Source organism: Pseudomonas sp. GW823-FHT02C05, assembly GCF_058797595.1.
Genome location: NZ_JBXAJU010000003.1, coordinates 963,100 through 1,019,633 on the forward strand (window position 1 = coordinate 963,100; position 56,534 = coordinate 1,019,633).

Consider the following 56,534-nt stretch of genomic DNA (forward strand, 5'->3'; position numbering starts at 1 on the left):
TTGACCAGCCGCGCACTGCGTTGTTCCGGCAGCAGCTTCTGGCTGTCCGGGTAGGCCACGACGTTGCCCTGGTCATCCAGCAGGGCAACCTCGGTGGAGGGTGTGACGCGGTGCTTGGCCAGGGTCGAGGACAGCTGTTCCAGGGTCAGGTCGGCGGCGATCACGGCCATCTTGCCGCTGTGCCGGGCCAGGGTGGTGCCCACGTTCTGGGTGGAAAAGAACACATAGGGGCGGGTGGTGATCTGGTCGGCGTCGCCCCGGGCGCTGGAGAACCAGTCGCGGTTACGTGGGTCGTAGCGCTCGTCGGGGTGCTCCAGGCGGTCGATCAATACCAGCGCGGGGTCATAGAACAGCGATTGGGAATGGACTTGGCCGGTGCGGGAGTCGCGTTCGATGCTCCACACCTCGTAGGCGCTGTTCTGCGGGGCCTGGCGCCTTTCGCGGATCTGCGGATTGCGCAGTGGCCGCACCATGAAGAAATCGCCATTGGCGTAGCCCAGGTACAGCGAAGCCAGGTCCGGGTTGTCCAGCAGGGCCTGGCTGAAAGGCCGCAGCAGGGTCAGCCGGTCTTCCAGGTTCGCCGCCTGGGCCGCCGGCGAACCCGCCAGCAGGCTGAGCAGATGGCGCATGGGATCGTAGGTGGCCTTGACGTCGCTGCGTACATCCAGCTCGATGCGCTGGAAAAGCTTTTCACTGCTGTCGAGGATCAGCCGCGTGGTCTGCTGGTAGTTGTAGAGGCCCAGCACCACACCCGTCAGGAGCAACAGCAAGGTGAACATTGCACTGATATGGATATGCAGAGGAAAGCGGCGTTGTGCTAAGGCAGGGGTGCTCAGCATTCCAATTCACTCCAAAGGCACACGAGGCATGGCTCAGGACCCAAGCATAGTTAAGGCTGGCATTGCCTGCCTTGGCTTTACCGGGGGCCGAGGGTGTCGAGAAAACCGTTGCTACGGGTTTCATGGGTGTGGCTGACGGCGAGGCAATACTGGCCTTTTGCTATTTTCCTGGCAAGAGGCAGGCCGGGTTGCTTCGCGGGGCAGCGCAGGTTGCGATTGAGCCTGGCCTTCGAGGTGTCGGTGCAGGGATTGGGCAAGGCGTATCAGGGCCAGGTCCAGGGCGCGCACAGCGGTGCTGATGACGGTAGCCCCGGCCCGTTCCAGGCAAGCCCGCTCCAGGTCTTCACAGCAGTTCTGCAAGGGGGTGGCCCGGACCATCAGCGCCGAGCCCCTGATCTTGTGGGCCAGCTCCAGCAGGGCGGTGAAATCGTCGGGCGGGATCCTCCCCAGCAGGTGGCGATCCTCACGGCAACACTGCGACAGTTTTTCCAGCATGCTCCGGACAAGCTGCGGCTTGCCATGGGTCAGGGTGAACAAGGCCTCGATGCTGAAACTGTCAGGCCTTGGCAGGGGGCGCAGCGTCGCCAGGCGTGAGCCCAGCAACTCCAGCCCCAAGGGCTTGCACAGGCAATCGTGCATGCCGGCATCCAGGCCACGCTGATGCGTCTGCGGGTCGTTGCTGGCGCTGCAGCCGATCAGATTGACCGCCGGCCCGGAGCCTTCGCTGCGGCGTATGGCCTCGGCCAGTTGGTAGCCATTCATCAAGGGCATGTTGCAGTCGACGATCAGCAGGTCGAAGTCGCCCTCGTGCCATAGCTGATAGGCCTGCAACCCGTTCCCGGCGCAGGTGACCCGGTGCCCGAGGTGCTCCAGTTGCCCTTGCAGCAAGGTCAGGCTGGCAGGGTGATCGTCTGCCAGCAGCACATCCAGCGGCAGTTGGGCTGCAGCCGGCGTGGCGGCGACGGGCCTGGGGGCGACGGCCGTGCGGCCGGGCAAGGTCAGCCTGACCTGCACTTCGCATCCGGGGCCCGTGCGGCCGTGCAGGCTCAGGCTGCCCCCCATCTGCAGGCACAGCTGATGGCTGATGGGCAGGCCGAGGCCACTGCTGTCCCGTGGCGACTGGCTGGTCGGTTCCACCTGGGCGAAGGGCTGCAACAGGCGCTGGCGCTCCTGTGGGGGAATGCCGATGCCGGTATCCAGCACCCGCAGCAGCAGGTCGAAGTGCCCGGGGCGCGCCGCCGGCAGCAATTGCAGCTTGACCTGCACCTTGCCCTGTCGGGTGAACTTGAGGGCATTGCTCAACAGGTTGGTCAGGATCTGCTTGAAACGCAGGCCATCTACCAGTACCTGGGGTTCGGGGGGCGGGGCCTGGAATTCCAGGCTCAGGTCCAGGTTCTTCTGCCGGGCCAGGGCCTGGAACACCCCCAGCACTGCCTCGGCGCTGTGGCTCAGGCAGGTCCAGGCCGGGTTCAGTTGCAGTTGCCCGGACTCGATCCGGCTGATGTCCAGCAGGTCGCCGAGCAGCTCCCGCAGGTCACTGGCGGCACCCAGGGCCAGCTCCAGGGAACCACGGTTGGCTGAGCCGTCCTCGGTGCGTTGCAGCACCAGCTCCAGGAGGCCGATGAAGGCGTTCAGTGGTGTGCGGATCTCATGGCCAAGGTGGCCGAGGAACTGGCCTTTCAGGCGGTTGGCCCGCTCGGCCTGCTGCAGGCTGGTGCTCAGGGTTGCCACCGTCTGTTGCAGCGCCTGGACCTGTTGCCGGTGTTGGCGCAGTTGCCGGTACAGGCAGGCCAGGCCCAGCCCGGCCGCCATCGACAGCAACAGCAGGGCAGCGACGCCCATCGGCAGCAGGGCCGGGGTCATGGCCAGGGTACCCGGCACATAGGGGAAGGGGCTGGCTGGCGGTTCATATCAATGCGTTACGCTTGGCCATGTCCACCAGTTCACTCATCGAGGTGGTCGCCAGTTTCTGCATGATGCGTTTCTTGTAGGTGCTGACGGTCTTGTTGCTGAGAAACATGCCGGCGGCAATTTCCTTGTTGGTCTGGCCCATGGCGAACAGCTGCAGGACCATCAATTCCCGGTCATTGAGTGAGTTGAACTGCGCCAACTCCAGTGGCGAGCCAAAAGTGATGCGGTCAACCTGCAGGGCCTGGCTGGGGAAGTAGTTGTAGCCGCTGCAGATTGCCTTGATGGCGCTGAGCAGCTCGCTCATGTCCTCCTGTTTGCAGACGTAGCCGCAAGCCCCGGCGCGCATGCAGCGGTTGGCGAACAGGGCGGCGGACTGGGCGGTCAGGACCAGGATCCGCGAGCGCCTCGGCATGTTGCCGAGGCGCTCCAGCAGCTCCAGCCCGTCCAGCTTGGGAATGCAGATATCGAGGATGACCAGGTCCGGTTCGCAATCACGGACCATCTGCAGTGCATCGACGCCGTTATCGGTTTCACCAACGATCGAATACCCCTCGTGCTCCAGCAGGATACGAATGGCCATGCGCACCACGGGATGATCATCAATGATTAGTACCGAGCCCATACAGGCCTCCAGCCGACCAATGGAAAGCCCGAACGTTAGCCCAGCTGGTGGAGGGGAAAAGTGGCGAAAGTGCGGTTAGACGCAATCTAGGAAGCGCCTTACACAGAATAAGGGGAGGGATTACAGGCGGGTGGCATCTAATGGAAGTTCAACAGGGTGGGGCACCCAGGCCGCCCTCCCAGGAAGGAGGGCGGCCATGACCTCATGGCGTTTTCTGATCGATACCGGCTTGCAGCAGCTGGCTGTTGCTGTGGCCGCCGACACGCAGCGGGCCGAGGTTGAACACCTGGTCCTTGCTGGTGGCCTCGTCCTGTTTGCGGGTCAGCTCGCTACCGGCGCCCAGGGCCAGGTTGACCGGTGACTTGGACAGGTTGAGCCCGGCGTCGACACGGTAGTCCGAGCCGGCCAGGGCGTTGCTGGTGACCTTGGAGCCCCCCAGGTCGACCCGGCCCTCGCTGGCACCGATGCGTGCACCGATGAGCGTGGTTTCACCGCTGACCCGCAGGTTCACCCCTTGCTGGCCAAGGATGCCCGAGGCCTGCTCCACACTGTCCTTGCCAACATGGCTCAAGCCCAGGTTCAAGGTCGGGGTGTAGGAGGTGTTGCCGCTCTTGTCGCCGAACAGTACGCCTTCAGCGGTGTTGGCCACCTTGCTGCCGGTGGTGTTCTTCTCGCTGACCGAGTAGCTGTCGCTGGTTTTCGGCCAGAAGCGTTCCTTGAGGCTGGAGAAGCCATTGCCCACGGCGTCGGCCTTGTCGGCCAGGTAGCTCTTGGCCTTGTCCACACCGTTGCCAAAGGCGCCACGGGGCTCGGGGTTGACGTCGTAGCTGCCGCTGCGGCTGAGCTTCTCGCCCAGGCGCTCCTTGGCGTTGCTGGCCTGGGCGACCACGCTGTCCTTGGCCGAGCCGAGTTTGTCGACGCCCTTGTCCACGGCGTTCTCCAGTTTCTCGCGGTGCTTGTCGAAGCCTTTCTCGGCCTTGGCCTTCAGGTCGTCCTTGAGCGGGCCGGCCGGCTTGGCCAGCTTGTCCACCAGCCCGGGCTGGTTCTTCGCCACCTCCAGCTTGGCGTCGATATTGACCTGGGTGCTGCGCAGGCGGTCCTGGCGGCTTTCGATGTCGAGGCGGCCACCGATGGCTCCGTCGACCCGTTGCGCGTCGATGTTGGCCCCGGCCAGATGCACGTTGCCGGCGCTGTTGAGGACCACCTGGTCGGCCTTGATCAGGCTGTTGTGCTGGGTGGTGCTCTGGCGCTGGTCGACGTCGATCTTGGCCCGGGCGTTGATCCCGCGGTCGATTTTCGGCGAGTCGTGCTCGCTGGCATCGGCCAGGGTGGTCTTGCCCATGCTGCCACCGGCGCCCAGGGTCAGGCCCCAGTTGTCATGGGCCTGGGTAGAGTGCGCCGACTCCTGGAAGATGCCGCCCTGGGCCGCATCCAGGACGACCTTGCCGGCATCGATCCGGGTGCCCTGCAAGTGAATCGCGTCGTCGCCGGTGGCGGCGCTGCCCAGCAGGACCTGGCCCTGGCTGTAGAGTTGCGCGCCGCGCTGGCGCTGGTCGTTTTCAGAGACCCGGCCAATGTTGAAGTTGGCGCTGAGGTTGGCGCTCTTGCCGCTGCTTTGCTCGCTGCTGGTTTTACTGGCACCGGCGGTGAGCCCGCCACCCAGGTTGCTGCCCTGGCTGGTGTGGGTGTCCACGGCGGCTTGCAGGTCCAGCTTGCCGCCAGCGCCCAGGCGGATATCGCCGGTAGGCCGTGCCGCGTTGCCGATCTGCGTGCCTTGCAGCGTCAGGTTGGCGCCGCTGTCGAGCTGCACCGGGCCCTGGCCCTGGATGCTGGCAACCCGCGCCTGGCTGTCCTGCTGCTCCAGGCTCTTGTGGTCCAGCTGGACACCGGCACCCAGGTTGAGGTTGCTGCCGTTGCTGCCCGGGGTGGTGCCCAGGGTCAGCGAGGCGTCGCCACGCAGGCTGGAGTTGCTGCTGCTCTGGCGGTCATTGGCCTGGTTCAGCGCCAGTTCACCGCCGCTCTTGAGCTTCACGCCACCCTGGCCGCCATTGAACTGGCTGCCTTCGAAGCGCCCGTCGCCGGCCAGCTGGATGTCCACGCCCTGGCTGGCGTTGTAGCTGCCGACCTGGGCCTGGTCCTTGCTGCTGGTGACGGTACTGCTGCCACCGGCGCCGCTGCCGCGAATGTTCAGGTCCTCGCCGGTATTGGTGTAGACCCGCACGCCGGCCTTGGCATCCAGGGCCTGTTCGCTGCTGCTGGTGCTGTTGCTGGCGGCGCTGGCCAGCAGGCTGTCGGCGCTGATTTTCACCGCGCCATCAGTGGCACGGTACTGGGTGCCCTGGTCCTGCAGTTGGCCTTTGACCTTGACCTCGACCTGGCCACCGCTCAACTGGCTGACCACCGCGGTGCCGCTGCTGCTGTCCAGCTGGCGGTTCTGGTGGCTGACGTCCACGTCCAGCCCGACGTTGGGCTGTTCCAGGGCATCGAGTACTCCCGGTTGATGGAACTTGCGTTGGGCCACGCCCTGGATGGCCTTCTCGATCGGCCGGGTGACGCCCTTGTATTCGACGTTGGCGCCGACATCCACTGCCCAGTTGTTATCCTGGTGGTGGCTGGTTTCGCTGTTGCGGGCGGCCTTGTTCACCACCTCGCCGGCGTTGACCTGCAAGGTACCGCCAGCCTTGACCTGGGCCCCTTCGGTGGTCAGGCGGTTGCCGGCGTTGATGGTCAGGTTGCCGCTGGCGCCGATGTTGCTGGTTTGCGCGGTGCTCTTGCTGCTGCTGTCCTGGCTGCTGTTGTGCGCCACTTCTACGCCGTTGCCGGCCCGGTCCAGGCCGCCGGTGTAATAGAAGCCGCCGCCGGTGGTGGTGCTGTCGCTGTGCTTCTCGGTTGTGTTGTCCGCGGCCAGCAACTGCACATGCTTGCCGCTCAGGCTGGCATCGCCGGCCGTGGCCGCAAGGTCGCTGCCTTGCACCTTGAGATCTTCGCCGGCAGTGACCGCCAGGGTGCCGCCGGTGAGGCTGGAGGCCTGTTGCCGGGTGCTGTCGCTGCTGTCGTTGCGCTGCTGATCCTGGTAGCGCACCCCGGCCCGGTATTGGCCGGTGCCCGGTGCATTTTCCTTGGCGTAGGCGTCGAAGCCGCGCTTCTGGGTGCTGCTGCTGTCGTGCTGGGTGTCTTCGGCGGCCGCGACCTTGATCGTGCCCTTGGCGCTGGCGTCCAGTGCCCCTGCTGCGGCGACCTGGGAGCCGCTGACGGTCAGGTCCTCGGCGCTCTGCAACTTGAGGTTGCTGTCCGAGCGCAACTGGCTGCCGACCGTGGTGCTGCCCTTGTTCTGCTGGCGGCTCTCGTCCTTGGCAATGCCGAAGAACTTGCTGTCCTTGCTGTGGTTGTTGCTGTGGGACGTGTCCCGCACGCCGTCGATGGTCAGCGCGCCCTTGTCACTGATGACGCTGGCCTCGGTGCCGCCGCGGGCCTGGCTGCCGCTGATGCGTACGCTGTCGGCGCGCACGATCAGCTTGCCGTCGGCGTTGACCTTGCTGCCCTGGTTCTGGGTCTTGCCCTGGTCGCCGTCGGCGTTCTTGCCGAAGAAGCCACCGCCCACCAGGTCGCCGGAGTAGCGCTGGTTGCTCTGGCTCTGCTGGCGGCTGGCGCTGGTGATGTCGACGTCCTTGGCGCTCAGCAGGATGTCGCCCTGGCTGTGCAGTTCGGCGCCCTGCAGTTGCAGTGTCTGCTGGCTGGTCAGTTCCAGCTGCTTGCCGCTCTTGAGCTGGCTGGTGACGGTGCGCTGCTCGCTGCTGGCGTTGTCCCAGTTTTCCTTCCACAGGTGCTTGCGATGCTGGCCCTGGTCACGCTGGGTGTGGGTCTCGGTGGCAGCGGTCAGGCGCAGGTCGCCGCCGCTTTGGGCGCTCAGGCGATTGCCGGCCTCGACGCTGCTGCCCTGGATCTGGGTGCTGGCGCCGGAATTCAGCTCGGCATCCTGCCGGGCGACGACCTTGTTACCGTGCTGGCGGCTGTCGCTGTCGGTGTGGGTACTGTCGTAGGTTTCCCAGGTGATGCCGATGGTGCTGTTTTCCCATTGCTGGCGTTTTTCCTGGAGCTTGCGGCTTTCGATGCTGCTCAGGGTCAGGTTGCGCCCGGCGTCGAGCTTGACGTTGCGGCCACTGACATCGGTGGCGGCCAGGGTTAGGTCCTTGGCTCCGTGCAGCTCGATGTCGCCCTGGCTGCTGACCCCGGCACGGATCGCGTCGAGGCTGTTGTCCACGGCCTGGCCACGGATGTCCAGGTCACCGGCGGAACTCAGCTTGACCCCGTCGCGGCCGTCCACCTGGACGGCGCCGACACGTACCCCGGCACCTTCGGCGGTGCTGACGATATTGATCCGCCCGGCCTTCATGGCACCGAACAGGCTGGCGTCGATGCGCTGCTCCTGGGTGCGGCTTGCCGGGTCGACGTTACGCACCTGGCCGCTGGGGTAGTCCAGCTGGTTGCGACCGACGGTGACATTCAACTGGTCCCGGGCCTTGAGGGCGCCCTGGCTGTCGATGCGCGGGGCGATCAGATTGATCGAACCCTCGGCGTTGCGCAGGCCACCGCCCTGGATAGCCAACTGGCCGTGGGCATCCTGGGTGTTGAGCCCTTGCAGCTTGCCGTCCTGGAGTTCCGGGCGGCCCACCACCAGGCTGGCATTGGGGGTGTTGATGAAGCTGCCGCCATTGACCGAGATGCCATTGGGGTTGGCCAGCACGAAGTCGGCGGCGCGGCCGAAGATCTCCTGGGCACCATTGAGTTGCGAGGCATTGCGGCTGATCACTTCGTTGAGGATCACGCTGGCCGCCTGGCCGTGGAACTGCTGGTTGGCCGCCAATTGCCCGGCCAGTTGCGACTGCCCGGCCTGCAAGGCGTTGTTCAGTACCACGCCCTGTTGCCCGACGTTGTAGTCCAGGAACTGGTTGTGGGACAGGCCGCCGGCATTGGGCGCGACGATGTTGACGATGGGTACGCCACCCTGGTTTTGCAGCTGGGGGATGCCGCCGGGCCCCTCGGCCACGGTGATCCCGCCGGCCAGGGCCAGGGGCAGATGGGAGACCAGCAGCAGGCCGGCGATGGTCCAGCGCAATGTGCCCTGGGGCGAAAGGTGGAACCTGTGAGTGTTGTCAGGCATGAGAACCTCGTTCTGAGTGGGGTGAGCCGGGCGTTGCTTTCTAAGGGGGCAACGGCGCGTGATGCTCAGGTTCGTCGGTTGATTCAGGCTAATCGGCGGTCGGGTCAAATCTGCAGGCTGAACCTGGCCAGCCAGACTTCCGGCTCCGTTCGGAAACCTTCTGGGGTGTTGAGGCTGCGTTGGTAGTCCAGGTCGACCTGGAGTTTTTTCCAGCTCAGGTTGAGCCCCAAGCTGGCACCGCTCAGCTGCCGGCTCCGGGCGCCGTGCTCGGCCTTGATCCAGCCGTTGTCCAGGCCCAGGCGCGGGGTGATCTTGACCGGCAGGTCGTTGTCGAGCGGCAGGCGCAGGGTGTTGCGCCATACCGCGCCAATGGCGCCGGAAGCACTGTTGATGCGATAGCCGCGCACCGCCGAATCGTCGGTGCCCAGCAGTTGTTCGATGGCCGGCAGCGGGTCCGGGCTGTACTGCGCCGAGAGCTGGCTCTGCCACTGCCAGCGCTGGGTGCCCAGCTGGCCGTTGCGCCACTGGCTGAGGCCGGCGCGGTACTTGCGGAACTGCGCCTGGGGCAGGTTGCGCTGTACCTGCTGCGAGTCGCGGTCGGCGCCGAACCAGGTCAGGCCCTGGGCGTAATTGACATCCAGGTTCCACACTGCGCTGTCGAGCCAGAACAGGTTGAGCCCGGCTTCGGCCACGGTCAGGGTCGGGCTCTGGATCTGCAGGTGGGCCTTCTGCAGGTAGCTGTCCACATCCTTGTAGGCCAGTTGCAGGTTGGCGCTGAGCTGGTGGCTCTGGTCGCGCCACAGCACCCGGTCGGCGCGGCCGCTGACCATGTCGGTACGCCCGCTGTTGTACAAGGTGGTGCGGGGCAGCTTGAGCGGCGCGCGGTATTCGGCATGGCTGGCGAACAGGCTGTAGGTCCAGTAGCCGTAGGGCACCGAGTAGAACAGGCTGCTGCTGCGGCTGTAGCGCGGGCCGTGGTTGAGGGTGTCGCTGTAGTTCAGGTTCAGCGCATCGTTGATCTGCAACGGGCTGTCGAGGTTGAGGTTGATCGACTGCCGGTCACGCCCGGTGCCGGCGCTGCCCAGGTTGTCCACCCCCAGGCCCAGGCCCCAGCGTGCGGCGCTGCTGCGCGAGCGCAGGATGATCCGCGAGGCCCCGGGCTGGCTGCCGGGGGCGATGTCGGCGGTCAGGTCCAGGGAGCGCAGGCGGTTCAGTTGATCCAGGCCCTGCTCCAGGTCCCGCAGGTACAGGGGCTTGCCGAGCATGCCCGGGAAAGCGCCGCGCAGGGACACCGGCAGGCTCTGGTCGGCCAGTTCGATGGCTTCGACGTAGCCTTCCTCTACCAGGATATCCAGGCTGTGCCCGGCCGCCGGAGTGCTGGCCAGGTAGGGGCGGCTGGCGATGTAGCCGGCCTCTACATAGAGGCGAGTGATGGCCGCCAGCAGCTGGTTGATCTGGTTGGCCCCCATGCACGGCGCGACATACGGCTTGATGTAGTCATTGAGCCGGGCCTTGTCGAACAGGCTGACGCCGCCGATGCGGGTGCCGCTCAGGGGCCAGCAGCGCTCGTCGCTGGCAGTCTGCGCAGGTTGGCTGGGGGCCGCCGGGGTGCTGCTGAAACTGCCGCGCTGCATCTGCCGCTGGCGCTGTTCCAGTTGCAGTTGTTGCAGGTCCCGTTGCTGTTGTTGCTGCAGGCGCAGGGCTTCCTGGCCCGGTTGCAGGTTATCGGCCAGGGCCGGCGTCAGGTACGTCAGGCCCAGCAGCAGTCCCAGGCACCAAGTGCTGGTGTGGGGGAGAAGGGAGCGGTCAGTGCGTAATGAATAGGGCACTTGGCATCCTTACTGTAATAAGACGAAGTGACAGGCACTCGGAAAGCCGGGTATGAGGCTCAACTAGTGGCGTCGCTTTTAGTTCTGCCCTGTGAACGCTAAATACCTACGATATCTATATCTGAGGTTCAGTGCTCAAGTGCTCGGAAGTGACAGTTCCTGAGTAAGTGCCGGATGGGTTAGTGCAAATTCAGGTATGACAAAAGGGTTGAGTGAGTTGCAGTGGAAACGTTACAGCGCAGTGCAAAATTAATTTTTCCGGGGGTGGTCAGCGGGGGGGATAGCCTGTGAAATCGAGACTATCCGAAACCCAAAAGGCTATTTGTACGTAAATTGTAAATACATAGAAGGCTAACGGAATTTGCTTGTCAGCCCTGATTGGCAAGGGGTGTGGCGCTCGGGTGAATTATTCAAAGGTAGGATGTTTGGTTGAATGGCTAACTGGGTGTTTAATTCTGTAATCGTCAGTTCGTATATCAACTTGCGAGCGCCAAGTGTTTTCGGCTACTTGCTCTTTCTGTTTGAGTAGTTGCTCTATTGTTGTTCTTGTTTAATCGGGCTGTTGTTGCTAGGGGATCTCCTTAGATGTCTTGGTGGTAAGAATTCTGCACTGCACCCATAGTTGCTGGTGGTGTCGCCGGTGAAATTATCGACGTATAGAAAACTTTATAGCGATACTCTGGCTAGGGGATTCCCTTAGTTGCAGATTGGATGTCGCAGGTCATATCAAGTGCCTGGCACAGTGGCCGGGCACTTGATGAATGACGGTTATTGCGGGCTGGAGCGCCCGGTCATTTCCCGGGCCATCTCACTGGCATAGCTGTCGGTCATGCCGGCGATGAAATCGATCATGCGCAGGAACGAGGTATGCAACGGCCAGTTCGGGTCCGGCGCGTTATTGCCCAGCAGATCGAGGATCCGCCGGTTCTTGAACGAGGGGGTCTTGCCGCCGTGCTGTTCCAGCGCCGCGCCGCAGAAGGAGTTCAGCAGGATCTCCAGGGTGGTGTAGGCGCCGATCTCGTGCAGGGTCTTGCGCTTGTCCTGGAAGATCTTGCGTCGCGCCACATCCTTGGCATTGAGTACGCAACGCTTGGCCGGACCATGCATGTGCTCCACCAGGTCGCCGTGCAGGGTGCCGGCCAGCAGGGCGTCCTGCTGTTCGACAAAGGCCCGGGCGGCGGCGTTGGTCAGGTGCTCGATGGCCTTGCCCCGCAGGATCGCCAGGCGTCGCCGGCGCGAATCGCTGGGGCCCAGCTGGCGATAGGTTTCCGGCAGGTCGTCGCCCACCAGGCCGAGTAGCAGCGCCTCGACTTCGGCGTACTCCAGCAGGTCCATCTCCAGGCCATCCTCAAGGTCGATCAGGGCATAGCAGATGTCGTCCGCCGCTTCCATCAGGTACACCAGCGGGTGCCGGGCCCAGCGCTGGTCTTCCAGCTGGGGCAGGCCCAGCTTGTGGGCGATCTGTTCCAGCAGCGGCAGCTCGCTCTGGTAGCAGCCGAACTTGTGCTTCTTGTAGCCCAGGGAGTCGGCATGGCGCGCGGTCCAGGGGTACTTGAGGTAGGTGCCGAGGGTGGCGTAGGTGAGCCGGGTGCCGCCATCGAACTGGTGGTATTCGAGCTGGGTGAGCACCCGGAAGCCCTGGGCGTTGCCTTCGAAGTTGAGGAAGTCCTGGCGTTCGGCCTCGCTCATCGCATCCAGCCAGCCCCGCCCGGCGGCTTGCTGGAACCAGTGGCGGATGGCGTCTTCCCCGGAGTGGCCGAAGGGCGGGTTGCCGATGTCGTGGGCCAGGCAGGCCGATTGCACCACCATCCCCAGGTCGCTGGGCTCACACCAGTCGGGCAAGGCGCTGCGCAGGGTCTCGCCGACGCGCATGCCCAGGGAACGACCGACACAGCTGACTTCCAGGGAGTGGGTCAGGCGGGTGTGGATATGGTCGTTGCTGGACACCGGGTGCACCTGGGTCTTGCGCCCCAGGCGGCGGAAGGCACCGGAGAAGATGATGCGGTCGTGGTCTTTGTGGAAAGGGCTACGGCCGAGTTCTTCCGGGCTGTGCACTGGCTTTCCGAGGCGTTCGCGGTTGAGCAGGGTCTGCCAATCCAAGGCGGGTCTCTCCGAAAAAAACTGAAGGGCAGAGCTTCCGGTTTCTCGGGCGTGGCCGCAAGAGGCGCATGGTCTGCGCTTGTGTCGACGCCTTCGCTGGCAAGCCAGCTCCTGCACGGAAATGGCATGGCCTGCGGCCCACCTGTAGGAGCCGGCTTGCCGGCGAAAGGGCCCGCAGTTCGTGCATCCATCGTGGCGCTGCGTTCGCCGGCAAACGGGACGGGGTTACAGGCCGGCCGCGTCGATGTCGATCAGCAGCAGGCGCTGGCCGTTGTCGAAAAACTGCCCGGCGGTCAGGCAATACTGGTTGCTGGTGGCGTCGCGGTAGGTGTTGGACAGGGTCAGGCGTCGCTCCTCCCAGCCTTCGGCCAGCAGGTGATAGAAGTACGGGCGCCAGGACCAGTTGTGGCCAACGTAGCTGCTGTCGGCCTGCCAGCTGTTGTGGCGCCATTCCAGGTTCGGGGTCAGTTGGGTGCCATGGCGGTCGCACTGATAGAAACGCAGTAGCCAGGGAAAGGCCTCGACCCGGGGCAGTTGGCTGATGGGCGCCTGGGCCTGGGCCCAGGCCTGCAGCAGGTTCATCAGTTCGGCCAGTTGCAGGCGCATGCGCATCAGCCGGTTGCGTTCGGCCAGCTTGTGCCGCACGTAGCGCTCGCGCAGGCGGGCGAAGGGCTGGACGAAGGCATCGCTGGGGTAAAACTGTTGCTCGGCCTGGGCAAACAGGAAGCCCTGTACATAGCGCGAGCCGCACTCCAGGGCGAAATCCAGTTCGGCTTCGGTTTCCACACCTTCGGCGATGATCCAGCAGCCGGTCTTCTCCGCCATCTGCGCCAGGGCCTTGACCACGTCGCTGCTGGGGCCACCCCGGGCCGCGGCCTGGAACAGGCGCATGTCGAGCTTGAGGATGTCCGGTTGCAGGGCCAGCACCCGGTCCAGTTGCGAGTAGCCGGCGCCGAAGTCGTCGATGGCGATCCGTGCTCCGGCCTGGCGATAGCGCTCCACCACTTCGCTGAGGCGTTGGCTGTTGCCCCCCAGTTCAGTGATCTCGAACACGATGCGCCGCGGGTCTACGCGGTTCTGCTGCAATTGCTTGAGGCTGGGCAAGGGCTGCCCGGGGCGCAGGCGGCTGATCCATCGGGGGGAAATGTTCAGGCTCAGGAACCAGTCCGCGGGTGCCTCGTGCAGGCGCCGCAGGGCGTCGTCGCGGATCAGCCGGTCAAGGCGGCGCAGGGCGCTGGAGGGGGTTCGAGGATCGGCGAACAGCGGCCCCACGGACGCCAGTTGGCCATTGTCCTGGCGCAGGCGGCCCAGGGCTTCGACCCCGGCGATACGCCCGGTGGCGGTGTCGATGAAGGGCTGGAAGCAGGCGAGCGGTTGCCCGTCGATCACAGGGCCTCCTTACAAGAGTCTGGGTGGAGTAGGGCCGTGGCTGACGGGTAGGCGGCCACGAACCGGCCCCTGGGTAAAGGGGCCGATCCGGGTTGCTTAGCAAGAATGCAGCCAGATAGCGCCGCTCAGGATTTGCGCGAGGAGCCTTGCACCACCAGCTTGATCAGCGGCACCAGCGTGGTGCCCAGGCGAACCAGGCGTGTGAGGCCGCCGGCACCGCCGCTCTTGGCACCCTTGCCGGTGATGAAGCCCAGGAGCGTCACCACTGCCACGCCCCAGAGCGGGGCGTGCTTGATGCCCAAGCCTTCCTGCCAGCTCTGCCCCAGGCCGCGGACCCGTTGCAGGGGTTGCAGCAGTTGCTGGGACTCGTGGCGGATTTCCTGGCGGTGCATTTCCATGCGCAGGCGGATCAGTACCTTGCGCATTTCCCGGCGTGAAGTGTTCTGCGGGACTTCAGGCAGTTTCATGGCAGGAGGCGCTCCCGATCATTGGCCAACTCTTCGAGGGTGGCGTGGAAAGGTGAGGATTCATCGAAGATCGCTGCCTTGAGGCGCAATCCGCAGAAGATCGCCGCCAGGGTGTAGAACACGCACAGGCCGATGATTCCAGCCAGGCGATAGCTGTCCCACAACAGGATCAGCACCAGTGCCGACAGCCCCACCAGCAACAGCAGGGCGAACACCAGGGCCAGCCCGGCGAACAGCAGCAGGCTCACGGTGCGTGCTTTCTGCTCCTGCAACTCGATGCCGAACAGCTCGACATGGCTGTGCAGCAGCCCCAGGACTGCCGCCCCCAGGCGCCGCGAAGACGCGCTCGGGCCGCTGCCGGACGAAGTGGATTCGCCGATAGCCATATCAGCGCCGCGTCGCCAGGAGGCCGATCAGGAAGCCCACGCCGGCAGCGATGCCCACCGATTGCCAAGGGTTGCTCTGCACATAGTCCTCGGCGGCGGTGACCGCTGCCTGGCCCCGCTGGCGCAGGGAGTCTTCGGTCAGTTGCAGGGTCTCCCGGGCCTTGAGCAGGCTGTCGTGGATCTGCTCGCGCAACTCGTCGGCCTGGTCGCCGGCCAGGGTCGCGGTGTGTTCCAGCAGACGCTCCGTGTCACTGACCAGTGCCTGAAAATCCGCCATCAGTACTTCTTGAGCCGTCTTTGCCGTTTTGCTGGCCATGGTTCCATCTCCGTTAGTTGCTTGTGTGAGCTATGAGTGTGAGCCCTGGGCGAAGGTTCACTGCAATTGTCTGGTACAGCTTTTGCTTTGTCCTGGTGCGCCAGGCCCCGGGCCTGCGCCGAAAACGAGCGAGGGTCGCGCTGTAGCCCGCGTAAACCCTGGCCAAGAAAACCATAACCTCAGGTCAGTCCTCACCCCGTGGTTTGTCGTGCCGCCCCCGGCGCGCCAAAACGGTTCACCGAATGCGTGCAATGGCGCGCCCGGGAGCCAACTTGGTGCAAGGAGCGGGGCGCCCTGCCAGGGAACGGCTGGCCGATTTCGGATCTGCCTACTCCATGGAAAATCTGCAAAGCGCTGTGGACACCCTGGTCCACGGTTCCAACACCCTGTTCATCCTGATCGGGGCGGTCATGGTCCTGGCCATGCACGCCGGCTTTGCCTTCCTCGAAGTCGGCACCGTCCGGCAGAAGAACCAGGTCAATGCGCTGTCGAAGATCCTCAGTGACTTCGCCGTCTCGACCCTGGCCTATTTCTTTATAGGCTATTGGATCTCCTACGGCGTGAGCTTCCTGCAACCGGCGGCGGTGATCAGTGCCGATCACGGCTACGGCCTGGTGAAGTTCTTCTTCCTGCTGACCTTCGCCGCGGCGATCCCGGCGATTATCTCCGGTGGCATCGCCGAGCGCGCGCGTTTTGTGCCGCAATTGTGCGCCACGGTGCTGATCGTGGCCTTTGTCTACCCGTTTTTCGAAGGGCTGGTGTGGAACGGCAACTTCGGGGTGCAGGCCTGGTTGCAGCAGCGCTTTGGTGCCGGCTTCCATGACTTTGCCGGCTCGGTGGTGGTGCACGCCATGGGCGGCTGGCTGGCCCTGGCCGCGGTGCTGTTGCTGGGGCCGCGCAATGGCCGCTACCGCGACGGCAAGCTGGTGGCGTTCGCGCCGTCGAGCATTCCGTTCCTGGCCCTGGGCTCGTGGATCCTGATTGTCGGCTGGTTCGGCTTCAACGTCATGAGCGCCCAGACCTTGCAGGGCGTCAGCGGGCTGGTGGCGGTGAACTCGCTGATGGCCATGGTGGGCGGCACGGTGGCGGCGCTGATCGTCGGCCGCAACGACCCCGGCTTCCTGCATAACGGCCCGCTGGCCGGGCTGGTGGCGATCTGCGCCGGCTCGGACCTGATGCACCCGGTGGGCGCCTTGATCACCGGTGCCATTGCCGGAGCGCTGTTCGTCTGGTGCTTCATCGCCGCGCAGAGCCAATGGAAGATCGACGACGTGCTCGGGGTCTGGCCGTTGCATGGCCTGTGCGGTGTATGGGGCGGCATTGCCTGCGGGATCTTTGGCCAGAGTGCCCTGGGCGGCCTGGGTGGGGTCAGCCTGGTCAGCCAGTTGATCGGCACCGGCCTCGGGGTGGCGGTGGCGCTGCTGGGCGGCCTGGCCGTGTATGGGGTGATCAAGGCGGTCTGCGGGCTGCGCCTGACCCAGGAACAGGAGTACTACGGCGCCGACCTGTCGCTGCACAAGATCGGCGCGGTGAGCCAGGACTGAGACGACGCCCCTGGTATTGATGACCCTGGGCGCACGTCGCCCGGGGTTTGGTCTGGGTGGCTTCAACCGGCTTGCAGGCGTGCTTCGCAAGCCTCGATGGCCGCTTGCGGGCCGGACACCAGCACCCGGTCGCCGGCTTGCAGGCGCGGGCTGGGGTTCAGCGGCAGGTCGTTGCTATCGCGTTGCACCCCGCGTATATCCACGCCCAGTGCCTCCAGGCCCAACTCCTGCAATGGCCGGTTGCAGGCGTAGGCATCGGCGTCGAGGTTGACCGCGTGCATCTGCACCGCCGGCGGTTCGCGGTTGTCCTGGGCGCTGTTCTGGGTGCCGTGATAGAAGCCGTGCAACAGTTGGTAGCGGCTGTGGCGCACTTCATCCACGGTGCGCTGCACTCGCTGCTCCGGCAGGCCGAGCATGATCAGGGCATGGGAGGCGAGCATCAGGCTCGACTCCAGCAGTTCGGGCACCACTTCGTTGGCGCCGGCGGCCTTGAGTTCCGCCAACTGGCTGTCATCGCGGGTGCGCACCAGGATCGGCACCGTGCGGTCCAGGCGGCGCGCCGCCTTGAGCACCGTCAGCGCGATATCGCTCTTGTCCACTGCGATCACCAGCAGCCGCGCCCGTTCCAGGCCGACTGCGGCCAGGAGGTCGCCGCGCCGGCAGTCGCCGTAGTGCACGCAGCTTTCTCCCGCAGACGCTTCCTGGACCCGCACCGGATCGTCGTCCAGGGCGATGTAGCGCAGTTGCTCGTGGCGCAGGAAGCGGCCAATGGATTGGCCGACCCGGCCATACCCGCAAATCAGTACATGGCCTTGCAGCTCGGCGTTCTGCGCGCTGATTTCCTCCAGTTGCGCGGCCTGGTTGGGCTTGCGGTGCAGGCGGGCGGTGATGACCGGCGCCGCTCGCAGCAACAGCGGGGTTACCAGCATCGAGCAGAAGGTGGCGGCCAGCAGCAGGCTGCTGATGTCGGGCGGGATCATCTGGCTGAGCTGCATCTGCGCCATCAGGGCGAAGCAGAATTCACCGCCCTGGGCCAGGGCCAGGCCGCTGCGCCAGGCGGTTTCGCCATCGCTGCCGCGCAGCTTGAGCAGGGTCGCCACCACCGAACCCTTGATCAGCAGCAGGGCCAGGGTCAGGCCGGTGATCAGCAGGGCATGGTCGATGAACAGTTGCAGGTCGATGAGCATGCCGATGCTGACGAAGAACAGCCCCAGGAGAATGTCGCGGAACGGGCGGATGTCGGCCTCGATCTGATGCCGGTAATGGCTTTCCCCCAGCAGCATGCCGGCGAGGAAGGCCCCCAGGGCCGGTGACAGGCCCAGCAGGTGGGTGAGCCAGGCGGTGAGCAGGACGATCACCAGGGCCAGCAGCACAAAGAGTTCGGCGGAGTGCGAAGCGGCCACTTCATGGAACAGCCGCGGCAACAGCCAGCGGCTGGCCAGCAGCAGGCCTACGAACAGCACCACGGTCTTGCCCAGGGTCGCCGGCAGGGCCCAGTACCAGGCGTGCTCGCTGCTGCCGGCGAAGACCGGCACCAGGGTCAGCAACAGCACCGCCACCACGTCCTGGAACAGCAGCACGCCAATGGCGTTCTGCCCGTGGCTGCTGAAGATCTCGCCAAGGCTGGTCAGTTCCTTGCTGACGATAGCGGTGGAGGACAGGGCCAGCCCGGTACCGAGCATCAGCGCTGCGGTCAGGGGCATGCCGAACAGGGCCAGGAGGACCCCGAGGATCAAGCCGGTGCACAGCACTTGCAGGCTGCCCAGGCCAAACACCACGTGGCGCAGGGCAAGCATCTTCGACAAGGAGAACTCCAGGCCCAGGGAGAACAGCAGGAATACCACCCCCAGTTCCGCCAGGTCGGGCAGGTCCTCACTGTCGTTGACCCAGTCCAGCGCGGTGGGGCCGACCATCAGGCCCACCGACAGATAGCCCAGCACCGGGGGCAGGCTCAGGCGCCGGAACAGCGCAATCACCACCAGCGAGGAGGCAAGAATGATCAGCAGATTGGCAAACAACGGGCATCTCCGGACAGGGGGCGGGCAAGGCAAAGCCTAGAGGCAAAAAAAGGCGCGAGGATTACCCGGGCCGCAGAGAGTGACGCTGATTCAGGTCATTGTTTGTCGAGAATGTCTCATATTCATGAGCCTTCGCTATGCTCAGAAACTGTCGATAAAGGCGGTGCCCGGGTGACGGGGTTATCCACAGGACCCTGCCAGTGAGGTGTCGGAGAGGTGTATGGAGCGTCTGTATTCACTGCAAGGGTTGCGGGGCGCCGCGGTGTTGGGCGTGGTGCTGTTCCACATGATGTCGGTGGAAATCAAGTATTCGGGCGGTGACATCCTGCTGCCGGTCATGCTGAATTTCTTCCAGCTCGGGGTCGACCTGTTCTTTGTCATCAGCGGCTTCGTGATGGTCATCGTCAGTCGTGGGCGCTTTCAGAAAACCGTCGAGACCCAGCGCTTCCTGTTCAACCGCCTGTCCCGGATTTACCCCACCTACTGGCTGTATTTCTTCATCACCCTGGGGGTGTATCTGTGGCAGCCGGCGCTGGTGAACAGCTCCCACGGCGGCTCCAACCTGTGGATGTCCTTCCTGCTGCTGCCCAATGACCGGGTGCTGCTGGTGATGGTGGCCTGGTCGCTGCTGTTCGAGCTGTGGTTCTACCTGATGTTCACCCTGTTCCTGTTCTTCAAGGAAAAGCGCCTGCCGCTGATCCTGCTGCTGTGGGCGGTGGCGCTGGTGCTGTTCAACCTGCTGCAGAACTGGCAGGACTATTCCCCGGCGCTTAAGATCATCCTCCATCCCTACGCCCTGGAGTTCATTGCCGGCAGTGCCCTGGCGCTGTTCTTCTACGGACCCCATAGCGCCAGGGTGCCGACGGCGCTGGTCTGGGTCGCGCTGGCGGCGGCTCTGCTGGTGGGGTTTCCGCTGATCTACGCCTACCAGCTGTTCTTCACCGAGGGCTTGCCGAGGATGCTCGCGGTGGGCCTGACCTTCGGTACCCTGACCCTGTCCCTGGCCTTGCTGGAGCGGCGGCAACTGATCCGTATGCCAGGGTTTCTTACAGCCACCGGTGATATGTCCTACACCATCTATCTATCCCACTTACTGGTGCTGGGGGTCGTCGGCCGGGCCTGGCAGGTGATCGGCGCCTGGCCCGAGAGCTATGTGGATAACCTGGCCTTCATCGTGCTGATGATGACGGCGGTGGTCTGCTATGGCTGGGTTGGCTATCACTTTTATGAAAAGCCGATCCTCGATCGTGCCACGGCCTACTGCAAGCGCCGGTTCAGTACCGCCCCCCGGCGCAAACACTACGATCCGGTGTAGTCGTCCGGTCCTTCCTGCTTACTCGGGTAGCCATCGATGCCGAAAGTGCTCAACGCAAACCTCGACGCGCTGAAAGTTCTGCTGGCGGTGATGGTGGTGGCGCTGCACTGCAAGCTGCTGGGGGGCAATTACACCTGGGTCGGCTACTTGCTGTGCAACGGCCTGTTCCGGGTGGCGGTGCCGACGTTCTTCATCATCAACGGCTACTACCTCTTCCAGACCCTGGAGAGCGGCCACTCCTTCGCCCAGTGGTTCAAGCGCGGCCTTCTGCTCTACCTGTTCTGGATGCTGGTCTACAGCCCGCAGTACATCGACCCGAGCACGATCGCCAGCCTGGGCGGGGTGCTGGGGGTCGTGAAGAAGCTGCTGATCGGCTATTTCCACCTCTGGTACCTGGTGGGCATGCTCGGCGGCGCAGCGATGCTGCTGGTGCTGCGTCGCTGGCGTTCAAGTGCGCTGATCGGCCTGGCCCTGACGGCGTTCCTCATCGGTCTGGGCCTGCAGTACGCGCGGGTCTACTACGAACTGCCCAACGGCTTTCTCCAGCACTTCAATCAGAACGACTACACCGCGCGCAATTTCCTGTTCATGGGCTTCCCGTTCATGGCCATCGGCTTTCTTTGTGCCCGGCATCGCTTGGCAGAGCGGCTCAGCCGGCGCGGGGTGTGCTGCTGGCTAGCGCTGGGGTTGGGGCTGATCCTGGCCGAGGCGGCGCTGAACTTCGCCCTGCGCGCCGATGTAGAGCAGAACTTCGACTTCCTCGCCTCATTGCTGGTTATTGCCCCGGCCCTGTTCCTGTTGCCCCAGGTGTACTTCCGGGCCTCCCACAGCAACTTCGCGGCCAAGCTGTCTTCGGCGGTGTATTACGTGCATCCCTGGTTCATCTTCGGCGCCTTGTCCCTGGGCATGGCCTATGGCAACGGCATGGCCGGGCTGGTCCTGCTGCTGGCCTTTGGCGTTGCGCCGCTGTTGATCATGGCCAGTCGCCGGGTCCGTTTCATTCTCTGAGGGCGCTTGGTCGACGGCTTTTTCTCTCGGGCCTAGAATAGGCACCTGTTCTTTTTTGGTTGCCCAGTCATGCCCCCTGAATGCCAATTGTTCGGCACCCTTGGATGCCACCTGTGCGAGCTGGCCGAGGCCGAGCTGATGCCCCTGGTGGAGCACGGCCTGATGGTCGAACTGGTGGATATCGCCGACAGCCAGCAACTGTTCGACAGCTACGGTCTGCGCATCCCGGTACTGCGCCGGGTGGATACCGGCGCCGAGCTGGGCTGGCCCTTCGACGCCGAGCAAGTGGTGGCCTTCCTGCGCTGATGCACCAGGGGGGCGGGCAGGGTTTCCGCCCGTCGCTCATCGTGCGAATTCATTGGCGAGAGCTCTCGATTGGTTTACTGTATGCATATACAGCTATCGAGGAGTCTCGCCATGTCTCTCACTTTCCTGACCGGTACCGAACGCTCGCAACCGATGCCAGCCCGCTTTGCGTCGCTGGGTGACAGCGAGCCTGCCGCGTTGGCCGATGGCCCCAGCGGCAGCGGTTTTTCCCTCGACCGGACCCTGGGCCTGGGCGCGCCGCAGATCCATGGCCTGCTGGTGGACGATGACAACCTGCTGGGGTTCGGCATCTACCCCGGTGACCGGTTGATCGTCGACCGCTCGGCCACTCCGGCGGTCGACCAGTACCTGGTGGTTCGGGCCCAGGGCGCCAGCGAATACTCGCTGCGCCTGCTAGCGCCCGATCCTCGTGGCGGCTTGCTGCTCAAGGCGGCGCGCCCTTCAATCCCCTCCATCGTTCTGGATGACCTGGGCTCGATCGAGATCTGGGGCGTGGTGTTGTGGGTGGTCAGTTATGTGGGGCGCAAGCAGCCCTGATGAGTGTGGTGGACGCTTCAAACCGTTAAAGGAATAGATGATGGTCAATGTCGAACAACTGAAAAACAGCGTGAACAGCATGCCCACCGATGTGGTGCGTGAAGCGGTGCTTGAGCTGCGCCTGGACGGGTTGGTCACCGAAGGCAAGACGCCCTTCAACAAGCTGCACTTCAACACCTGCTTTGCCGAGATCGAAGCCTTGTTCCAGCGTGCGGGCTACCACCGGCAACTGGACGTGGTGGGTTACCAGGGGCTGTTGTACGCCCTCTACGATCCGGGCCGCTGGGAGGCGGTGGATGTATTGCGCTGGCTCAAGGAGTTCACCGAGGCCGCGGCCCAGGCCAAGCAGTCCTGCGCCTGAAACCTCGGAAACTGTTCCTAGGTTCCTTGTGGCGGCTGTTGGATAATGCCGCCCTGCATTGATCCTTCGAGCTTTTTGTATGTCATCCGCACCTTTTTCCGCTGCACAGCATCAGGCCAGTACCCTGTACCTGCCCCCGGGCTCCTGGGCGACGGTGCTGGATTGTCTGTGTGATCACTTCAAGGCCATCAGCCGCGAGCAGTGGCTGGACCGTATCGCCCGTGGCCGGGTGCTGGACGGGCAGGGCCAGCCTATCAGTCTGGAGCTGGCCTATCGCGAAGGCTTGAGGATTCACTACTTTCGCGAGGTGCCGGATGAAAAGGTGATTCCGGTCGAGGAAACCATCCTCTACGCCGATGAGCATCTGGTGGTGGCGGACAAGCCGCACTTTTTGCCGGTGACCCCGGCAGGAGAGTACGTCGAGCAGACGTTGTTGCGGCGCTTGATCCGGCGCCTGGGCAACCCGCACCTGGTGCCCCTGCATCGTATCGACCGGCATACGGCTGGGCTGGTGCTGTTCTCCGCGAACCCAGACAGTCGCTCGGCCTATCAGTCGCTGTTTCCCACCCGCAAGATAGAAAAACGCTACGAGGCGATTGCCGCTGCCTTGCCGCAGTTGAACTTTCCGCTGCTGCACAAGAGCCGGCTGGTGGACGGTGAGCCCTTCTTCCGCATGCAGGAAGCGCAGGGGCCAAGCAATACCGAAACAGCCATCGAGGTCAGGGAGAAACACGGCGAGCTGTGGCGTTACGCCCTGTACCCGGTCACGGGCAAGAAGCACCAACTGCGGGTGCATATGAATGCCCTGGGAGCGGCGATCTGCAACGATCCCTTTTATCCCGAGGTGCTCAAGGACATCGAGGACGACTATGCCCGGCCGCTGAAGCTGCTGGCCCAGGGGCTGCGTTTCATCGACCCGTTGAGCGGGCAGGAACGCGAGTTCGAGAGCCGCATCAGCCTGCAGTGGTGAATACCCCAGGCGCAGAAACAATAAAACCCGCACCAGGCGGGTTTTATTGTTTTCAGGTCGACAACCGTCAGGCTTACAGCTCTTTGACGGTACGGACCTGATCCTTGTTGATGCGAGTCTGCTTGCCGTCCAGCTGTTCAAACTCGTAGAAACCGGAATCCTTGTCGTATTTAGGGGTATCGACGGCCTGGATTTCGCGACCGTCATTCAAGGTGATCACTGTCGGCGAGGCGCAACCGGCGAGAGTGGCCAGGCCCAGTGCGAGCATGAGAGTGGCGAGGGTCCGTTGAGTCATTGTGTGTCTCCGAAATGAGTACTTTTGAGTGCTGGTCTTCAGACGTATACAACGTCTGCAAGTTCCTTGGCCAGGGACATTCTGCCACGTTGCCGGGCAGATCGCAGGCGTTCGCCGCGGCAGATTAGCCGAGTTCGCAACAGCGTCTACCCACTGGGGGCTATTGCCGAGGCCACAGCGGCGGCAGGCCGGAGCGCTGTGATATAACAACGGGCTGTTTCTCCTACCTTTGGATCGAGCCTATGAAAGCCAAGGCTGATGTATCTTTTGCGCCGCTGAACATTGCGGTACTGACTGTCAGTGATACCCGCACCCTGGAAACCGACACCTCCGGGCAGGTCTTTGTCGAGCGCCTGGGCGCCGCCGGCCATCGTCTGGCGGCACGGGTGCTGCTCAAGGACGATCTGTACAAGATCCGCGCCCAGGTCGCGACCTGGATTGCCGACGACGTGGTGCAGGTGGTGCTGATCACCGGCGGTACCGGCTTCACTGGCCGTGACAGCACCCCGGAAGCCGTGGCCTGCCTGCTGGACAAGCAGGTCGACGGCTTTGGCGAACTGTTCCGGCAGATATCGGTCGCCGATATCGGCACCTCCACTGTGCAATCCCGGGCACTGGCAGGGCTGGCCAATGGCACCCTGGTGTGCTGCCTGCCGGGTTCCACCAATGCGGTGCGCACCGGCTGGGACGGCATCCTCGCCGAACAGCTGGATTCGCGGCACCGGCCGTGCAATTTCGTTCCTCACCTGAAACAGGCGGTACCCTGTGAATCCCGCGGGTAAGCCGGGCAAGCAGGGCGCCCTGATGCCGGTGGAAGAGGCATTGGAGCGCCTGTTGGCGATGGCCGGTTCGGCCCCCATCCTCGAGCGTGAGCGCTTGCCGTTGGCGGCGGCTCAGGGCCGGGTTCTGGCCGAGGCGCTGATCTCCAGCCTGGACCTGCCGCCCTGGCCCAACAGCGCCATGGACGGTTACGCCCTGCGCCTGGAGGACTGGCGGGGGGAACCCCTGCCGGTCAGTCAGCGGATCTTTGCCGGTCAGGCGCCAGAGCCACTGCAGCCCGGGACCTGCGCGCGGATTTTCACCGGTGCGCCGGTGCCGGCCGGGGCGGACTGCGTCGAGATGCAGGAAAACGCCCAGGTCCAGGACGATCAGCGCGTGCTGTTTAGCGAACCTCTGCAACTGGGTCAGAACATTCGCCCTCAGGGCCAGGAAACTACGGTGGGCGAGGAGGTGCTCGCGGCTGGCACTCGCCTGGGACCGATCGAGCAAGGCCTGGCTGCCTCCCTGGGCTGCGCCGAGCTTGAAGTGGTGCGCCGGGTCCGGGTGGCGGTGCTGTCCACCGGTGACGAACTGGTGGAACCTGGCCAGCCCCTGGGGCCGGGCCAGATCTACAACAGTAACCGGGTGGTGCTGTGCAGTTGGTTGCAGCGCCTGGGCTGTGAGGTGCTGGATGCGGGAATCCTCCCTGACGATCTGGCCGCGACCCGCCAGCGCCTGGCGGAACTGGGGGAGGTCGACCTGATCCTGTCCACCGGTGGTGTCTCGGTGGGAGAGGCGGACTTCCTGGGCATCGCCCTGCGCGAAGAGGGCGAGTTGGCCCTGTGGAAGCTGGCGATCAAGCCCGGCAAGCCGTTGACCTTCGGCCATTTTCGCGGTGTGCCGGTGATCGGCCTGCCCGGCAATCCGGCATCGACCCTGGTGACCTTCGCCCTGCTGGCGCGCCCCTACCTGTTGCGTCGCCAGGGCGTACAGCAGGTGCAGCCCCTGAGCTTCCAGGTGCCGGCGGGTTTTGTCTGGCCCCAGCCCGGCAATCGCCGCGAATACCTGCGGGGGCGCCTGGAAAACGGGCAGGCGATTATCTCCCGCAACCAGAGCTCGGGCGTGTTGCGCAGTGCGGCCTGGGCCGAAGGGCTGGTGGAGGTGCTTGAAGGGCGGACCCTGGTGCAGGGCGATCGGGTCAACTTCATTCCCCTGAGTGAAGTGCTGGATTGACCCCGGCAGCGCGGGCCCGGCTGCCACCGGCCCGCGCCGAGCGGTTTAACGCAGCAGCAACAGCAGCAACAGGCCGAAGCGGCTGTGCAAACCCCAGGTCACCAGGCCCGCCAGCAGTGCAGCGGCCAGTACCGCCCTGGCCAGGCGCTTGAGCCACGACAGGTGCCGACAATGACGCGGCAGCGGCTGCGAGGAAAGAGGCAGGTCGAGCTCCCGGGGGGAGCGGGTGGCCCCCCAGGGCTGGCCCTGCAGATGCTTGAGCGGTGATCGCGCTTGCGGATAAAACTCCTTGTCTTTCATGACGGTGCACTTCCTTGTATGAGGCGTCAGTGCCTGACATGCACAGTCACTGATTGGCCCCGCAGGGTCAATTCAGGTGATTCTCTTTCTTCGGTCAGAAAATTCACTTTAGGCCTGGGGGCTCGGTTCAGGCATAGGGGCTGTCCCAATAGCGCTTGTACATGCCGAGCTTTCTTTTCAGGCCCAGGGGCAGGTAGCGCTCCTGCTGGCTGAGTTTGTAGGCGAAGAGCTTCACCGCGTTGCGCAGCAGCGACCCGGGCCACTGCCCCAGGCGTCCGGGGCCGAGGAAGCGCAGTTCGGACTGGACGTAGCGCAGGCCTTCGCCACCGGCGCCACCGAAGGCCTGGCGGATCCAGGGTTCCCGGGCATGGAATACGCCAATGTCGAAGTAGCGGCGGAACTCTTCCTTGAGGCTGTAGTTATGGGAGTGGCGGCAGCAGGCGCTGCCTTCATAGGCAACCTTCCAGCCGGCCAGCAGCATCTTCGCGCCCACATACATGTCTTCGGACAGGATCACGTGGTTGGGAAAGCCGCCGACCTGCATCAGTGCTTCGCGCCGGTAGGCGGAAAACGAGTTGGACATGAAGGCGGTCTTGATCCCCAGTGCCGGCACATCGGCCAGGCTTTTCACCTGGGAAGTCGGCGGGTAGTTGAACAACCGCGCATGGCTGGCCAGGGGGCTGGCATCGAGGTGCGGCAACTGGCGACCGCACACGGCTCCCACTTGCGGGTCGGCGAAGGGCGCGACGATGCGGGCGAGACCTTCGGCATCCTCCAGGTAGGCATCCTGGGTCATGAACACATAGAGGTCGTAATCGGCGTTGCGCTCCACCATCAGTTGCCGGGTTCCGCCGTGGTTGAAGTCGCGGCTGTCGATGCGCAGCACATTGGCGCAGCGTGCCAGCGCCAGCTCGTAGGTGCCGTCGCTGGAGCTGGAGTCGACGATCAGGGTATCGAAGGGCGCGCTCTGGATTTCCAGGGAATCCAGCAGCCGCGCCAGGTCCTGGCAACCGTTGTAGGTGGGAATCACACAGGCCACGCGCAGTGTCGACATTGTCCAAGCCTCCGGTTCAGGTCAGGTTCTGGCGCCAGGGCCGCAGCCAGGCCGCGAGGATCAGCAACAGCAGCAGGCCGCAGGCGCTGCTCAGGCCCAGTTGCCACCAGATCGAGGTCAGCGGATGCAGGAACAGCGCCGCCAGGGCCATGCCACCCAGGCCGATCAGCCAATGACTGCGCCAAGGCACCAGCCCCAGCAACTGCTGGCGGCGCATCAGCAGCAGGCCGGTGAGGATCACTCCGCAGATCGCCGCCAGGGCGATGCCGATCAAACCGAGGAAATACGGCAGCGCCGCCAGCAGCAGGGCATTGAGCAGGCTACCGGCCAGTTCGCAATTGAGCGGCATGCGGGTGTCGCCGGCGGCATAGGCGTAGCGCGCCAGCAGGGCGTTCCAGGCGCCGAACATCAGCGGTACCGAGAACCAGGCCAAGAGCTCCGGCAAGGGGCTGTCCGCCGCTTGATTGGGCAGCAGCAGGTGCACCAGCGCGGCGGCGGCGCCAATCAGCCCGACCACCGCAGGAATGGTCAGCAGGGTGGCGCTGCTCAGGCCTTTGCGCAGCAGGTCCAGGCGCTGTTCGCCGGAGCTGCCGCTCATCAGCCCGAGCAGCACCTGGTTGAGGCTCATCAGGGCGATCAGCGGCAGGTTGATCAGCTTGCGTGCCAGGTTGATCCAGGTGACCGCCCCTTCACCCAGCAATGAGGCCGCCATGCGCTCCAGCAGGGCCAGGCCCTGGCTGGCGAGGTTGCTGCTCAGCAGCGGGCCGATGCGTTGCAGCAACTCGCGCCCGGCCCCGGGCGCGTCCTGCATGCGCCAGGGCCGCCAGCCATCGTGCAGCAGGCTAGGCAACAGCACCGTTGGCATCAGCAGGCTGCCGAGCACACAGGCCGCGGCCAGCCCGGTGGGGGTGGCGGCATGGTGCAGGCTCGCCAGGTAGATCACTGGCGGCAGGTTGAACAGCAGCGAGCCCAGGCCCGCCAGGACAAAGCGGGCGCGAGCCTGCAGAGGGACGCAGAACAAGCCGTGGAGAATGAACCCCGGCGCGCACCAGGCCAGCCAGTGCAGGCCGCCGCTGGCCAGGGCATAACCGTCGCTGCCCAGGCCGGGGCCGATCAGGCGTACCCATAGCGGCGCGCCGAGGCTCAGCAGCAGCGCCAGCAGCAGCCCACACAGCAACAGGCGGGGGGCCAGGGCACTGAGCCAGGCCTGTTGCTCCCCGGCCGAGCGCTGCTGGTACAGCGGCAGCGCGGCGGCGCTCAGCAGGCCCGCAGCCAGGGCCATGCGCAGGGCCTCGGGCAGGAACATCGCCACCAGGAAACCATCGCTCTGGCCACCGGCGCCCCAGGCCGCCACCAGCAGCCATTCCCGGGCAAAGCCGGCGGCCAGCCCGGTCAGGGTGGCCAGGGTCAACCACAGCGTCGCGCCGAACATGGGCCGGGCTTAGTGGAACAAAGTGAACAGGCCTTTGCCGCCCACTTTGTAGTTGAGGTTGCGGCAGCGCTCGCCCTTGATCGCCGCGTCCGGCCCGCTGACGATGGCGTAGGGCGGTACCGGCTTGGACACCACGGTCTGCCCGCCGACCACCGCGCCTTCGCCGATCTCGGCGCCAAACGACAGCAGGGCGCGGCTGGCGATCCAGGCGTAGTCATGGATGTAGATCGGCCCGCCTACCGCCCAGAATTCCGGCTCCTTGAGGTCGTGGCCACCGGCGATGATCAGCACATGGGAGGCGATGGTCACATGGTCGCCAATGATCAGCCCGCCCCGGGCGTCCAACTGGCAGTGCCAGGCCACGGTACTGTCCTGGCCGATGCGCAGGCTGTCGACACCCAGCACCTCGGTATTGCGCCACACTGTGGAGCCCTTGCCGATCTTCGCGCCGCCAAGGCGCAGCCAGAACAGGCGCAGGGTGTGGCTGGGGATCTTGCAGATGAGGATGTTGTAGATCTGCTCCCAGACCCGCAGCATGCGGTCGCGCAGGGTCGGCCAGTTGATTCCGTACATGGGAATCAGCGCCCCCTTGAGTTCGCGGCCCAGCAGTTTGTAGAAGCGCCGGGGCAGGGGCGGCTCGATCTTCGATTCGATGTTCAGGTAGCTGATGTAGGTCAGCACGTTGCCCTTGAGCGGTTGCTCGAACACGACATCGTTCTCCAGCATCCACTGATAGGCCGCCTCCAGTTCTGCAAGGCTCACCCCCATTTTCTGCGCATAGTCAGGCAAGGCCTGTTTCAGGTTCTGCGAGTGGAAGAGGCGATGTTTCATGGCTGGATTCCTGAGGGTGGGGAGTCTGGAGTAACCCTGGGCGCCGCAGCGCCGGCCTTGAGTCGCAGGCGTCTGGCTTCATGCAGGTTCAGGCCCAGCAGCAGCCAGAACAGGGCGATCAACACCTGGGTGAAGCTGAAGTAATGGTCGAACAGGCCGCTGATCAGTGCAGCGCTGAGGCCGGCGCCGCTGCCCAGCCAGAGGGCGTTGTCCCGATTCAACTGGATGGCCACCCCGGGAACCCGGGTTTCCCGCCACCAGCTCCAGATCACCGCGACGAACAGCAGCATGCCGGGCACGCCGATCTTGTAGATGTAGTTCAGCCACAGGTTGGAAATCCCCCACAGGCCGGTGCCGGGCACGGGTGGGTCGACCTTGAAGCCGATGCCGAAGGGGAACATCGCCATGGCGGCGGGGAAGTGCGAGTACTCGTCGACCCGCACGCTGGTGCTGGCATCGTTGGAGGTGAACAGGGTCAGCAGGCGGTCCTGCAAGGGCGGATAGGACATCAGCAGCAAGGCCCCGAGAACGAAGCCACCCATCAGCATGCGTCCGGTGTAGGGCACCCGCTGGCGGGCCATCCAGATCAGCACGATCAGCAGGCTGAGCAAGGCTCCGCGAGAACCGGAGAGCAGCAGCCCGGCGGCCCCCAGCAAGGCCACCGCCAGGCCGAGTTTACGCTGCCAGCCGCTGCGGGTCAGGCCGAAACAGAAGGCCAGGGGCAGCAGCAGGGCCATGGCGCCGCCAGTGACGTTGGGGTGCATCCACGGCGAGCCCATGCGATTGGCCAGGGCGCTGAGGCTGTCGCCCAGTACCGCGATGCCGCCGTAGCCGAGCTTTTCGAGGATCGGGGTCATGGCCGTGGCGCTGCCGTTCTTCAGAAACACCGGGATCGACAGCAGCAGGAGCAGCAGGGTCCCCAGCAACAGGCCACAGACCAGTTGCTCCCGGGCCTTGGCTTGCTGCAACAGGCGTCGCACCAGAAACAGCGCCGAGAGGTTGAGCAACCAGCGGACCCAGTTCACCGGGCCATTGCCATCGGCGTTCACCGTCACCTGGCCGATGATGAAGGGCAGGGCACTGAAGGCCATCAGGGCCAGCAGCAGCTTCTCGGTACGCAGCAGCCTGGGCGGCCGGGGCAGGTTGGAGAACAGCCCCTGGGCCAGGATGCTGGCCCAGACCAACAGCAGCAGGGCTTCGGAGACGGTGGTGCGCAGGCCGATCTGCACCGTCGAATAGGGCAGGAAGGTCGCCAGTACCGCGAACAGCAGCAGCCCGCGCATGGGCTGGCGGACCACGGTCACCGCCGCTGCGATGCCGACCATCAGCACCAGCACCTTGAGCGCTGGCAGCAACCAGATCAGCACGCCGAAAACCAGGCCGAAGATCAGCGCCAGCGGCAGGGCGATGGGCATTACTTGAGCTCCTCGAGCAATTCATTGAAGCGCTGGCGATAGGCATCCTCGGCGTAGCCGGCCGCCCAGGCCTTGAGGGGGGCGGGGTCTTCCGGCGGGGCGCTGGCCAGTTGCACCATCAACTGGCTCAGCGCGGCGCTGTCGGTGGGCGAGAAGCGCGGGCTGCCCGCCGGGGTGATCTCGTCCAGGGCCGAGCCGCTGGCCACCGCCACGGGAGTGCCGACACTCAGGGCCTCGATCACCGGCAGGCCGAAGCCCTCGGCGTAGGAGGGCTGCCACAGGCGCTGGGCCTGGCGGTACACCCCATGCAACTGGCTGTCGCTGAGGTCGCTGAGAAAGTGCAGGCCATGCACGGCGCGCAGCTCGCTGGGCAGGTGTTCCGGTGCGCCGATCAGCACCAGTTCCGGTACATCCGGGGATTGCTGGCGTGCGGCCTGCCAGGCAGCGACGAACCAGGGGATGTTCTTGCGCGGCTCGCGGGTGCCCACCGCCAGCCAGTAGCGCTCGGGCAGTTGCAGGTCGCGGATGTCGGCGGGTTCGCCCTGGAAACCGGTAACCAGGTTGGGCAGCACCCGGACCTTGTCCCGGGCCTCGGGAAAGAGCTTCACCAGTTCGTCGGCGGTGTACTGCGAAGGTGTCCAGATGCGGTCCGCCTGCTTCACCGAGTGGCCGATGGAGAGCTTGTCGGTGAGGCCATAGACCCGCTCCTTGAGCCGCGAGCCATGGCTGTTGGTCAGGGTCAGTTGGAACAGGTCATGCAGTTGCAATACATAGCGCAGGTTCTTAGGTTTCCTGCCCAGGGGCAGGCCCATGTTGAAGTTGCAGATGTACAGCTCCACCTCGGCCTCACGCAGGGCCCCGGGCAGAAAACCGCCCTCGAAGCGCAGCCGGTTCGGCAGGCGATGCACCCCCTGCAGTGGCGCGCCCCACCTGGGGCAATGCACCCGGCGGCGCAGCGGATGGTCTTCCGGGGCAACGCCGAACAATTGCAGGCTGACCTGCGGATTGGCGCGCAGGGCGTCTTCCAGTGCCAGGTTCTGCCGGCCGATACCACTGTTGCTGTAGCCCGCGGCGGGGCGGTAATCCAGACCTATGCGCATACGGACACTTCTTCTTTGTCAGAGGGGAGTTGGTGATAGACCGCTTCCAGCTGGGCCGCGGCGGCGCTCCAGTCATGGTGGGCCAGCACGTAGTCGCGCCCGGCGGCGCCGATGCGTTGCAGGCGCTCGGGGTCGGCCAGGGCCTGGGCGAGAATCTGCGCCAGGGCCCCGGGGTCTTCGCTGCCCAGGTAATGCTGGCCGTTCTCTACCTGCAGCCCGGAGCTGCCCTGGGCCGTGGTGACTACCGGCAGGCCGGCGGCCATGGCCTCCAGGACCTTGAGCTTGGAGCCGCCGCCCTGGCGCAGCGGGGCGAAGAACAGCGCCGAGCGCCGTTGCAGGTCCCGCAGGTCGGGGACAAAACCCTGCCACTCGATGCGCGGGTCGGTCCAGCGCTGGCGGAAACTGTCCGGCAGGGCGTAGCCGCAGATGGCGAAGTGCACCTCGGGGTTGATGGCCCACAGGCGCGGCAGTATCTCTTCCAGGGCCCATTGCACCGCATCCAGGTTGGGGCTGTATTCGTAGTTGCCGATAAACAGCAGGCGCTGGCTGCCAAGGTCCGGTTGCACCGCGGCGTAGTGCCCGCAGTCCACGCCGTTGACCACCACCGCGGCCGGTTTGCCACTCAGCCGGGCCAGGGTCAGGGCGTCCTGTTCGGTCACCGCGATGACCCGGGCCGCCTGCTGGAACACCCGGCGTTCCCAGCGCCGGTAGCGCCATTGGTCGTAACGGGTAAAGGGTTTCGCCCAGGCCGGCAGGCGGTCGTAGCTGGCGGCACCGAGGGCCGACTCGACGTTGTGTTCGGTGAGGATGAACGGGCGCTGCAATTGCTTGAGCGGCTGTTCGAAGGGCTGGAAGCTGTAGCTGTGCTCGATCTGGATCACGTCCCAGGGTTCCTCCAACAGCTCGCGAAAACGCTGTTGCAGCGGCGCGGCCAAACCGTTGACGTCGGCCAGCATGGGGTAGGGCGCGAACAGCACCGAGAACAGGGTCTTGAGGCTGCGCAACGGCCGCCGCGGCAGCACGATCAGGCGTTCCAGCCAGGGCTCCAGGGCCGCGCGGGTGGCGTCGTCCAACGGGGTTTTCGATTGCACCAGCAAGGTGATGCGGTGCCCGCGGGCGGCCAGGGCCCGCAGCAGGTGGTATTGCCGGGTCTTGCCGCCGCTGGTGGCGGGCCAGGGCAGGTAGGGCAGGGTCCAGAGGATTTTCATGCTCACCACACCAACAGTTGCAGGCTGGTTTTCAACGGCACGCTCAGGCCCGCTTGCCCGCTCAGCTCGGTACGGGTGCCGGTCAGCGGATCATGCAGCGTGGCCGCGTTGAGCCCGGGAACCTGCAGGCTGGCGCCGCTGGCGCTCCAGAACATCCAGACGTGGGAGCCGTCGGGCCGGGTCCAGGCGATGCTGTACAAGTCGCCCGGGGCGTTGCTCAGGCCGGGGGGATCAGCCGGGGCCAGGCTCGGCCCGGTGGTGTCGAGAAAATACTTGAGGGCGTTGTAGACCGGCTTGGGTTCGCCGGCCAGGTCCACCAGCCCGTAGGACTGGTCGCGGTTGCTGGCGCGGGCATCCAGGTCGCTGAGGTTGAACAGGAAGATCCGCTGGTAGTCCATGGCCGCCATCAGGGCCAGGCGGCGCAGGGTGTAGTCGGCCTGGCCGTTGACGCCGATCATCGCCTGCATTTCCCGGGCTCCGCTGGTGTAGCTCGACCAGCCCCACTCGGTGGCCCAGACCTGTTGCACGCCCTGGCTGTGCAGCGCGTTGTTGAGGAAGTTGCCGCGTACGAGGAAATCCTGGGCCGCGGCATCGTCGCCTTCCGGGAGCTCGGAATAGGGGTGGTAGGCGGCAATCAGGTTTTCCGTGCCCAGGCCCTGTTGCAGCAGGTCTTCGAGCATCAGCCCCGGGGTGCTGCGCATCTGGCTGTAGTAGGCCATGCCCGCGGTCGCTACAGGCTTGTCGGGAATCGCCGCGCGAATGGCGCTGGTGGTGGTCGTGAGCAACTGGTCGTAGGCGTCGGGGTCTTCCTTGGGCAGCCAGACGATGTTGGGTTCGTTCCACACCTGCCAGGTGTTCACCTGGGGATAACGCTGGGCGAGCATTTTCATGCGCTGGGCGAAGACGTTGAAGTCCTTGGGCGGGTATTGGTCGGAAGAGGGCGAGCCGCTGGGCACGTTGGCGGCGAAGGGCGCCGAACCCACCATGTAGGCCAGGACCCGGTACTGGCGGCCCTGCATGGCGTTCATCGCGGCGTCCAGGGTGTCCAGCTGCAGGTCATTCTCGCTGGGTTCGATCATGGCCCAGTGAATGGCCAGGCGGACCCAGCTCAGGCCCAGGGCATCGAGCCGGTCCATCTGCTTCTGGTAGACGCCGGGGGTGAAGTACTGGAACTGCGCGTTGACCCCGAGAAAATCCTTCCACACCACCGCTCGCGGCGCGCGCAGGGTGGTATCCGCCAGGGCGTTCCAGGACAGGCAGGCGAGCACCAGCAGGGCAATCGCCGAGCTACGTCGCATAGGCATGGGCCGGGCCTCCACAGGCATCGCTGAACACCCGGGCAAAGCGCTCGGCGGTATGGCTCCAGACCCGCCGGGAGCCGATCACCGCGGCGTGCTCGGCCCAGCGCTCCACCCGTTCCGGGCTGGCGCACAAGTGGCTGAGTTCGGCGGCCAGGGCGGCGACGTTGCCCTGGGGAAAGATCACGCCGTTGTCCTGGGCCACCTCTTCGGCGAAGGAGCGGGCGTCGGAGGTGATGGCGCCGCGGCCGCAGGCCACCGCCCAGGACAGGGCGCCGCTGGTCCCCCGCAGCGTGCCCAGGAGCTTGAGTTTGCTCGACTCGCGGTAGGGCAGGACCATCACATGGTGGGCCTGGATCACCTTGGGAATGTCCGTGGCCGGCAGGTCCAGTTGCCAGTCGATGCTGTCCTGCAGGTTCAGGCGCTGGATGTGCTGGCGCAACTGGTCGAGGTAGCTGCCGGCGCTGCCGAAGGCCATTTCCGGTTCACTGCCCCCGGCCAGGGTCAGGCGCATGCGCTCGCGCATTGCCGGTTGCTGGGCGAAGGCCATGGCCAGTGCATCCAGCAGATCCTCGATGCCCTTGCCGCGGTAGATGAAGCCGAAATACAGCAGCCTCAACGGGCTCAGCGGCGGCAGCGGCCGGGCGGGAATGGCCAGGTTGCCGTGGGGAATCACCACCATCTGCTCCGCACGCAACCCCATGCGCTGGCGCAGGCAGGCGCCGCCGGCGTGGGTCAGGGTGATCAGCCGGGTGAGGCTGCGGGCCAGCTGCTTTTCTTCGTGCAGGCACAAGGGGTCGGTCAGTACCGTGGCGATCTGTGGCAGCGGTGAGGGCAGCCGCGTGGCCAGGGACAGCGGCCAGGGCAGGCTGGCCCGGCGCCAGACCAGGCGTTCGGGGTCGTGCACCGTGGCGCTCAGCGGCAGGCTGGGGAAACGCTCGCGCAACGCCTTGAGGGCATGAAACTCCGCCAGCCGGCCACCGCCCAGCTCGGCGTGCACCAGGTCGATCCCCTGCCAGTCACTGTGCGCCACCCGCTCGATGGCGCGTTGCGGGTCGTTGCCCAGCCCGGCCAGGGGCGTGCTGACTTTCAGCCCCAGGCCTTCCAGCGCGGCGCGCAGGTGCGCGGCGTAGTCGGCAATGCCGTTCTGCTCGGGAGGCATGGGTGCCAGCAGGGCAATGTGCATCAGTGGGGGCTCCTGATCCGCGCCAGGAAGTTCAGCACGTTCTCCGGGATGCCGAAGCGCCGGCGGTTGATGATGATGCCGTCGACCCGCTTGAAGGCGGTGGTGAGAATCGACAGGGCGTTTTGCAGCACGGGCACCGTGGTGGTTTCGGCTTCGACGATCAGGGCGATCAGGTCGGCCTCGCGCAGGCTGACGAAGGCTTCCTGGTTGGAGAAGAAGCCCGAGGCTTCCAGCAGGACGATTTCGCCGGGCACCGCGTTGGGGGCGCCATTGACCCGCACCACGTGCCCGCGCTCCTGGAGCAGGTCGCGCAGGTGCGCGGTGACGAAGCTCACGCCTTCGCCGCGGCGTGCCGAGGTCAGGCCGATCACCAGCCCCTGCAGCGCCACTTGCTTGAGGGGCAGGATGCCGTACAGGCGGTAGAGGCTGGCGGTGAAGGCGCTGTTGCGTTGCGGCAGGTGGCTGTCGAGGTCCTGCAGGCTAGTCCAGACCTTGACCCCGAAGCGCTCCTCGATCTGGTCGCCGTCATGGATGCGCTGGTCCAGCAGATAGAAGAAGTACAGCGCCAGCAGGCCCACCGCCAGGCTCAGGGGGATGGCGGCGAGCAGCATGCTCAGGCTCTTGGGAAAGACCCGGCTGGGTTTGAAGGTGGCTTCTTCGATCACCGCGATGTTGCTGATCTGGCTCTGGTCCAGCTCGCGGTCGATGCGGGCTTTCTCGGTGCTGTCGCTGTACAGCGCGAAGCTTTTCTCCGCCGCGCTCAGTTCCCGTTGCAGGCGTGCCAGTTCAGGTTCCACGGCCAGCGCCTGGCGCCGTTCCTGTTCGAGCTTGAGCAACTGGGTTTCCTGTTGGGCGGCCTGGGTCTGCAGGCGGCTGAGGCTGGCCTGCTGGTCGGCGAAGCTGTTCTGCAGGCGGGTATAGACCGGGTTCGGGGCCAGGTTTTCGCTGCGTTGCACAGTGCCGCTTTCCGATTTCAGCAAGGCTTGCAGGTTGGCGATTGCCGCATCCATGGCGCGGACCGGAGGGGCGCCTTCCTTGAAGGTACGGAGCATTTCCTGACGCTCGATCTGCTTGGCGTTGATCCGCTGCTGCAGGTCCTGGCGGTCCGGGTTGAGGCTCATCTGGCGGCCGATGCTGATTTCTTTCTTCATGCTGTTGAGCTGCTTCTGGATGGTCTCCAGGCCGCTGCGAGTGGACGCCACTGCTCGGGTGGTATTGAGGTGTTCGCCCTTGAGGTTGTTGAGGTTGCGCGAGATATCGTTCAGGCGCTCCTCGATGCTCACCGCCCCCAGTTGGTTCAGGTAGTCGGCGATCTGCTTCTTGTAGCCGAGGATGCGCTGGTTGGTGGCGCCACTTTCGGTTTCATAGAAGGCGTACAGGCTTTTGCGCCCGAGGGTTTGCGCGCGTTCCTGCTGGTACTGCTCGATCCAGCTCTTGACCACTGTCTGGGCCACTTTGGGGTCGTTCCAGGTAAAGCTCACTTCCATCACCGAGGAGCCTGCGGCGTGGGTCACGCTGAAGCTTTTCAACATGCGTTCGGTCAGGCGTTCCACCGGGGTCTGCTTCTCCACCAGGCCCACCAGTTGCAGGGCCCCGCGCAGCAGGTCGACGATGCCTTCCACCGCGCCCTTTACGGCGTTCTTGAGGGTGGCCAGGGCACCACTTGGCTGGGGCTGGCGGGACAGGTCGTCGAGGTACTTTTCCGCCACTTTGCGGGCGATGGGCTCGCCGCCGAGGATGCGCTCCTCATCGATGATCGGATCACGCTGGGCGCTGGGAATCACCACAGCCTGGCGATCGGCGATCTCGATCGGCAGGGTGCTGGTGTCGCGCCCCGGCTTGACCAGCAGCAGGGCGGTGGACTCGAAGCGATTGGGCAGCAGGAAGGCCCCCAGCAGGATGATGACGAAGGTCACCAGGACGGTGATCTTGACCTCGCGCTTGAAGATGAAGAACAACCGCAGCAGATCGCGAAAGGAACGGATATTGATCATGAGTGCTGTCCTTGGCGATCAGTTGGCCGACTGGCGATTGATTTCGTAACTCGCCCCGATGCCGATCGACTTGGTGAACGGAATCAACTGGTTGAGGTACACATCCACCCATTCAATGCCGTTGCCGACGCTGGACTTGGGCACGAACACCACGTCGCCGCGTTGCAGCAGCACCGGGGCGGCGCCGGCGTTGCCGGCGATCATGAATTTGCGGTAGTCGAAGAAATAGGTCTTGTAGCGGCCGTCCTCGCCCTCGCGCAGCAGGGCGATATTGCGGCTGTCGCCCACGTTCAAGAGGCCCCCGGCGCCGACTATGGCCTGCTCCAGGGTGGTGGTCACGGTCACCGGCAGGGACGCCGGGTTGCGTACCGAGCCGCCGACGAACACGGTGTTGCCCGGTGCCTGGTTGATGTTCACGGTCAGTGCCGAGTCCTGGTAGATGTTCTTCAGCTTGTTTTCCAGGACCTGGGTCAGTTGCTGCGGAGTCAGCCCCGCGGCCTTGACCTGCCCGGCATAGGGGTAGGCGAAGGTGCCATCGTTGAGCACGGTGAACAGCGTCAGTTCGTAGATCGAGTTGGCGGTGAATGCCGAGATCGATGGCGCCTCACCAGTGTTGCGGACGATGCGCAGGGTGTCCCCCGGGCGAATCCGCTGGGGCGGCAACGGTTGGCCGGCCAGGGCATCACCGGCCCGATGGGCGGCCTCCAGGTCCTGGCTGGGCGGCAGCTCCACCTTTGCCGGAATGGAGCAGGCGCAGAGCATGAGAACACTGGAAATCAGCAGGAGTCTTTTCATCGAGCGGTCTTCCTGGCGTGCATAGTCACAACTCCCTGTCGGGCCAGATTGCTGCTTGGAGCGTCAGTTCAGGTCTTGGCGGCTTCGGCGGGAGCCCGCCCGTAAATGTCGTTGAAGCGCACAATGTCGTCTTCGCCGAGGTACTCCCCGCTCTGCACTTCGATCATCACCAGGTCGATCACCCCGGGATTGACCAGGCGGTGAGTGCGGCCGGGCTTGATGAAGGTGGACTCATTGGTATTGAGCAGGAACTCGTCCTCGCCATTGGTGACCAGGGCCATGCCGCTGACCACGATCCAGTGTTCGCTGCGGTGGTGGTGCATCTGCAGCGACAGCGAGGCATTGGGCTTGACCATGATGCGTTTGATCTTGAAGCGCGGCCCTTCCTCGAGCACGGTGTAGGTGCCCCAGGGACGGGTCACGGTGCGGTGCAGCTTGTAGGCGTCGTGGCCCAGGCGCTTGAGTTCCTGGGCGATCAGCTTGACGTCCTGGCTGCGGTTGCCGTCGGCTACCAGCAGGGCGTCCGGAGTGTCGATGATGATCAGGTTGTTCAGCCCGACCCCGCCCACCAGGCGCTTGCGCGAGTCGATATAGCAGTTGCTGACATCGTGCAGCACGGTCTCGCCGTTGCACTGGTTGCCATGTTCGTCCGCCGGGGTCAGCTCGCGCACTGCCTGCCAGGAGCCGATGTCGCTCCAGCCCAGCTGGCAGGGCACCACGGCGACTTTCTTCGAGCGCTCCATCACCGCGTAGTCGATGGAGATGTCCGGGGCCTGGGCAAAGCTGTCGCCATCCAGCTCCACTTGCAGTTCGTGCTTGCCCTCCTTGCGGTGGCTCTGCTCCAGGCAGTGTTCGACGGCGCTGACCACCTCGGGCACGAACTCGCGCAGTTCCTGCAGGATCACGTCGGCACGCATGCAGAACATCCCGCCGTTCCACAGATGCAGGCCGCCATCGACATAACGCTGGGCGGTGGCGGCGTCGGGTTTCTCGACGAAGCGGTTGACCTGGAAGCTGTCCTTGTTCAGGCCCTGGCCTTTCTCGATATAGCCAAAGCCGGTCTCGGCGTGGGTGGGCACCAGGCCAAAGGTCACCAGCCAGCCTTGCTCGGCCAATTGCCGGGCGCTGTCCACGGCGTTGGCGAAAGCCTGCACATCCTTGATCAGGTGGTCGGCGGGCAGCACCAGCAGTTGTGCATCATCGCCATACAGGCGGCTCACGTGCAGGGCGGCGGCAGCGATGGCCGGTGCGGTGTTGCGCCCGAACGGCTCAAGGATGAAGTCCAGCTCCACCCTGGCCTTGTTCAGCAGGCGATAGTCGTCGAGGGTGCGAAAGAACACCTCGCGGTTGGTCACCGTCAACAGGCGGCCGACGTCCTTGAGCGTGGTGGCGCGCACGAAGGTTTTCTGCAGCAGGCTTTCGCCGTCTGGCAGGCGCATGAAGGGCTTGGGCATCGCCTCGCGGGATACCGGCCACAGGCGGGTGCCGGCGCCGCCAGCAATGATGCAGGGAATGAGTGTGCTCATTCAGAAGGCCTCGCGGGTCATGATCACGGATGGAACAGTGCGGAAGAGGATGTACAGGTCGAACCAGACCGACCAGTTTTCAATGTATTCCAGGTCGAACTCGACACGTTTCTCGATTTTTTCCAGGGTATCGGTTTCGCCCCGATAGCCGTTGATCTGCGCCAGGCCGGTGATCCCCGGCTTGACCCGGTGGCGCGAGGTGTACTCCTTGACCGCCTCTTCGAAGAGAATGCCGGCGGCCTTGGTCGCGGTGGCATGGGGGCGCGGCCCGACCATGGACATGCTGCCGCCGAACACATTGAACAGCTGGGGTAGTTCATCGAGGCTGGTCTTGCGAATGAAGCGCCCGACCCGGGTGATGCGTGGGTCGCCCCGGGTGGTCTGCTTTTCGGCATGGGCGTCGGCCATGTGCTGGTGCATCGAGCGGAACTTGTAGACCTCGATCAGCCGGTTGTTGTAGCCGTAGCGCTTCTGCTTGAACAGCACCGGGCCGCTGGAGTCCAGCTTGATCGCCAGTGCCACCAGCAGCATCACCGGTGACAGCAGCACCAGGGCGATGCTCGACAGCACCATGTCTTCCAGGCGCTTGAAGAACGGCGACCAGCCCCGCAACGGCACTTCGGAGGCGTTGAACATCGGCAGGTTGGCGACTTCGGTGATGCGGTTGTGGGCATGCCGGAAGGCCACCATGTCGGGCACCAGCAGCACGTTCACCGGCAGCCTTCGCAGCTCGCGGATGACATAGGCCATGCGGTTTTCCGCCGACCAGGGCAGCGCCACCAGGACCTGGGTAACCTTTTCCTCGCGGATCAGCCGTTCCAGGTCGCTGGAGTTGCCCAGCAGCGGCAGGTTGCACAGGGTCTTGGGCAGGCGGCCGATGCGGTCGTCGATGAAACCGGTCACTCCGGAGCGGATGTCCTGATGTTGTGCCAGGTATTCGGCCAGGCGCTGGCCGTTTTCCGTGGCGCCGAGAATCACCGCGTTCTGCAGGAACACGCCGCGCTGCATCAACTGCTGGAACAGGGTCAGCAGCACCAGGCGCTCGATGCCGAACAGCACGAAGCTGCCGGCAAACCAGCCGAACAGCTCGGGGTTGCCGATGGTGTTGAACATCTGCATCGAGTGATGCATGAACAGCAGCACGCAAAAGGACGAGGCCCAGGCGAAGAGGGTCAGCTGGAAGCGCAGCTGGTTGCTGAAGATGGATTCGGCGTACACCCCCAGGGCCTGGAAGATCAGCACGCTGATGAGGGCGAAGAACACCAGCAGGGTCAGGTCGCTTTTCAAGGCTTCCTGGCTGTTGTTGGACAGCAGGATCAGCAGCAGCCCGGGAAGGATTGCAGTCAGCCCATGAACCACACGGATGCCGAACAGGAAGTACTCGACCATGCTGGGGCGAGTCAGTAACAGGCTGTCTACAGGTTGCAACCGCATAAGATCAATTCCCTCGACCTAAGGCACACCGGTTGACTGGAGAGATCGCGAGGAAGTTCGCAATGTTTGCGACTTCCCGTCGTCTGGTCCCGGCACCGAAAAAAGCCACGTCCCTTCATCCCCAGGCGTGGTCGGCATTCAAGTGGGAAAACCGGGCCCTCTGCGTATTCAGGTGGGGCCCCCGGCGCCGGTCAAGGTGATGACCTGCACTTCCTCATTTAAACGACAGGGTCAGTAAAGCTCATGAAACAGCGACCCGCTAATTGAAAGCCGAACCGTGCCGGACGAATCCCTGCCTCCCTGCGGCTAAGCTGCCGGATTGCCGGGGGGCCATGGCCAGACTGCTTCCGGCAAAAAAATAAATTCCGACGACAGACTTTTTCGGCGGGCGGCAGGGTCAACATCCTTCATGGAATCCATAACCGGAGTCAGGGCTGATGAGTGAGCGCAAGGCATTGTTGATACTGCACGGCAAACAGGCCCTCAACGAGGAGGTGCGCGCGGCCGTCGAGGCCCGGCGCGCCGCCGGCTGGGACTTGCAGGTGCGCCTGACCTGGGAGGCGGGGGATGCCCAGCGCCTGGTGCAGGAGGCATTGGCTGCCGGCCATACCCGGCTGATTGCCGGCGGCGGCGACGGCACCCTGCGGGACATCGCCGAAGCCCTGGCCAATGCCGACGCCCCGGCCAGCCTGGTGCTGTTGCCGCTGGGCACGGCCAACGACTTTGCCCGGGCTGCGGGCGTGCCGCTGACCCCGGCGGCGGCCCTGGACCTGCTGGATGTGCCGGCGCGGGCGATCGACCTGGGGGAGGTCGGCGGGCAGATGTTCCTCAACATGGCCACGGGCGGCTTTGGCAGCCAGGTCACCGCCAACACCTCGGAGGATTTGAAGAAGGTCCTGGGGGGCGCGGCCTACCTGTTCACCGGTCTGTCACGTTTTGCCGAGCTGAGCGCGGCCTATGGCGAGTTGCAGGGGCCGGGTTTCCACTGGCATGGCGAACTTCTGGCCCTGGGCATCGGCAACGGCCGTCAAGCGGGCGGCGGGCATGAGTTGTGCCCGGGGGCCCTGGCCGATGACGGCTTGCTGGATATCAGCATCCTGCCGGCGCCCCAGGAACTGGTCGGCACGCTGAAGAACCTGCTGGCGGGCGGGTTGGGGATCGACAATCTGTTTGTCCGGGCACGCCTGCCCTGGGTCGAGATCAAGGCGTCCCGAGGCCTGGACATCAACCTCGACGGCGAGCCGCTGCAGGGCGATACCTTGCGTTTCACCGCCCGTCCTGGCGCGTTGCGGGTGCATCTGCCCGAGGATTCGCCGCTGCTGGGAGGCGCCCGCTGAGTCAGTCGTCGAGGCTGATGATGCGTTCGCGCACGGCGAACAGCACCAGCCCGGCAACGTCGAAGATCTGCAGGCGCTTCATGATCTGCGAGCGGTGGGTTTCCACGGTCTTGATGCTCAGGCCCAGGCCCAGGGCGATCTCCCGGGTGGATTTGCCGCGCACGATCAGCCGCAGGATTTCCAGCTGACGGGCCGTCAGGTTGTGGTTCTGCTCCGGTGGCGGAGGTTGCTTCTGAGCCCGGGTCAGGGCCTGGTTGATCACCGTGTGGGCGATGGCCGGGCTCAGGTAGCGTTCATTGTTGCGCAGGGCCTGGAGGGCGTGCTCGAGTTCTGTGGCGGTGGTGTCCTTGAGCAGGTAGCCGTGGGCGCCGCATTCCAGGGCCTGCATGATCAGGGCCGGGTCGGTGTGCATCGACAGGATCAGCACCTTGCTCTGCGGGTGGAGCGCCTTGAGCCGGCGCAGGGCGTCGAGACCGCCGGTGTGTTTCATCGACAGGTCCAGCAGGATGATGTCCGGATGCAGCCTTTCGACCATTTCCAGCAGGAACGAGCCGTCATCCGCTTCACCGATCACCGCGTATCCGGGAATGTCCATGACCAGGGCACGCACGCCAGCCCTGATGAGCGAGTGGTCATCCACCAAGAGTAAATTACAGGTCAATGTAAAACCTTATTCGTGCTGGCCCGCTCCAGAGTGCGAGGGGCCCAGGGAAAGAGTGCTTCGATCTGTGTGCCTTGGTCGGCCTCGCTGGTGACCTTCAACAGGCCGCCCAACTGACTGATTCGTTCCTGCATTCCGGCCATGCCGCGCTGGCCCTGGGCGCCCGGGTCGCTGGCCGGGGCGAAACCCTGGCCATCATCGCTGATGAACAGCGACAGGCCTTCGGGCAGTCGTTGCAGGCGTACCAGCAGGTTTTTCGCCTGGGCGTGGCGCAGGATGTTGGTCACTGCTTCCTGGGTGATACGAAACGCTGCGACGGCCATTTCCTCGGGAATGCCCGCCAGGCGCTGGTGGCACTCCAGGCTCCAGTGCACCGAGGTGTTTTCCAGGGTCTTGAGCAGGTGGGCGCGCAGGCTGGCTTCCAGCCCGAGGCTGGCCAGTTGCCGCGGGTTGAGGATGGCGGAGACGTCCCGCACCTTGGCCAGGGTCTCTTCCAGGGTGGTGCCCAGCACCGCGCAATGTTCTTGCAGCTCGTCCGGCAGGCGGCGCTTGAGCCAGTCGGTCTGCAGCTTGGCGGCGGTCAGCAGTTGGCCGATGTCGTCATGCAGTTCTCGGCTCAGACGGTGCCGTTCGTTTTCCTTGACCTCCAGCAGGCGTTCGGCGAGTTCCTGGGGCTGGAAGCGGATGGATTTGCGCGAATAACCGTATTGCATCCAGATGCAGGCCAGCGCCGCCACGTTGATGACCAGCAACCCCAGAGGCAGAGGCCGGCCCAACCAGTAGACCAGCACACTGGCCAGGGTCGAGCAGGAGCACAGCAACAGGCTGAGCCAGCGCAGGTGATCACGGGAGGGGGGCCAAGAGAAGAATGACTTGAGGCTGGCGTACATAGCGGATGGAGCCAATGGATGTTCGCTGCGAAGAGCCCGGTCAAGTATGGATGACGAGGCTTGTTTGGGAAACGGTGCTCTTTGAATACCCGGTTTCAATCAACGCTGTCTGTTCGTGTTGTACAGGCTGAGTAGTAACTGCCGCCATTGGAATCAATGTGCCATTAACTGTGTCCGTTTATGCGCCGCATAATACCACCGAAGATACCGTCGGTCGCGTTTATACGCTCAGTCATATAGGACTTCAGAGTCAGGAACTGGAGGGTAGCGGTACGTCGGTACCATTGGCGCCACGTGCGCCCGAACATCGCGCAAAGTGTGCTGGGGAGCGGGTTTGCCCGCATGCACAGCGCGTTGAACAGCAAGTCCCGGTGACCTTGCTAGTTGGCTTTATGGAGTGATTGATGTCGCTCTTGGGTATGAATTAATCAATAACGACCGGGTGCTTGGCAGTTGGCCCGATATTTTGTCGATGTTGTGCAGTAGGGCGGTGATTGGCGAGAGTTTTATCCGCTGCCCCGCCGGATAAATACAACTTCAGTGGCTGCAAGATGGATATGTGCAGTTACAGTTTTGTCCCACTTGCTCTGTCAGTTCTTCGATCAGCATGACTTGTTCGCTGTCGTCCAGATTGAGCTGGCCGTTGCGCGGGTCGATCAGTTCCAGTTGCCAGGCCATCAGCGTCAGGCAGCTCTTCAAGGCGTCGAGGATCGGATCGTTGAGGTCCAGGGGATGGGGGGTGCGCTTGAGCACGCCATGAATATGCAGGGAGAATTCGGCCAGCGGGCTGACTGCGTGGCGGGCCGCGGCCTGGGCCAGGCTCAGCAGGCTGGCGAGCAGGCAGTTGATGGCTTCTTCATCGTTTCTGATCAGGTGCAGGTGGCTCAGGCAGTCTTCCGATCTGGCCAGCAGGGCCTGGGCTTCAAGCAGGAACTCGGGCAGCGGTGTGGCGCACTCGTGGCCGTCCTTTAGCATGCTTATCTCCATGACTGCGTGTCCGATGGCTTGATAGGGCGTTGGCTGAACGGTTTGCAAGTTGGACGCGATAGGTGCAGCTGGATTGACGTTATAGCTGAATGCTTGCCTGCGGTCGCAGCCTGCCGAGCGAGTCGAGTGGCCTCGAACCCGGTCCGTGCGCGCATGCCGGCCACAGCAAGGCGGCGCAAGCGCGCTGGGGCAGGATGAGCGAGGGTAGTGGGGCTTGAAAGGGGGCCAAGCCACCTTTCTGCGATCAAAAACAAAAGCCTGACTCCGTTCATGCAATGAGAATGGCGTCACATTAATGGCTATTGGATATCGCGAATATCAGGCTGGTCCTGATTGTTGATAGGGGATTCCCCTAGGCACGGGAACCTTGCACCGAAATAGAGGTCTGGCCGGCGCAGAGGGTGGTGCTGAATTGACCGCGCCAGTAAAGCATGATGTTAATGTGACATCAACGGCTTTGTGTGGCAATTTGCATGCGGGTCAAGATACGGCAGACCCGGCCGATATCTGTCTTTAGTGAATTCATCAGAACAAGCCCAGGAGTCATTAATGGCCGGCATTCTCGACACGGTAGATCAACGCACGCAACTGGTGGGTGAGAATCGCCTGGAAATCCTCATGTTCCGCCTGGCCGGCCGGCAACTGTTCGCGATCAACGTGTTCAAGGTCCAGGAAGTGCTGCAACTGCCGAAGCTGACGCTGATGCCTCAGCGCCATCCCTTTGTCTGTGGGGTGGTCAATCTGCGCGGGCAGACCCTGCCGGTCATCGATCTGTCCCAGGCCATTGGCATGCGCCCGCTGGTCCCGGGGCCCAACAGCACCATCATCGTTACCGAGTACAACCGCTCGGTGCAGGCGTTCCTGGTCGGTGGCGTGGACCGCATCGTCAACATGAACTGGGAAGCCATCATGCCGCCGCCCACCAGCGCCGGGCGCCAGCATTACCTGACCGCCATCAGCAAGGTCGATGACCAGTTGGTGGAAATCATCGACGTGGAAAAGGTCCTGGCGGAAATCGTGCCCTACAACGCCAAGGTTTCCCGGGACAAGCTGGAAGATCCGGTGCTGGAGCGTGCCCGTGGCCGCGAAGTGCTGCTGGTGGACGACTCCAACGTGGCCCTCTCGCAATTGCGCGACACCCTCGGCCAGCTCGGGGTCAAGATGCACATCGCCAGTGATGGCCTCAAGGCCCTGAACATGCTCAAGGCCTGGGCCGACACCGACGTGGTGATGACCGACAAGCTGCTGATGGTGTTCACCGATGCGGAAATGCCGGAAATGGACGGCTACCGCCTGACCACCGAGATCCGCAACGATCCGCGTCTGCGCGGGCTTTATGTGGTGCTGCACACCTCCTTGTCCGGCAGCTTCAACGAATCGATGGTGAAGAAGGTCGGTTGCGACAACTTCCTGTCCAAGTTCCAGCCGGACAAGCTGGTGGACGTGGTCCGCCAACGGCTGATGCTGGACGAAGCCGACGCCTGACACGGGCCCTGCGCCGGCGCTCCTTTGTTTCGGCTAAATGCTGGTATAGGGTGAGCGCTTTTGCCCATACAGGGAGCTGGACATGCGTCTTAGCGCGCTTTACCGATACCCGTTGAAATCCGCCAGGGGCGAAACCCTGCAACAGATCGGCCTGGACAAGCTCGGGCTGCAAGGGGATCGCCGCTGGATGTTGGTGGATGAGGCCAGCGGGCGTTTTCTGACCCAGCGCGCCGTAGCGCGGATGAGTCAGCTGTCGGCCTTGTGGAATGACCAGGGTGGCCTGACCCTGAGCGCCCCAGGCCACTCCACCCTTGAAGTAGCGCTGCCGGGTGCGGATGCACCGTTGCGCGGCGTGACCATCTGGCAGGACACCTTGCGGGTTCCCGATGCGGGGGACGAAGCCGCGGCCTGGGTCAGCGAATTCATCGGCAAGCCCAGCCGCCTGGTGCAGGTTCCTGCGCAGCGGGCACGGAGCACCGCCGCCGGTTATGGCAGGGACGATGACCAGGTGGCCTTCGCCGATGGTTTTCCCCTGCTGCTGATTGGCCAGGCCTCCCTGGATGACCTGGTCGCTCGCGTGGGCCGGCCCCTGGAGATGCTGCGGTTCCGACCGAACCTGGTGGTCGAGGGCAGTGCGGCCTTTGCCGAGGACGACTGGAAGCGCGTGCGTATCGGCGATGTCGAGTTCCGTGTGGTCAAGCCATGCTCGCGCTGCATTCTCACCACCATCGATCCGCAGACCGGCGAGCGCAGTGCCGACCGCGAACCGCTGGCCACCTTGCAGAAGTACCGGGCCCGGGCCGATGGGGCGATGTTCGGCCAGAACCTGGTCAATGATGGCAACGGTCGCTTGCAGGTAGGGATGGCGGTGACGGTTATCGAATAACCGGTGCCACCTCGAAAAATGCCCGTCTCCTGGGAGACGGGCATTTTTTATTCCTGGGTAACGCCGCGATGCTCGATCAGCCGCGGTATTCGCACAGGTAGGCGGTGTCCACCGCGACTTTGAGCTGGAACTTGCTGTTGGCCGGAACGTTGAACTGGCTACCGGCCGGGAAGGTTTCCCAGTCTGCGCTGTCTGGCAGGCGCACGGTCAGGGCGCCGGAGACCACGTGCATGATTTCCCGTTGTGCGGTGCCGAACTCGTATTCGCCCGGGGCCATGACGCCAATGGTGGCTGGGCCTTCGGCCGTGCCGAAGGCAATCGACTTGACGGTGCCGTCGAAGTACTCGTTGACTTTAAACATGGGCGATTCCTCAAGAAAGGGTCAAAAAGGGCGGCCAGTATGCACAAGGCCTTCAGGGCCGTCACCTGCCGCCATCAAGGAAGAATCAGCGGTAATAAGCGTGCTGTATTGCGCGCATCTTCCAGGGCCCGATGCTGCTGGCCGGTGAACTGCATGCCGGCCAGTTGCAGGGCTGCATTGAGCCCCAGGGGCCGCTCCAGGCGCCGGGCCTTGGCGAAGCGCTGCTTGAGGTTCATGTGCGGCACCTCATTGAGCAGGCTGTGCAGCTGTTGGTTGTGCCATTCCAGCTGCAACTGCTTGCGGTCGTAGTCGCCCCAGCTGGCCCAGCCTTCCAGGCGCGGCTGATGCTGGCCGAGCCAGCGCTCGAACAGGCCCCAGACCTCGCTCAGGGGCGCGGCGCTGTCGATATTGGCCTGGGTGATGTGGGTCAGTTCGCGGCAGAACGGCGTCAGCATGGGGCGCCGCAAGGGGCGGACGAAACGCTGGAAGTGGTCCTGTTCCCGGCCCTGACGGTTGACCAGGGTGGCGCCGATCTCAATGATTTCCATCTCGCTCACCGGCCAGCCCCCTTCATCCGTCGTGGCTTCCAGATCTATTACCAGCCAGTGGGGCATCACGAATTCCAGCCTTGAAACATCCTGAAGAGGCTTGAGCGTAGCCAAAGCCGAGGCATCCGCCTAGGGGGACGGCTGCTTGAGCGCATCGAGGGGGCATCGTCCCGACCGATGCCCCGTCTGCCTGGATCTGCTGGAAGGTGCCCGGGCTACTCCACCTCCACCAGTACCTGGCGGTTTTTCACCTGGTCCCCGAGGTTGACCTGGACCCGGGTGATCACCCCGTCGATCCCGGCCTTGAGCGGGTGCTCCATCTTCATCGCCTCCAGCACCAGCAGCAATTGGCCCTTGCTTACGTGCATGCCCTCACTGACCAGTACATCGACGATCGCCCCGTCCATGGGCGCCTTGAGCGTACCGCTGGAGGCGGTGTTCTGGCCCTGGACCGGGGCATGGGTGCGATCCACCAGGTGCAGGCTGCCCTTGGCGTTGCTCAACCACAGCTCCCCGCCCTCCAGCCGATAGGCGCACGGCCGGCGAATGCCGTTGATCTCCAGGCTGGCCCGCCGGCCATCGGCGCTGCGTACCTTGAGCTCCAGCAGTCCATCGCCCTGGCGCACCTGCACAGCGCCCGAGGGCAGTGCGTTCAGGTGCAGCGACCATTGCCGGTCCTGCACCCCGAGCCGGTAGTCCAGGGGCACCCCGGCATTGTTGCTCCAGGCATTGAGCGCCGGGCCATGGGCGCTGGCGCTGTGGTGGTGGAACAGCGCAGCGGCGATGGCCAGTTCCTCGGCAGTGGGCTCCTGGGGTTGCAGGCTCGGGTCCTGGGCAAAATGCTCGGCAATGAAGGCGGTGCTGAAGTGGCCGCTGGCGAACACCGGGTGGCGCAGCAGGTTGGCCAGCAGCCGGCGGTTGCTTTCCAGCCCCAGCAGCACGCAATCCTCGACGCCACGCAGCAGTTTGCGCCGCGCCTCTTCGCGGGTAGCGCCGTGGGCGATCAGCTTGCCCAGCATCGGGTCGTAGAACGGGCTGATCCATTGGCCTTCCTGCAAGCCATGGTCGGTGCGGATCCCCGGTGCCGGCTCCCAGCGCAGGATCTGGCCGGTCTGCGGCAGGAAGTTCTGTGCCGGGTCCTCGGCATACAGCCGCACTTCAATGGCGTGGCCGTCGAGGCGCACCTGCTCCTGGCCCAGGGGCAGCGGCTCGCCGGCCGCCACTTGCAGTTGCAGGGCCACCAGGTCCAGGCCCGTTACCAGTTCGGTGACCGGGTGCTCCACCTGCAGCCGGGTATTCATCTCCAGGAAATAGAACTGCCCGCTCGCATCCAGGAGGAATTCCACGGTACCGGCGCCCACATAGTTCACCGCCCGCCCGGCCTTGAGCGCTGCCTCGCCCATGGCCTGGCGCAGCTCCGGGGTCATGACCGGGCAGGGCGCCTCTTCGATGACCTTCTGATGGCGGCGCTGGATCGAGCAATCCCGCTCACCCAGGTAGATCAACTGGCCATGCTCGTCGCCGAACAGCTGCACCTCCACGTGCCGCGGCTCGATCAGCGCCTGCTCCAGGATCAGTTCGTCGCTGCCGAAGGCGTGCAGGGCTTCGGAGCGGGCCGTGCGGATCTGTTCCAGCAACTGGCCGGCCTGGTGTACCAGGCGCATGCCACGCCCGCCACCGCCGGCGCTGGCCTTGATCATCAGCGGATAGCCGATGCGCTGGGCTTCGCGCTGCAAGGTGGCGTCGTCCTGTTCCGCCCCCTGATAGCCCTGGATGCACGGCACGCCGGCTTCGAGCATGGCGATCTTCGAGCGACGCTTGCTGCCCATCAGCTCGATGGCGGCAGTGCTGGGGCCGATGAACACCAGGCCGGCGCTTTCACAGGCGGCGGCGAACTCGGCATTTTCCGAAAGAAAGCCGTAGCCCGGGTGAATGGCGTCGGCACCGGTGCGCCGTGCCGCTTCCAGCAGCGCGACGCCGTCGAGGTAGGACTGCTGTACCGCGGACGGGCCGATATGCACCGCTTCGTCAGCCAGTTGCACATGCAGGGCCTCGGCATCGGCATCGCTGAACACGGCCACGGTGCGATAGCCCAGGGCCTGGGCGGTACGCTGGATGCGGCAGGCGATTTCGCCACGGTTGGCGATCAGGATCTTGTTGAAATTGGGCATACAGGCTCCCGGGAATCGGTGGGGGGCGTTCGCCGGCAAGCCGGCTCCTACAAGGGCTCAGTTGGCCCAGGCCGGTTTGCGTTTCTGCACGAAGGCCAGGGTGCCCTCGACCCCTTCCTCACCCAGGACTGCATCGGCGAAGTCGTTGGCGGCCTGGTCCAGCAATGGCCCCTGCGGTTGGTCGATACTCGCCAGGAGCAAGGCCTTGGTCGCCGCGTTGGCCCCCGGGGCGCAGCGCAGCACCAGGGAAAGCTGCTGCTCCAGGCGTTCCTGCAGGGCCTTGGCATCGTTCTCGACAAAGTGCACCAGGCCCAGGCGCTGGGCTTGGGCGCCATCGAAACGGGCGGCGGTCAGGGCCAGGCGCCGGGCCTGGGCCAGGCCGATGCGCTGCACCACGAACGGGGCAATTTGCGCGGGCAGCAGGCCCAGGCTGGTTTCCGGCATGCCGAACTGGGCCGAGTGCTCGGCGATGGCGATGTCGCTGACACAGGCCAGGCCGAAACCGCCCCCCAGCACCGCGCCCTGCAGCACACACACCAGCACCTGGGGCAGGTGCTGCGCTTCTTCCAGCAGGGCGCCGAAGGCCCGGTTCAGTTCACGGTAGGCGGCGCTGCCATGGGCACGGGCGCCGGCCATGTCCTTGAGGTCGCCACCGGCACAGAAGTGCTCGCCGGTGCCGCGCAGCACCAGGGCACGGATGCTGCGCCGGTCACGGACCGCGGCCATCACCGTGCGCAGTTCGGCGACCATCTGCAGGCTCATGGCATTGCGGTTTTGCGGGCGATTGAGGCTGATGAACAGCACGCCGTTGCGCGGCTCCAGCAGCAGGGTCTGGCAGGCAGGGAGCGGGTTCATTTCTTTTTCCCCGGCAGGATGCCCATGAGCTTGCAGATGATCCCCAGCATGATCTCGTCGGCACCGCCGCCGATGGACACCAGGCGCACATCGCGATAGGCCCGGGCCACCGGGTTGTCCCACATGAAGCCCATGCCGCCCCAGTATTGCAGGCAACTGTCGCTGACCTCGCGGCCCAGGCGCCCGGCCTTGAGCTTGGCCATGGAAGCCAGCCGGGTCACGTCCTGGCCGCGTACATACTGTTCGGTGGCCTGGTAGACCAGGGCCCGCAGGCACTCGATCTCGGTGGACAGCTCGGCCAGGCGGAAGTGGATCACCTGGTTGTCGATCAGCGGGCTGCCGAAGGTCTTGCGTTCCTTGCAGTACTCGATGGTGCTGTCCACGCAGTACTCCAGGCCCTTGATCATGTTCGCCGCGCCGAACAGCCGTTCCTCCTGGAACTGCAGCATCTGCATCATGAAACCGGCGCCTTCGTGGCCGATGCGGTTGCGTTGAGGCACTCGCACATTGTCGAAGAACACCTGGGCGGTTTCCGAGCTGCGCATGCCGAGCTTGTCCAGATGCGAGCTGAGGCTGATGCCCGGGGTGTTCATCGGCACCATGATCAGCGACTTGTTGACGTGGGGCTTGTCGTCCGAAGTGTTGGCCAGCAGGCAGATGAAGTCGGCGCTGGGGGAGTTGGTGATCCACATCTTGCTGCCGTTGATCACGTAGTCGTCGCCATCCTTGCGGGCGTGGGTCTTGAGCCCGGCCACATCGGAACCGGCGCCGACTTCGGAGACGCCGATGCAGCCGACCTGCTCGCCCGTGATGGCCGGCCGCAGAAACTCGTCGCGCAGTTCATCGGAGCCGAAGCGCGCCAGGGCCGGGGTGCACATGTCGGTCTGCACGCCGATGGACATGGGAATGCCACCGCAATGGATGGTGCCGAACTCCTCGGCGGCGACGATGGAGTAGCTGTAGTCCAGGCCCATGCCGCCGAATTTTTCCGGCTTGGAGATGCCCAGCAGCCCCAGTTCACCGGCCTTGCGGAAAATCTCGTGGATGGGAAAGCGCCCGGCCTTTTCCCATTCCTCGACGTGGGGGTTGATCTCGCGGTCTACAAATTGGCGCACCGTGCGCCGCAGTTCTTCGTGTTCCTGGGTGAAGATCATTGTTGTTCTCCTCAAGTGGGGTCAGACCGCGAAATGTCCTATCAAAACCGCGCCACGCCAAAGCTGTTGGGCGCCAGCTCGCGCACCTGCGCCTCATGGCAGATGTCCAGCAGGTAGCCCAGCAGAGTGCGGGTATCGCGGGGGTCGATCAGCCCGTCGTCCCACAGGTTGGCGCTGCCGTAGAGCGCCGTGGACTGGCTGTCGAGCTTCTGCGCGGTGACCTGTTCCAGCATGTCGAGCATCTTCGGGTCGGCTTCCTGGCCGTTCTTCGCATGCTTGGCCTCGGTGACGATGCGCAGCACCTTGCCGGCCTGGGCGCCGCCCATCACCGCGGTGCGGCTGTTGGGCCAGGCGAAGATGAAGCGCGGGTCCAGGCCACGGCCGCACATCGCATAGTTGCCGGCGCCGTAGGAGCCACCGACCACGATGGTCAGCTTCGGCACTCGGGCATTGGCCACCGCCTGGATCATCTTCGCCCCGTGCTTGATCACCCCCTGCTGCTCGGATTCGGTGCCCACCATGAAGCCGGTGGTGTTGTGGAAGAACAGCAGCGGGGTCTGGCTCTGGTCACAGAGCTGGATGAATTGCGCGGCCTTGCTCGCGCCCTGGGGCGTGATCGGGCCGTTGTTGCCGATAAAGCCGCAGGGCCGGCCCTGGATCTGCAAGTGGCCGCAGAGGGTCTGGGCATCGAACTCGCCCTTGAACTCCAGGAACTGCGAGCCGTCTGCCAGGCGGGCGATGATTTCCCGGGCGTCGTAGGGCTTCTTCGGATCGTCGGGAATCAGCCCGAGCAACTCGTCGATGGGGTACAGCGGCTCGTTCCAGGTCCTGGCGGGTTGCACTGGCAGTCGGGTGTTCCACGGCAACAGGCTGACGATCTCGCGGACGATGCGGATGCCGTCGGCGTCGTTTTCCGCCAGGTATTCGGCGGTGCCGGCCACCTGGGCGTGCATCTCGGCGCCCCCCAGTTCTTCATCGGTGGCCACTTCACCGGTGGCGGCCTTGAGCAGCGGCGGGCCGGCGAGAAACAGCTTGGCCTCGCCACGCACCACCACCACGTAGTCCGAGAGCCCGGGCTGGTAGGCGCCGCCGGCGGTGGCCGAGCCGTGGACCACGGTGATCTGCGGCAGGCCCATGGCCGACATCCGCGCCTGATTGGCGAAGCTGCGTGCACCTTCGACGAAGATTTCCGCAGCGTAGTTGAGGTTGGCGCCACCGCTTTGCGCCAGGGTCACCACTGGCAGTTTGTTCTCCATGGCGATCTGTTGCAGGCGCAGGGATTTCTTCAGGCCGCTGGGGGAGATGGTCCCGCCCTTGATCGCGCAGTTGTTGGCCACCACCAGCATGCGCACGCCGCACACATAGCCGATGCCGGCAATCAGGCCGCCGCCGGCCTGGGTACCGTCCTTGTCGTCGTGCAGCTTGTAGCCGGCCAGGCTGGCCAGCTCGAGAAACGGCGCGCCCGGGTCCAGCAGCAGGTTGAGGCGTTCGCGGGGCAGCAGTTGGCCGCGCCGGTCGAACTTGGCCTTGGCTTCGGCGGCTTTGGCCAGCAGGTTCTGTTGCAGTTCCTGCAACTGTTGCAGGCCCGCCAGCATGGCTGCGCGGTTTTGTGCGAACTGCGGGCCGTGGGGGTCGAGTTGGGACTGGATCACCGGCATGGCTTATTCCTCGCCCTTGAGTACGTCGGGCAGGTAGGCGCGATGGAAGCCGTTGTAGGACTCGCTGTTGCGTGCCTTGCCCAGGGGCCAGGCACGGCTGCCCAGGCTGGCGGCGCCGTCGATGCGCAGGGTGCTGCCGCTGATGAAGGCCGCGCCGGGGCTGAGCAAGAAAACGATGGCGGCGCTGACTTCCGATTCGCTGCCGATGCGCTTGAGCGGCACGTGTTCACGCAGGGTGGGGATCACTGCCTTGAACGCGCCTTCATAGGTGTCCATGCCGCTGGAAGCGATCCAGCCCGGCGCCACCGCGTTGACCCGCACCCCGGCGTGCCCCCATTCGTAGGCGGCGGTCTTGGTGAAATTGTCCATTCCCGAGCGCGCCGCACCGGAGTGGCCCATGCCGGGCATGCCGCCCCACATGTCGGCGAGCATGTTGACGATGCTGCCGCCGTGGCGGCTCATGGACTGGTTGAACACTTCCCGGGCCATGAGGAAACCGCCCACCAGATTGGTGCGCAGCACGGTTTCGAAACCCTTCTGGTTGATCGAGGCCAGGGGCGCCGGGTACTGGCCGCCGGCATTGTTCACCAGGCCATGGATCGGACCAAAGCGCTCCATCAGCCGAGCCACCAGGGCCTTGACCGCTTCCTCGTCGCGGATGTCGCAGGCCTGCCAGTCGGCCTTGCCGCCGTCCTCGGCAATTTCGCCGGCGACCTTCTGCAGTTTTTCCGCCTTGCGCCCCACCAGCAGCACCTGGGCCCCCAGGGCCGCCAGTTCGTGGGCAGTGCAGCGGCCGATACCGCTGCCGCCGCCGGTGACGATGATGGTCTGGCCGGCGAACAATTGCGCTTTGAAAATCGAGTCGTACACCACGGCAGCTCCTTTAATTGACGGCGTCGGCGATGCTCTGCGGCACCGGGATCTGGATTTCCAGCAACTGCTGGGCAAAGGCCTTGCCTTGCGGGTCGATGCGCAGGCTGGCGACGCCGCCGCCGCCCAGGGCGTTCTCCAGCAGGAAGTTGAGGCTATGGGTGCCCGGCAGGTACCAGCGCTGGACCCGGCCATGCACCGGGTCCAGCACATGGCCCATCCAGTCCACCAGCACCTCGGGAGTCAGGGCTTCGGCGATCCACGGCAGGTAGTCGGGGTGGCGCGCCATGACCCCGATATTGCTGTGGTTGCCCTTGTCGCCGGAACGTGCCACCGCCAGCTTCACCAGCGCCACGCTGGCATCGGCGCGGCCGCGGGGGGCGGGCAGGGAATGGGGGGCGGGCAGGGCTGCCGGGTCCAGGCGGTCGGTGTGCGGCAGGGCGCAAGGGTGACGCTGGCCGGCAAGGTCGATCTCCAGCCGGCAGGCGTCCTTGTCCAGCAGGAAGGAGAACAGGCGGATCACCGGGTACACCGTCGGCCGGCCACCGACGATGCCGGTGAGCCCCGGGGCCATGCCGGTGGCGGCCTGGGCGATTTCCCGGGAGAACAGCACCAGCGCCGCCTTGTTCGGGTGGCGCACTGCCAGCTTGATCACCACCTCGCGGCTGTCCTGGCGCTGGCCGTGGGGGCCGTAGGTGGCCTCGCTGCCCAGCAGTTCGATGTTCACTTCGCTGTAGGGCCCCCAGCCGCGCTGGGCGAACATCTCGCTGGTCTTGTCGATGATCGCCTGGCTGACCCGGTGCGCCTTGGCGACCGCGTCGATCCCGGCCATCAGGCAACTGGCGGTGCAGCGGAAGCCGTCCGGGTAGGTGGCGCTGACCTTGTACTGGTGGCTGGGGGGCAAGCCCCTGGCACCCTGTACATGAACCCTTTCCGGGCCCTGTTGCCGCAGTTCCACCTGAGAGAAATCGCACACCACATCCGGAAGCAGGTAAGCCCTGGGGTTGCCAATTTCGTACAGCAGTTGTTCGCCCACCGTCAGCGGGCTCACCAGCCCTCCGGTACCGGGTGCCTTGCCGACCACAAACTGGCCGTCAGCGCCGACCTCGACGATGGGGAAGCCGATATGTTCGTAGTCCGGAACCTGGCGCCAGTCGGTGAAATTGCCGCCGGTGCACTGCGCGCCACATTCGATGATGTGCCCGGCCAGGGCGGCCTGGGCCAGGCGGTCGTAATCCTGCCAGGACCAGTTGAACTCGTGGACCAGGGCGGCGCTGACCACCGCGCTGTCGACGCCGCGGCCGGTGATCACGATATCCGCCCCCAGGCGCAGCGCTTCGACGATGCCGGGGGCACCGAGGTAGGCATTGGTGGAGACGCACATTGGCGGCAGGGGCGCGCCACTGAACATCTCCACAATGGCGGCGTCGCTCAACTGCTTGAACTGCGGTTGCAGGTCGTCCCCCAGCAGCACGGCGATCTTCAGCGCCACCCCGGCCTGTTCGCAGGCGGCCTGCAAGGCACTGGCACAGGCCTGCGGGTTGACCCCGCCGGCGTTGCTGATGACCCGGATGCCCTGTTCGCGGATCGTGGCCAGCAAGGGTTTGAGCACCTCGACGAAATCCGTGGCGTAGCCCGCTGTCGGGTCCTTCATGCGCGCCCCGGCCATGATCGACAGGGTGATCTCTGCCAGATAGTCGAACACCAGGTA

At 64.7% G+C, this 56,534-nt stretch carries 48 protein-coding genes (2 of these 48 only partly in view); 12 read left to right on the top strand and 36 right to left on the bottom strand.

All coding sequences use genetic code 11. From position 1 onward, the window contains the following. The 10 genes from AC1RGE_RS20900 to AC1RGE_RS20945 all read right to left on the bottom strand — a co-directional run. On the bottom strand, positions 1-839 hold the 5' portion of the coding sequence (locus tag AC1RGE_RS20900) for an HD domain-containing phosphohydrolase (protein WP_492584931.1). The gene continues 2,110 nt to the left of window position 1, outside the view; 839 of the gene's 2,949 nt are visible here — the first part of the coding sequence; its start codon is at positions 837-839; its stop codon lies beyond the left edge, outside the window. A 120-nt stretch (positions 840-959) separates the two neighbouring features. Continuing rightward, a complete protein-coding gene (locus AC1RGE_RS20905; RefSeq protein ID WP_492584933.1) occupies positions 960-2,702 on the bottom strand; it encodes a response regulator in 1,743 nt (580 codons plus the stop codon). 43 nt (positions 2,703-2,745) lie between these two features. Continuing rightward, entirely contained in the window at positions 2,746-3,372 is a 627-nt protein-coding gene (locus tag AC1RGE_RS20910; RefSeq protein WP_015636524.1) for a response regulator transcription factor, read from the bottom strand. Between the two features lie 202 nt (positions 3,373-3,574). After that, the gene (locus tag AC1RGE_RS20915) at positions 3,575-8,533 is read right to left on the bottom strand and encodes a hemagglutinin repeat-containing protein (RefSeq protein WP_492584935.1); all 4,959 of its coding nucleotides are present in this window, start codon (positions 8,531-8,533) and stop codon (positions 3,575-3,577) included. A 104-nt stretch (positions 8,534-8,637) separates the two neighbouring features. Further along, positions 8,638-10,362: a ShlB/FhaC/HecB family hemolysin secretion/activation protein gene (locus AC1RGE_RS20920; protein WP_011062511.1), complete on the bottom strand. Its 1,725-nt coding sequence runs from the start codon at positions 10,360-10,362 to the stop codon at positions 8,638-8,640. A 768-nt stretch (positions 10,363-11,130) separates the two neighbouring features. Continuing rightward, positions 11,131-12,462: a deoxyguanosinetriphosphate triphosphohydrolase gene (locus AC1RGE_RS20925; protein ID WP_011062510.1), complete on the bottom strand. Its 1,332-nt coding sequence runs from the start codon at positions 12,460-12,462 to the stop codon at positions 11,131-11,133. Between the two features lie 225 nt (positions 12,463-12,687). Beyond that, a complete protein-coding gene (locus AC1RGE_RS20930; protein WP_011062509.1) occupies positions 12,688-13,851 on the bottom strand; it encodes an EAL domain-containing protein in 1,164 nt (387 codons plus the stop codon). Positions 13,852-13,976: 125 nt separating this feature from the next. After that, positions 13,977-14,318, bottom strand: a complete 342-nt coding sequence (locus tag AC1RGE_RS20935) for a hypothetical protein (RefSeq protein WP_492584937.1) — start codon at positions 14,316-14,318, stop codon at positions 13,977-13,979. After that, positions 14,315-14,704 (bottom strand): phage holin family protein, encoded by a 390-nt coding sequence (locus AC1RGE_RS20940; RefSeq protein ID WP_011062507.1) that lies wholly within the window; start codon positions 14,702-14,704, stop codon positions 14,315-14,317. Before AC1RGE_RS20940 ends, AC1RGE_RS20935 begins: the two co-directional genes overlap by 4 nt. 1 nt (position 14,705) lies before the next feature. Beyond that, complete coding sequence (locus AC1RGE_RS20945) at positions 14,706-15,020, bottom strand: ElaB/YgaM/YqjD family protein (protein WP_011062506.1); 315 nt, start codon at positions 15,018-15,020, stop codon at positions 14,706-14,708. A 335-nt stretch (positions 15,021-15,355) separates the two neighbouring features. Between AC1RGE_RS20945 and AC1RGE_RS20950 the strand changes: the two genes are divergently transcribed. After that, on the top strand, positions 15,356-16,564 hold the full coding sequence (locus AC1RGE_RS20950; protein WP_011062505.1) for an ammonium transporter: 1,209 nt from the start codon (positions 15,356-15,358) through the stop codon (positions 16,562-16,564). Between the two features lie 62 nt (positions 16,565-16,626). On the opposite strand, the gene AC1RGE_RS20955 is transcribed toward AC1RGE_RS20950, so the two are convergent. Continuing rightward, on the bottom strand, positions 16,627-18,582 hold the full coding sequence (locus AC1RGE_RS20955) for a monovalent cation:proton antiporter-2 (CPA2) family protein (protein WP_492584939.1): 1,956 nt from the start codon (positions 18,580-18,582) through the stop codon (positions 16,627-16,629). A gap of 220 nt (positions 18,583-18,802) precedes the next feature. On the opposite strand from AC1RGE_RS20955, the gene AC1RGE_RS20960 reads away from it, so the two are divergent. The 6 genes from AC1RGE_RS20960 (at position 18,803) to AC1RGE_RS20985 (ending at position 23,100) form a co-directional block, all read left to right on the top strand. After that, a complete protein-coding gene (locus AC1RGE_RS20960) occupies positions 18,803-19,897 on the top strand; it encodes an acyltransferase family protein (RefSeq protein ID WP_015636519.1) in 1,095 nt (364 codons plus the stop codon). A 36-nt stretch (positions 19,898-19,933) separates the two neighbouring features. Beyond that, positions 19,934-20,905, top strand: a complete 972-nt coding sequence (locus AC1RGE_RS20965) for an acyltransferase family protein (RefSeq protein WP_072442883.1) — start codon at positions 19,934-19,936, stop codon at positions 20,903-20,905. 69 nt (positions 20,906-20,974) lie between these two features. Next, positions 20,975-21,211 (top strand): glutaredoxin family protein, encoded by a 237-nt coding sequence (locus AC1RGE_RS20970; RefSeq protein WP_011062501.1) that lies wholly within the window; start codon positions 20,975-20,977, stop codon positions 21,209-21,211. 111 nt (positions 21,212-21,322) lie between these two features. Further along, positions 21,323-21,769, top strand: coding sequence for a S24 family peptidase (locus tag AC1RGE_RS20975; RefSeq protein ID WP_492584941.1), 447 nt, complete (start codon positions 21,323-21,325; stop codon positions 21,767-21,769). 40 nt (positions 21,770-21,809) lie between these two features. Next, the gene (locus AC1RGE_RS20980) at positions 21,810-22,130 is read left to right on the top strand and encodes a hypothetical protein (RefSeq protein ID WP_011062499.1); all 321 of its coding nucleotides are present in this window, start codon (positions 21,810-21,812) and stop codon (positions 22,128-22,130) included. A 79-nt stretch (positions 22,131-22,209) separates the two neighbouring features. Next, positions 22,210-23,100, top strand: coding sequence for a pseudouridine synthase (locus tag AC1RGE_RS20985; RefSeq protein WP_019095066.1), 891 nt, complete (start codon positions 22,210-22,212; stop codon positions 23,098-23,100). A gap of 73 nt (positions 23,101-23,173) precedes the next feature. Here AC1RGE_RS20985 and AC1RGE_RS20990 read toward each other — a convergent pair whose 3' ends face one another. Continuing rightward, positions 23,174-23,395, bottom strand: a complete 222-nt coding sequence (locus tag AC1RGE_RS20990; RefSeq protein WP_015636515.1) for a YgdI/YgdR family lipoprotein — start codon at positions 23,393-23,395, stop codon at positions 23,174-23,176. Positions 23,396-23,637: 242 nt separating this feature from the next. On the opposite strand from AC1RGE_RS20990, the gene moaB reads away from it, so the two are divergent. Further along, a complete protein-coding gene (gene moaB, locus AC1RGE_RS20995; RefSeq protein WP_492584943.1) occupies positions 23,638-24,177 on the top strand; it encodes a molybdenum cofactor biosynthesis protein B in 540 nt (179 codons plus the stop codon). Further along, complete coding sequence (locus AC1RGE_RS21000; protein WP_492584944.1) at positions 24,161-25,387, top strand: molybdopterin molybdotransferase MoeA; 1,227 nt, start codon at positions 24,161-24,163, stop codon at positions 25,385-25,387. The genes moaB and AC1RGE_RS21000 overlap by 17 nt, the downstream gene beginning before the upstream one ends. A gap of 45 nt (positions 25,388-25,432) precedes the next feature. On the opposite strand, the gene AC1RGE_RS21005 is transcribed toward AC1RGE_RS21000, so the two are convergent. The 13 genes from AC1RGE_RS21005 to AC1RGE_RS21065 all read right to left on the bottom strand — a co-directional run bounded on the left by AC1RGE_RS21005 (position 25,433) and on the right by AC1RGE_RS21065 (position 40,960). Then, positions 25,433-25,687, bottom strand: coding sequence for a hypothetical protein (locus AC1RGE_RS21005; RefSeq protein WP_011062495.1), 255 nt, complete (start codon positions 25,685-25,687; stop codon positions 25,433-25,435). Positions 25,688-25,814: 127 nt separating this feature from the next. After that, positions 25,815-26,741: a glycosyltransferase family 2 protein gene (locus AC1RGE_RS21010; RefSeq protein ID WP_011062494.1), complete on the bottom strand. Its 927-nt coding sequence runs from the start codon at positions 26,739-26,741 to the stop codon at positions 25,815-25,817. 16 nt (positions 26,742-26,757) lie between these two features. Next, a complete protein-coding gene (locus AC1RGE_RS21015) occupies positions 26,758-28,173 on the bottom strand; it encodes a lipid II flippase MurJ (RefSeq protein ID WP_161466112.1) in 1,416 nt (471 codons plus the stop codon). A gap of 9 nt (positions 28,174-28,182) precedes the next feature. Next, positions 28,183-29,004: an acyltransferase gene (locus AC1RGE_RS21020; protein ID WP_015636510.1), complete on the bottom strand. Its 822-nt coding sequence runs from the start codon at positions 29,002-29,004 to the stop codon at positions 28,183-28,185. Continuing rightward, positions 29,001-30,419, bottom strand: coding sequence for an O-antigen ligase family protein (locus AC1RGE_RS21025; RefSeq protein WP_011062491.1), 1,419 nt, complete (start codon positions 30,417-30,419; stop codon positions 29,001-29,003). Before AC1RGE_RS21025 ends, AC1RGE_RS21020 begins: the two co-directional genes overlap by 4 nt. Continuing rightward, positions 30,419-31,519 (bottom strand): glycosyltransferase family 4 protein, encoded by a 1,101-nt coding sequence (locus AC1RGE_RS21030; RefSeq protein WP_019095071.1) that lies wholly within the window; start codon positions 31,517-31,519, stop codon positions 30,419-30,421. Before AC1RGE_RS21030 ends, AC1RGE_RS21025 begins: the two co-directional genes overlap by 1 nt. After that, positions 31,510-32,727 (bottom strand): glycosyltransferase family 4 protein, encoded by a 1,218-nt coding sequence (locus tag AC1RGE_RS21035; RefSeq protein ID WP_019095072.1) that lies wholly within the window; start codon positions 32,725-32,727, stop codon positions 31,510-31,512. The genes AC1RGE_RS21030 and AC1RGE_RS21035 overlap by 10 nt, the downstream gene beginning before the upstream one ends. Before the next feature lie 2 nt (positions 32,728-32,729). Beyond that, positions 32,730-34,025: a cellulase family glycosylhydrolase gene (locus AC1RGE_RS21040; RefSeq protein ID WP_019095073.1), complete on the bottom strand. Its 1,296-nt coding sequence runs from the start codon at positions 34,023-34,025 to the stop codon at positions 32,730-32,732. After that, positions 34,015-35,211 carry a glycosyltransferase gene (locus AC1RGE_RS21045; protein ID WP_011062487.1) on the bottom strand — a complete coding sequence of 399 codons (1,197 nt, stop codon included), beginning with the start codon at positions 35,209-35,211 and terminating at the stop codon, positions 34,015-34,017. The genes AC1RGE_RS21040 and AC1RGE_RS21045 overlap by 11 nt, the downstream gene beginning before the upstream one ends. Next, entirely contained in the window at positions 35,211-37,205 is a 1,995-nt protein-coding gene (locus AC1RGE_RS21050) for a lipopolysaccharide biosynthesis protein (protein WP_072442890.1), read from the bottom strand. Before AC1RGE_RS21050 ends, AC1RGE_RS21045 begins: the two co-directional genes overlap by 1 nt. Before the next feature lie 18 nt (positions 37,206-37,223). Beyond that, positions 37,224-38,000 (bottom strand): polysaccharide biosynthesis/export family protein, encoded by a 777-nt coding sequence (locus AC1RGE_RS21055; protein WP_015636504.1) that lies wholly within the window; start codon positions 37,998-38,000, stop codon positions 37,224-37,226. Between the two features lie 68 nt (positions 38,001-38,068). Continuing rightward, on the bottom strand, positions 38,069-39,526 hold the full coding sequence (locus tag AC1RGE_RS21060; RefSeq protein WP_346624627.1) for a mannose-1-phosphate guanylyltransferase/mannose-6-phosphate isomerase: 1,458 nt from the start codon (positions 39,524-39,526) through the stop codon (positions 38,069-38,071). Then, positions 39,527-40,960, bottom strand: coding sequence for an undecaprenyl-phosphate glucose phosphotransferase (locus tag AC1RGE_RS21065; RefSeq protein WP_011062483.1), 1,434 nt, complete (start codon positions 40,958-40,960; stop codon positions 39,527-39,529). A 437-nt stretch (positions 40,961-41,397) separates the two neighbouring features. Here AC1RGE_RS21065 and yegS point away from each other — a divergent pair, with 437 nt between their 5' ends. Then, positions 41,398-42,297: a lipid kinase YegS gene (gene yegS, locus AC1RGE_RS21070; protein WP_011062482.1), complete on the top strand. Its 900-nt coding sequence runs from the start codon at positions 41,398-41,400 to the stop codon at positions 42,295-42,297. 1 nt (position 42,298) lies between these two features. On the opposite strand, the gene AC1RGE_RS21075 is transcribed toward yegS, so the two are convergent. The 3 genes from AC1RGE_RS21075 to AC1RGE_RS21085 form a co-directional block, all read right to left on the bottom strand. Next, positions 42,299-42,958, bottom strand: a complete 660-nt coding sequence (locus AC1RGE_RS21075) for a response regulator (RefSeq protein WP_011062481.1) — start codon at positions 42,956-42,958, stop codon at positions 42,299-42,301. Next, positions 42,955-43,848 (bottom strand): sensor histidine kinase, encoded by an 894-nt coding sequence (locus AC1RGE_RS21080; protein ID WP_011062480.1) that lies wholly within the window; start codon positions 43,846-43,848, stop codon positions 42,955-42,957. The genes AC1RGE_RS21075 and AC1RGE_RS21080 overlap by 4 nt, the downstream gene beginning before the upstream one ends. Positions 43,849-44,385: 537 nt before the next feature. Continuing rightward, positions 44,386-44,823 (bottom strand): hypothetical protein, encoded by a 438-nt coding sequence (locus tag AC1RGE_RS21085; RefSeq protein ID WP_015636500.1) that lies wholly within the window; start codon positions 44,821-44,823, stop codon positions 44,386-44,388. A 561-nt stretch (positions 44,824-45,384) separates the two neighbouring features. On the opposite strand from AC1RGE_RS21085, the gene AC1RGE_RS21090 reads away from it, so the two are divergent. Further along, positions 45,385-46,320, top strand: coding sequence for a chemotaxis protein CheV (locus AC1RGE_RS21090; RefSeq protein WP_011062478.1), 936 nt, complete (start codon positions 45,385-45,387; stop codon positions 46,318-46,320). 82 nt (positions 46,321-46,402) lie between these two features. Next, on the top strand, positions 46,403-47,206 hold the full coding sequence (locus tag AC1RGE_RS21095) for an MOSC domain-containing protein (RefSeq protein ID WP_019095079.1): 804 nt from the start codon (positions 46,403-46,405) through the stop codon (positions 47,204-47,206). A gap of 76 nt (positions 47,207-47,282) precedes the next feature. Here the strand turns inward: AC1RGE_RS21095 and ppnP are convergent, their stop codons facing one another. From ppnP to AC1RGE_RS21135, 8 genes are all read right to left on the bottom strand, one after another. Next, on the bottom strand, positions 47,283-47,567 hold the full coding sequence (gene ppnP / locus AC1RGE_RS21100) for a pyrimidine/purine nucleoside phosphorylase (protein ID WP_011062476.1): 285 nt from the start codon (positions 47,565-47,567) through the stop codon (positions 47,283-47,285). A gap of 74 nt (positions 47,568-47,641) precedes the next feature. Beyond that, complete coding sequence (locus tag AC1RGE_RS21105; RefSeq protein ID WP_011062475.1) at positions 47,642-48,181, bottom strand: 3'-5' exonuclease; 540 nt, start codon at positions 48,179-48,181, stop codon at positions 47,642-47,644. A gap of 149 nt (positions 48,182-48,330) precedes the next feature. Beyond that, a complete protein-coding gene (locus tag AC1RGE_RS21110; protein ID WP_492584945.1) occupies positions 48,331-50,286 on the bottom strand; it encodes an acetyl/propionyl/methylcrotonyl-CoA carboxylase subunit alpha in 1,956 nt (651 codons plus the stop codon). Between the two features lie 57 nt (positions 50,287-50,343). Continuing rightward, positions 50,344-51,141: an enoyl-CoA hydratase/isomerase family protein gene (locus AC1RGE_RS21115; protein WP_492584947.1), complete on the bottom strand. Its 798-nt coding sequence runs from the start codon at positions 51,139-51,141 to the stop codon at positions 50,344-50,346. Continuing rightward, positions 51,138-52,295 carry a citronellyl-CoA dehydrogenase gene (gene atuD / locus AC1RGE_RS21120; protein WP_011062472.1) on the bottom strand — a complete coding sequence of 386 codons (1,158 nt, stop codon included), beginning with the start codon at positions 52,293-52,295 and terminating at the stop codon, positions 51,138-51,140. Before atuD ends, AC1RGE_RS21115 begins: the two co-directional genes overlap by 4 nt. 41 nt (positions 52,296-52,336) lie before the next feature. Continuing rightward, positions 52,337-53,953 carry a geranyl-CoA carboxylase subunit beta gene (atuC, locus tag AC1RGE_RS21125; protein WP_011062471.1) on the bottom strand — a complete coding sequence of 539 codons (1,617 nt, stop codon included), beginning with the start codon at positions 53,951-53,953 and terminating at the stop codon, positions 52,337-52,339. Positions 53,954-53,956: 3 nt separating this feature from the next. Next, a complete protein-coding gene (locus AC1RGE_RS21130) occupies positions 53,957-54,826 on the bottom strand; it encodes an SDR family oxidoreductase (RefSeq protein WP_019095082.1) in 870 nt (289 codons plus the stop codon). Positions 54,827-54,836: 10 nt separating this feature from the next. After that, on the bottom strand, positions 54,837-56,534 hold the 3' portion of the coding sequence (locus tag AC1RGE_RS21135) for an acyclic terpene utilization AtuA family protein (protein ID WP_492584949.1). The gene runs 93 nt beyond the window's last position; only the last 1,698 of its 1,791 coding nucleotides appear in the window; its start codon lies beyond the right edge, outside the window; its stop codon occupies positions 54,837-54,839.

Excerpts from the sequence above, each read along its gene's own strand:
- AC1RGE_RS21030 (WP_019095071.1), bottom strand. The coding sequence starts at position 31,519 with ATGCGCATAGGTCTGGATTACCGCCCCGCCGCGGGCTACAGCAACAGT.
- AC1RGE_RS20980 (WP_011062499.1), top strand. The coding sequence starts at position 21,810 with ATGGTCAATGTCGAACAACTGAAAAACAGCGTGAACAGCATGCCCACC.
- AC1RGE_RS20960 (WP_015636519.1), top strand. The coding sequence starts at position 18,803 with ATGGAGCGTCTGTATTCACTGCAAGGGTTGCGGGGCGCCGCGGTGTTG.
- atuC (WP_011062471.1), bottom strand. The coding sequence starts at position 53,953 with ATGCCGGTGATCCAGTCCCAACTCGACCCCCACGGCCCGCAGTTCGCA.
- AC1RGE_RS20905 (WP_492584933.1), bottom strand. The coding sequence starts at position 2,702 with ATGACCCCGGCCCTGCTGCCGATGGGCGTCGCTGCCCTGCTGTTGCTG.
- AC1RGE_RS21005 (WP_011062495.1), bottom strand. The coding sequence starts at position 25,687 with ATGAAAGACAAGGAGTTTTATCCGCAAGCGCGATCACCGCTCAAGCAT.
- AC1RGE_RS21045 (WP_011062487.1), bottom strand. The coding sequence starts at position 35,211 with ATGCACATTGCCCTGCTGGCACCCATGCCTCCCGAGCAGAACGGCATT.
- AC1RGE_RS21080 (WP_011062480.1), bottom strand. The coding sequence starts at position 43,848 with ATGTACGCCAGCCTCAAGTCATTCTTCTCTTGGCCCCCCTCCCGTGAT.
- AC1RGE_RS21085 (WP_015636500.1), bottom strand. The coding sequence starts at position 44,823 with ATGCTAAAGGACGGCCACGAGTGCGCCACACCGCTGCCCGAGTTCCTG.
- atuD (WP_011062472.1), bottom strand. The coding sequence starts at position 52,295 with ATGATCTTCACCCAGGAACACGAAGAACTGCGGCGCACGGTGCGCCAA.
- AC1RGE_RS21110 (WP_492584945.1), bottom strand. The coding sequence starts at position 50,286 with ATGCCCAATTTCAACAAGATCCTGATCGCCAACCGTGGCGAAATCGCC.
- AC1RGE_RS21040 (WP_019095073.1), bottom strand. The coding sequence starts at position 34,025 with ATGCGACGTAGCTCGGCGATTGCCCTGCTGGTGCTCGCCTGCCTGTCC.
- AC1RGE_RS20935 (WP_492584937.1), bottom strand. The coding sequence starts at position 14,318 with ATGAAACTGCCTGAAGTCCCGCAGAACACTTCACGCCGGGAAATGCGC.
- AC1RGE_RS20915 (WP_492584935.1), bottom strand. The coding sequence starts at position 8,533 with ATGCCTGACAACACTCACAGGTTCCACCTTTCGCCCCAGGGCACATTG.
- AC1RGE_RS21115 (WP_492584947.1), bottom strand. The coding sequence starts at position 51,141 with ATGAACCCGCTCCCTGCCTGCCAGACCCTGCTGCTGGAGCCGCGCAAC.
- AC1RGE_RS21050 (WP_072442890.1), bottom strand. The coding sequence starts at position 37,205 with ATGATCAATATCCGTTCCTTTCGCGATCTGCTGCGGTTGTTCTTCATC.
- AC1RGE_RS21095 (WP_019095079.1), top strand. The coding sequence starts at position 46,403 with ATGCGTCTTAGCGCGCTTTACCGATACCCGTTGAAATCCGCCAGGGGC.
- yegS (WP_011062482.1), top strand. The coding sequence starts at position 41,398 with ATGAGTGAGCGCAAGGCATTGTTGATACTGCACGGCAAACAGGCCCTC.
- moaB (WP_492584943.1), top strand. The coding sequence starts at position 23,638 with ATGAAAGCCAAGGCTGATGTATCTTTTGCGCCGCTGAACATTGCGGTA.
- AC1RGE_RS21055 (WP_015636504.1), bottom strand. The coding sequence starts at position 38,000 with ATGAAAAGACTCCTGCTGATTTCCAGTGTTCTCATGCTCTGCGCCTGC.
- ppnP (WP_011062476.1), bottom strand. The coding sequence starts at position 47,567 with ATGTTTAAAGTCAACGAGTACTTCGACGGCACCGTCAAGTCGATTGCC.
- AC1RGE_RS21010 (WP_011062494.1), bottom strand. The coding sequence starts at position 26,741 with ATGTCGACACTGCGCGTGGCCTGTGTGATTCCCACCTACAACGGTTGC.
- AC1RGE_RS20975 (WP_492584941.1), top strand. The coding sequence starts at position 21,323 with ATGTCTCTCACTTTCCTGACCGGTACCGAACGCTCGCAACCGATGCCA.
- AC1RGE_RS21035 (WP_019095072.1), bottom strand. The coding sequence starts at position 32,727 with ATGAAAATCCTCTGGACCCTGCCCTACCTGCCCTGGCCCGCCACCAGC.
- AC1RGE_RS21090 (WP_011062478.1), top strand. The coding sequence starts at position 45,385 with ATGGCCGGCATTCTCGACACGGTAGATCAACGCACGCAACTGGTGGGT.
- AC1RGE_RS21015 (WP_161466112.1), bottom strand. The coding sequence starts at position 28,173 with ATGTTCGGCGCGACGCTGTGGTTGACCCTGGCCACCCTGACCGGGCTG.
- AC1RGE_RS20910 (WP_015636524.1), bottom strand. The coding sequence starts at position 3,372 with ATGGGCTCGGTACTAATCATTGATGATCATCCCGTGGTGCGCATGGCC.
- AC1RGE_RS20985 (WP_019095066.1), top strand. The coding sequence starts at position 22,210 with ATGTCATCCGCACCTTTTTCCGCTGCACAGCATCAGGCCAGTACCCTG.
- AC1RGE_RS20940 (WP_011062507.1), bottom strand. The coding sequence starts at position 14,704 with ATGGCTATCGGCGAATCCACTTCGTCCGGCAGCGGCCCGAGCGCGTCT.
- AC1RGE_RS21060 (WP_346624627.1), bottom strand. The coding sequence starts at position 39,526 with ATGAGCACACTCATTCCCTGCATCATTGCTGGCGGCGCCGGCACCCGC.
- AC1RGE_RS20970 (WP_011062501.1), top strand. The coding sequence starts at position 20,975 with ATGCCCCCTGAATGCCAATTGTTCGGCACCCTTGGATGCCACCTGTGC.
- AC1RGE_RS20965 (WP_072442883.1), top strand. The coding sequence starts at position 19,934 with ATGCCGAAAGTGCTCAACGCAAACCTCGACGCGCTGAAAGTTCTGCTG.
- AC1RGE_RS20945 (WP_011062506.1), bottom strand. The coding sequence starts at position 15,020 with ATGGCCAGCAAAACGGCAAAGACGGCTCAAGAAGTACTGATGGCGGAT.
- AC1RGE_RS20950 (WP_011062505.1), top strand. The coding sequence starts at position 15,356 with ATGGAAAATCTGCAAAGCGCTGTGGACACCCTGGTCCACGGTTCCAAC.
- AC1RGE_RS21025 (WP_011062491.1), bottom strand. The coding sequence starts at position 30,419 with ATGCCCATCGCCCTGCCGCTGGCGCTGATCTTCGGCCTGGTTTTCGGC.
- AC1RGE_RS21020 (WP_015636510.1), bottom strand. The coding sequence starts at position 29,004 with ATGAAACATCGCCTCTTCCACTCGCAGAACCTGAAACAGGCCTTGCCT.
- AC1RGE_RS20990 (WP_015636515.1), bottom strand. The coding sequence starts at position 23,395 with ATGACTCAACGGACCCTCGCCACTCTCATGCTCGCACTGGGCCTGGCC.
- AC1RGE_RS21065 (WP_011062483.1), bottom strand. The coding sequence starts at position 40,960 with ATGCGGTTGCAACCTGTAGACAGCCTGTTACTGACTCGCCCCAGCATG.
- AC1RGE_RS21105 (WP_011062475.1), bottom strand. The coding sequence starts at position 48,181 with ATGCCCCACTGGCTGGTAATAGATCTGGAAGCCACGACGGATGAAGGG.